This window comes from Nocardia sp. CA-145437 (assembly GCF_050956485.1).
In the GTDB taxonomy this organism is placed as follows: domain Bacteria; phylum Actinomycetota; class Actinomycetes; order Mycobacteriales; family Mycobacteriaceae; genus Nocardia.
The window spans coordinates 7,213,837-7,270,789 of the sequence record NZ_CP191204.1; the positions used below are offsets into that span (position 1 = coordinate 7,213,837).

Consider the following 56,953-nt stretch of genomic DNA (forward strand, 5'->3'; position numbering starts at 1 on the left):
TGGTCGGCGAAGTACTCCCACACCGGTCCGGTGATGGTGAATCCGGTGCCGTCGGCGCGGCCCAGATAGTTGACGATGTCGGCGATGACGTCGGCGACCACGCGCACGTCGTAGATGGTGAGGTCGCGGTCGCGGCGAATCCCGAAGGTGGAGCACATGTCCGTGGCCCCGATGCGGACGGCGAGGATGCGGTCGCGGTGCGCGGTGAGCAGCTCACCGATGCGGCCGAGTTCCCGATCACGGGTCTCGCGGTGCACCAGCGCGGGAGATTCCAGCACCGGCATACCGAAGACGGTGCGGTCCAGCCGTTCCGAGGCGAGTTCCAGCGCGTGCAGGTAGTCGGCGGCGCAGCCGCTGTCGAACTTGGGCAGCACGAATCCGGTGAGCGCCGTCGCGCCCGCCCCGAGCCGTCCGGCGATCTCGCCGATGCTCTGCGGGTCGCGCACCCGCACGAACAGCAGCGGGTAGGCCTCGCCGCTGGCCGCCAGTTCGTCGAGGGTGGCGGCGGCCTGCCACTTCCCGTGTTCGACGGCGTGGTCGGCGACCGCGTCCTCGAGGTCGATGACCATCGAGCAGACGCCGCGTTCGGCGCGGCGCAGGATGGTGGCGGTGAGGTCGGCCCGGGTGGCGGGCACGTACAGGGTCGCGCCCAGCGCCATGGCGAGCAGGTCGCGATCGCGGGAACCGCCGAAGGCCTCGGGCAGGCGGTAGAACAGCCGCCGCAGCTCCGGGCCCGGAACCTGCCGGAAATGCCGCAGCGGGAAGCGCTTCCGCAAGGAGACCGGTGCGACGTCCGAGTCGCTGGTGATCATCGCGGTCATCGTCGCGGACGTCCTCCTGGTGACTTTCGTTCTATCTGTCGGTATTTCGCATGCGTTCGACGACTGCGGCGACGAAGGCGGTGATCGCGTCGAGTTCGGACACGTACGCCCAGTAGTCGGGGTGGCGGCCGGTCAGGCCCGCGGTGGCCCGGTCCAGGCGTTCGGCCTGGGCGTCGAGCACCGATCCCCATTGCGGGACGACGCCCTTGTTGACCGCCAGCATCTGCGCGTCGCGCAGTTTGAAGCGAACGGCCTTGGCGCGCTCGGCCGGTTGTTCCCGGACCGCGCGTAGCTGGGCGAGCCGGTCGGTGACGGCCTCGGCGCTCTCCTCGGCGGCGGCGAGGCGGGCGCGGGCGGTGGTGGTCAGGTCGAGCGCGTCCTCCGGGTCGTGGGCGGCCAGGGCGGCCCGGGCGCGGGTCAGGTCCGCGTCGGCGGCCTCGACGGCCGCCCGGGCTTGTCGCTCATTGTTGGCCAAATCGTTCGATGACGCAGCCGCGAATTCCCGCAGCAGCGCGGACATGGCCGGGGCGACGCGGTCCAGACGATTGCGGGCGGCATCGAGCCTGGTGGCCGCCGACGCCAGCGCGGTGGTGGCCGAATGCTGTTTGCCGGGAGCGGCTTCCAGGGCACTGGACAACTCCCGGGTGCGGGACTCGAGCCGGGTCGCGGCGTCGCGGGCGGGGCCCCCGGCGCCGCCGATCGCGGCGGCCTCGAGTGTGAGCAGCGCCTCATCCAGAGCAGCCGCGCATTGCCGGACCGAGGGGTAGGCGGCGTACGGGGAGGCGTCGGCCTGCTGCCGGACCCGCTGCGCGTCGGCGCGGGTCTGCGAGACCAGTTGCGGCACCGAGCCGAACACCGCGACCGCGTGCTCGAGGTGGGCCTGATCCCCGCGGTAGAAGTCGTCGACCGCCCGCGCGGCGTCGGTGAGCCGACGGGCCACACCGTCGATCTCGGGCTGCGGAATCACCCCCGTGCCGTCGCGTTCGGCCTGCTCGAGGCGCTCGTCGAGGGCGAGGTAGGCGCCGGACGCGTCATAGCAGCGAGCACGCACCGGTTCCCAGCGCGCGGCCGCGCCGCGTTCGGGGAACAGCGCGGCCGACGCGGCGACGGCGGCCTCGGCGATGCTCTGCCGCCGGTCCATATCGAGGAAGGCCGCCGTCAGCATCGACCGGGCCTGTTGCACCCATTCGTTGTTCCGGGGTGCCCGGAACCATCCGCTTCGACGGCCTGCCACGCCACGATCGTAGGCAACCCTGGACGATCACGGCGACCGTGCGTCGGCGAACATCTCGGCCACGCGTTGACGATTGCCGCGACCGCGGCGATGGAGTGTGTGACCCTGTCCTGTGACAGGCTGTCGTCGCACGGTTGCCTTGACCCATTCCTACCCATGGCTTGGGGAAACCATTACTGTCGACGACGGCGGAACCTGGACAGTGGGCGAAGCCGTTAGACAAGAAACGCTTCGAACGCTAAACAACGGAAGGATCCCCGCAATGGGTGTCAGTTTGTCCAAGGGCGGTAACGTTTCACTGACCAAGCAGGCGCCGAACCTGACCCAGGTCGCGGTCGGCCTGGGCTGGGACGTGCGCACCACCACCGGCACCGACTTCGACCTCGACGCCAGCGCCATCGCGACCGGCGGCGACAAGAAGGCGCTGTCGGACAAGCACTTCGTGTTCTTCAACAACCTGCAGTCCCCGGAGGGCACCATCGTGCACGCCGGCGACAACCTCACCGGTGAGGGCGAGGGCGACGACGAGGTCATCAACATCGACCTGGCCAACACCCCGCCGGCCGTGGAGTCCATCTTCTTCCCGGTCTCGATCTACGACGCCGACTCGCGCGGCCAGAGCTTCGGCCAGGTCCGCAACGCCTATATCCGGGTCGTGGACCGCGCCAACGGAACCGAGCTGGCCCGCTACGACCTGTCCGAGGACGCGTCCACCGAAACCGCCATGGTGTTCGGTGAGCTCTACCGCAACAATGGTGAGTGGAAGTTCCGGGCCGTCGGCCAGGGCTACGCCTCGGGCCTGTCGGGCATCGCCCGGGACTTCGGCGTCAACGTCTGACGCGACCAGCTCGCGACCGACGCGAAGTACCAGCGTCTCAATAGAACACACGGCGACACGTCGAGGGCTCGGTCGCACGAGCCCTCTTCGTGTGTCCGCTCGACCGGCATGTCACCCGACCCCGGCACAACGAAAGGCCCACTGCGGTGCGAATATTCGGCCTCTCCATCATCGTCACCGTACTGTCGCTGATCGCGGCGCTGGTGTACGGCGGACCCACGGCCCTGGTGCTGTGCGCCATCCTGGGCATCCTCGAGGTGTCCCTATCCTTCGACAACGCGGTCATCAACGCCAGCATCCTGCAGCGGATGAGCGAGTTCTGGCAGCGCATCTTCCTGACCATCGGCGTAGTCATCGCCGTGTTCGGTATGCGCCTGGTGTTCCCGCTGGCCATCGTGTGGATCACGGCCGGGCTCAGCCCCGTTCGCGCGTTCGACCTGGCCATGAACCCGCCCGCCGACGGCGCGCTCACCTTCCCCGACGGCAGCGCCTCCTACGAGAAGCTGCTCACCGACGCGCACCCGCAGATCGCGGCCTTCGGTGGCGCGTTCCTGCTGCTGCTGTTCTTCAACTTCATCCTCGAGGAGCACGAGGTCACCTGGCTGGGCTGGATCGAACGCCCGCTGGCCAAGCTCGGCAAGCTGGACATGCTCGCGGTGGTGCTCACCCTGGCGGGCATCGTCATCGCCGCCGAGTTCATCGCCCATGACGACGACCGCGGCACCGTGCTGCTGGCCGGCATCCTCGGCACCATCACCTACATCGTGGTCGACGGACTCGGATCGCTCTTCCACGCCGAGGAACACGCGGGCGGCGAAGGCGGACCCTCCGAAGTCGTCAAGGCGACCGGCAAGGCGGCGTTCTTCCTGTTCCTGTACCTGGAAGTGCTCGACGCCTCGTTCTCCTTCGACGGCGTGATCGGCGCGTTCGCCATCACCTCCGACCCGATCCTGATCGCCCTCGGCCTCGGCCTGATCGGCGCCATGTTCGTCCGCTCGATCACCGTGTACCTGGTGCGCAAGGGCACCCTCTCGGAGTACGTGTACCTCGAGCACGGCGCGTTCTGGGCTATCGGCGCCCTGGCGGTCATCCTGCTCATCACCATCGGCGTGCACGTCAACGAGGTGATCAGCGGTCTGGTCGGCGTGGCGTTCATCGGCGCGGCGTTCATCACCAGCATCATTCGCAACCGGCGCGAGGAAGCGGAAGCCGACGATGCGGAACCCGAACTGGAGAAGTCGCCCAGCCTGAGCTGACCCACACACGAAACACGAAGCCCGCCGTCCGATTTCGGACGGCGGGCTTTTCTGTTCACGCCGGGCGTCACACCATGCGGCGCGGAACGGCCAGGTGCTTGGCGCGCCGCACCGACACCCGCGACCACAACACCTGTTGCAGGAGCAGGGTCAGCCAGCCCGCGATCGCCATGCCCACAATGTTCACCAGCAGCTGCGCGAGACTGCCCCAGACCGTCGCACCGTCGGCGATGGCCACACCGAGAGCGATATTGCCCGCGGCGGGCACCGTGGTCACCGAGATGAACACACCCGCCAGGCCGAGGGATTTCGCCGAGGTGATGGACAGCACGCCCGCCGCGCCCGCCACCACCGCCACGATGAACGACCACTTGTCGGGGGTGTAGATGAAGTGGGTCGCCGGGCGCGGCCCGGTCACCTGCGCGACCATGATCCAGCCCAGCGCGCGCCCGATCAGCGCCAGCACGATGGTCACGCCGATGGCCGCCACGAAGCCGAACACCAAGGTGCGCAGGGCCAGTCGCAACAGCACGAAGCGCCGCCGGACCAGGGCGACGCCCAGCGCCGCGATGGGGCCGAACTCCGGGCCGAGCACCATCGCGCCGACGGTCAGAATCTGGGAGTCGGTGACGATGGCGATGCTCGCGATGACGATGGCCAGCGTCAGGAAGCTGAGGTAGGTCCAGTTCAGTTCGGTTTCCTCGTAGGCCCGCTGCGCCACCTGCGCCCAGACCACGGAATCCGTACTGCTGCCCGGCGTCCGCACCTCGGCCTCGAAACCGCTGCGCGACAACCAGGTACCCACCTGATCGATCTCGATGCTGCCCTCCTGGTGCACGCGCATCGCGCGCAGCCGCGCCACCAGGTCGTTGGCGGCCTCGCGGGCGATCTGCGCGGTGATCAGGTCGCCGGGCGGACGCAGTGCCGCGCCGCGGACCAGGACCAGTCCGGTCACCGCGTCGTCGGTTTCCAGGACCTCGAGGATGTCGTCGGTCATGGCGGCCGGGGAGAGGATCCGCAGGTGCAGCATAGGCACAGTCTGCCGGGCGCAGCGCCCGGACCGGACGCTGGAAGCACGAAGCGGCCGGGATGTCACGGAAATCGCGCCCGCGACGCCCCGGCCGCCAGTGGATTCACACCCGCTGCGGCTGTGAGCCGACCGCGAGGTGGGGGCCCGCGGCGACCGGGCCCGGTTTCGGAACACGCTCCGGTTCGGGTGCTGCGGCGCGGCGGGAAGCGAGCACCAGGCCCAACAGCCCGACCGCCAGCCCGGCAATCGTCAACGGGCGCAACGGCTGACCGATGGCCAGCCACGCCATGACCGCGGTGACAGCCGGGATGGCGAAGAAGAAGCGGCTGACGCGGGTGGTGTCCCAGCGCTGCAGCATGGTGTTCAGCAGCAGGAACGCGCCGATGGAGTTCACCAGCACCATCCACACCATGGAACCGGCGAAGCGGGCGGGATCGGCGATGCTGAAATCGCCGCCCGCCCAAGCCATCGCGCCCGCGAACGGAGCGCTGACCGCGATGTGCAGCGCGGTGCCGGTGCGCGGATCGATCGCCGGGGTGAAGCGCTTCTGGTACACGGTGCCCAGGCTCAGGCCGAGCAGCCCGACCACGCACAGCAGCAGGCCCGGCAGCGAGAAGGCCGGCTGATCCAGCACCGCGAGGCCGACGCCCACCCCGCCCACGCCGAAGCCCAGCCACTGCCGCGCGCTCACGGATTCGCCCAGGGCCCCGGCGAATACCGCGATCACCACCGGGCTCAGGCCCTGGACCAGGGAGATCACCGCGGCGGTGACGTGCTCGTGCATGGCGGTGTAGAACGCGCCGAACTGGACCATCTGCATGAGCAGGCCCGCCACCAGGGTGTGGGCGAGCATCCGGCCGCGCGGCCAGACCGCACGGGTCAGCAGCGCGAACGCGATGAGCAGCGCGCCCGCGATGCCGAAGCGGGCGAAGAGCACCAGCATCGGCGGGGCCGCGCCGACGCCGATGATCCCGGCGATGAAGGCGCTGCTCCACATGAGGATCAGGGCCGGTGGGCCCGCCACGTCCAAGAGCCGGTTCTCCATGATCCCTCCAAGCGCTAACCCGTTCAGGTGGTTATCACCGTCGCAACGCGCCGCATAACCTGTCAAGGGGGTTATGATCGGGACATGTCATCGTTCGCCGACCCGCATCTGTTCGTCAGCGGCAATCTCGCGCTGAACTTCATCGGCACGGCACAGGAACGGCGCACCACCTTCATCGAACGCCTCACCAGCGCCGAAGACCTGGGCGAATGGACCGTCGCGGCCGGAATCCTCGACGCCGCGCCCGACTGCGCGGACGCCCTCGAACCCGCGCTCGGACTGCGTGAAGCGGCCTGGCGGCTCATGCAGGCCACCCTGCACGGCGAACCCCTCGAAGACGCCGACCGCAAGCTGCTCAACCGGCACGCCCACGCCGAGCCGCCCGAACTCACGCTGCGCGCGGACGGTTCGGTCACCCGCGGCGGGACCATCGAATCCGCGCTCACCGCCATCGCCCGCTCGGCCGTCGAACTACTCGGCGGCCCGGAACGCGAACGGCTCAAGGAATGCGGGCGAGACGCCTGCACCCGCCTCTACCTGGACACCTCACGCGGCGGTTCGCGCCGGTGGTGCGATATGGCGGTCTGCGGAAACCGAGCCAAGGGCAAGGCTTTCCGCGCCCGGAACGCCGATACGGAAGGGTGACCGCTCCGAGGCGGACACGAACACGAAGAAGAACACCAGCAGCAGCACCGCCCGGCCCCACACGCCGATCTGCACCAGATACTGCTCCACCTCGTACGGATGACCCGACCCGAGCTCGTAGAAGTAGCGGAAGACGCCGACGCCGATACACAGGTCCGCCAGCAGATACGCGATCACGAGGCTCCACGGCACCCGCAGCAGCACCAGGAACGGGATCAGCCACAGCGTGTACTGCGGCGAATGCACCTTGTGGAACAACAGGAATCCACACAGCATGGCGCCGCTGACCCCGATCCACGGATACACCCCCGCCAGCCGATACCGGCGCACCCCCAGCCAGCAGGCCAGCACGAACGACGCCACCACCAGCGTCGGCGAGAGCACCGACACCAGGTGCTGGAAGGCCGATTCCGACTCCTGCGACGGACCGAACAGCGGGCGCAATCCCCAATACCAGATGGAATTCGTGGTGATATCGGCCTGCCGCAATTGCTGGAACGTGATCGACGCACGCCAGCCGTCGTAACCCGCGAGCGCGAACGGCAGATTGATCGCGACCACCGTGCCGATCGCGGTCGCGGCCACCATCAGCGCACCGCGCACATCGAATCGCTTCTCCCGCAAGGGATATTCACCGAGCAGCACATAGATCAGCAACGGCAGCACGAAGATGCCCGGATACAATTTGAAACAGAAGCCGATCGCCAGGAACACCGCCGCCGCGATCGCGCGATCCCGCAGCGAATACCGGGTCAGCGTCGTCATCACATAGAACGCGGCGACCGCGGTCGCGACCACCGGCAGTTCCCAATTGTGAAAGGCGTAGAGCACCAAGGGCGGTGCGGCCGCCCACAACAACGCCGCCGGACCGGCCATCCGGGCCAGCAGGTAGGCGGTCAACAAGGCGAACGGGGCCAGCAGCAGCGCCGAATGCCACAGGAAGGCCGCGTCGGTGTGCGCGCCGATTCCGCCGATCCACATGAACAGGCCGCTGAGCACCGGATACTCCACCGCGCCGCCGGTCAGCTGACCGTCCGGGGTGATGCCGCCGGTTATATACGGAAAGACGTGGTGATCGATGCCGCGCCCCAGCCACAAGTACTGGATGTCGGAATAACAGACATCCGAATCCTTGATCACGTCGAAGAGCACGCTGCGCCCGGATTCGTCGTACGGGCCGACCGCGCAGCGCGCCTTGTTCACGAACGCGATCAGCAAGGTGAGCCCGCACACCAGCGTCGAGACGACCGCGATCATCGACCCGCGCGCATCGCGACGGCGGGGAGCGGCCGCAACGCTGACGACCGGTCGATTCGGCATGGGCATCACCCTAGGTGGCTGGTCGGCGAGTTCGCCTGTTCAAAATCTGGACTGGCCCGATTTCGCAGGCCACGCCTTGGTTATCTACCCCGGATCCGACGCCGTGAACGCCGTCCGGACCCCTTTTCTGTTCGTCGCGGCCGCTCATGTAGCCTTGTCGGGTTGCTGACGCAACGAACCCTCCTGCCCACGGACAGTCCGTGGGCCGTTCACAGTCCACAGGAGGTGATGAGGTCCGTGCGTCATTATGAAGTGATGGTTATTCTCGATCCAGCGATGGATGAGCGCACCGTCGGCCCGAACCTGAACAACATGTTGGGTGTTGTCGGGTCCGAGGGCGGCAAGGTCGACAACGTCGACATCTGGGGTCGCCGTCGTCTCGCCTACGAGATCGCCAAGCAGGCCGAGGGCATCTACGCGGTCGTCACCCTGACCGCCAAGTCCGAGACCGTCAGCGAACTCGATCGCCAGCTGGGCCTGAACGAGTCGGTGCTGCGCACCAAGGTGCTGCGCCTCGACAAGAAGTAAGACCAGTCCTCCCGCGACGTCGCTCGTAACCGTCGGTGCCGATCTCTAGGCTGACCGGTGAACGCGAGCGCATTGCGGACTGCACCGGAAAGCAGGAGGAACCATGGCCCAGGGCGACACGGTCATCACCGTCATCGGCAATTTGACGGCTGACCCCGAGCTTCGATTCACGCCCGCGGGAGCGGCCGTCGCGAACTTCACGGTCGCGTCGACTCCCCGTGTGTTCGACCGTAATACCAATGAATGGAAAGACGGCGAAGCGCTTTTCTTGCGCTGCAACATCTGGCGTGAAGCTGCGGAGAACGTTGCCGAGAGCCTGACCCGTGGCTCGCGAGTGATCGTGAGCGGACGACTGAAGCAGCGCTCCTACGAAACCCGCGAGGGTGAGAAGCGCACGGTCGTCGAACTCGAAGTCGACGAGGTGGGTCCCTCCCTGCGGTACGCGACCGCGAAAGTCAACAAGACCACCCGTGGCGGTGGTGGCGGCGGCTTCGGCGGTGGCGGACAGGGAGGCGGCGGCCAGCAAAGCGGCGGCGGCTTCTCCGGTGGTGGCAGTGGTGGGGGTCGTGGCGGCCAGAGCGCCGGCGACGACCCGTGGGGCAGTGCCCCCGCGGCCGGCTCCTTCGGGGGCGGGCCCATGGACGACGAACCGCCGTTCTAGACAACGGCTTTCCCCGGAATCCGCTTCGGCGAGATTCCCAAAATTACGGAGTTGAAAGACCATGGCCAAAGCACCGGCACGCGAAAAGGTGCTGAAGAAGAAGGCTTGCACCTTCTGCAAGGAAGACAAGGCCGGCAAGAAGAACAACACGGCCGGCGCGAAGATCGACTACAAGGACACCGCGCTGCTGCGCAAGTACGTGTCCGACCGTGGCAAGATCCGCGCGCGCCGGGTGACGGGCAACTGCGTCCAGCACCAGCGCGATATCGCTGTCGCCGTGAAGAACTCGCGTGAGGTCGCTCTGCTGCCTTACGTGTCCACCGCTCGCTGAGAAAGGAAGACACAGCTATGAAGCTCATCCTCACCGCTGATGTCGACAACCTCGGTGCGCCCGGCGACACCGTGGAAGTCAAGGACGGCTACGGCCGTAACTTCCTGCTCCCGCGCGGCCTGGCGATTGTCGCCACCCGTGGCGCGGAGAAGCAGGTCGAGGGCATTCGCCGGGCACAGGATGCCCGCCGCGTGCGCGACCTGGACCACGCCAACGAGCTGAAGCAGGCCATCGAGGGCCTGACCGGCGTGTCGCTCGCGGTCAAGACCGCCGGCACCGGCAAGCTCTTCGGTTCGGTCACCGCGGCCGACGTCGCCTCGGCGATCAAGACCGCCGGCGGCCCGGTCGTCGACAAGCGCAGCATCGAGCTGCCGAAGGCCCACATCAAGAGCACCGGCAAGCACGGTGTCGTGGTGCATCTGCACCCGGATGTGGTCGCCAAGGTCGACCTGCAGGTCACTGCCGCCGAGTAATTCGGTTGATCGGAGGCCGCCTCACCCGTGGGGGCGGCCTCCGATTTCTTTGTTTGCTCAGGAATCGCCAGATTTCGGATCGGTTGTGGATTGCCCAGCAAACCAACCGTTTTCGTTGTGTGACCGGCCACACCCGCGTGACCGTTCGTTTACCCAACACGCCCGGCCGTTGCCGTCCAGCGACACGCCGCACGAAATTGATCCACAGTTGCGAACAGTGAGAATTCCGCCACTACCAGCGCTTTGAGCAGCGACATCGACTGTTGTCCCCAAGTTTTCCACAGGGGGTGCACAACGGGCGGTGAACAATACCCACGTTATCCACAGGTGTGTACACAGCTCGGTTTGGCGGGTCACCGCCCGGTCGCCTAGGTTCGCCTTCGAGGTCGTGACCACGGCTCGAGCGTGGCGGTCCCAACATGTCGGTGCGCTGGCGTACAACGGGTCTTGCACGCCGTTGCGGCGCGAGCAGAGAGGACGGTCGAGCCCATGGCAGTCGTCGACGATCGCGGCCACGACGATCACGGGCCCGCCGACTATCCCGACGCTCCCGGTGAGGATTTCGGCCGTCAGCCGCCTCACGACATGGCGGCGGAACAGTCCGTTCTCGGCGGCATGCTGCTGTCCAAGGACGCCATCGCCGACGTCGTCGAAGTCATCCGCCCCGGCGACTTCTACCGCCCCGCGCACCAGGCCGTCTACGACGCCATCCTCGACCTCTACGGCCGCGGCGAACCCGCCGACCCGGTCACCGTCGCCGCCACCCTGGACCGCAAGGGCGAACTCAAACGCATCGGCGGCGCACCGTATCTCGTCACCCTGACCCAAACGGTCCCCACCGCCGCCAACGCCGGCTACTACGCCGAGATCGTCGCGGAGAAGTCGGTGCTGCGCCGCCTCGTCGAAGCGGGCACCCGCATCGTCCAGTACGGCTACGCGGGCGCCGACGGCCAGGACGTGGCCGAGGTCGTGGACCGCGCCCAGGCCGAGCTCTACGACGTCACCGAACGCCGCTCCAGCGAGGACTTCGCCCCCCTCACCGACATCCTCCAGCCCACGATGGACGAACTCGACTCCATCGCCTCCCGAGGCGGCATCTCCCTCGGCGTCCCCACCGGCTTCACCGAACTCGACGAGATCACCAACGGCCTCCACCCCGGCCAGATGGTCATCGTCGCGGCTCGACCCGGCGTCGGAAAGGCTCTCGCGCTCGATACCCCGCTGCCCACACCGGGCGGCTGGACCTTTATGGGCGAGGTCAAGGTCGGCGACGAGTTGCTGGACGCGCAGGGCCGACCCACACGTGTGGTTGCCGCCACCGAAGTGATGCTGGACCGCCCTTGCTACGAGGTCGAATTCTCGGACGGCACAGTCATAGTCGCGGACGAACAGCACCAGTGGCTCACCGAGACACGATCCTCGCGCCGGTCGGCGCAGCAGGCCGCCACCGGCCAGAACCGGTGTCGGAATCAGACGACCTTCGCGGAAGTACGGACGACTGCCGAAATCGCGGCCACTGTGCGCTGCAAGACCGCCGATCGACGGCTCAACCACTCGGTGGTCAACACCGAGGCACTGCAATTGCCCGAGCGCGAGCTGCTCTTGCCCCCATACACATTGGGTGCTTGGCTCGGCGACGGTAGTTCGGCGTGTGCGCAGCTGACCACAGCCGACCCCGAGATCGTGTATCGGATCGAGAACGAGGGCATCGTGGCGACGCACTCGGATTCCGCACCGCTGCGCTACAGCCTCCGGCTACCCGAGGACGCGCCGATCGAGCCGCGCGACTGCATCGTCTGCGGTACGGAGTTCATCCCATTCACCAGTGAGGTCCGCACCTGCGGCCGATCCTGCGGTGGTAAAGCTCGTTTCGTCTCCGGTCCGGCACCCAGCCCGACCTGCCCGCAGTGCGGCGGCCCGTCCATCGGGCTGCGTCTGTGCCAGTCCTGCCGCAATTCCGTCGGAAGTGTGCAGGCTCGTCTGCGCACCATCGGGGTGCTCAACGACAAGCACATTCCTGCCGAGTACCTGCGCGCTTCCGAGACACAACGACGCGCCCTGCTCGCCGGCCTGCTCGACACCGACGGGACCGTCACCAAGGGCGGCTCGGTCCAGTTCGCAGTGACCAACGAGCAGCTTGCCCGGGATACCGAAGAGCTGATCGTGAGCCTCGGCTACCGCTGCCAGCTGTCGACCAAGCGAGTCCGAGGCCGTACCGAAGCGAGTTCGACCGCCTACACCCTGACCTTCGCCACCGAGGACGAGGTCTTCGGGCTGAGCCGAAAAGAGCTGCTGCACAAGCAACGACGTGGCGCGGCCAATACATCGCGCTCCAGCTCGCGCTTCATCGTGGACATCCGTCCGATCGCATCGGTCCCGGTCCGCTGCGTGGAGGTGGACAACGCGGATCACCTCTACCTCGCGAGCCGAGCGATGATCCCGACTCACAATTCCACCCTGGGCATGGATTTCATGCGCAGCTGCTCCATCAAGCACGGCATGGCCAGCGTCATCTTCTCCCTGGAAATGAGCCGCACCGAAATCGTCATGCGCCTCCTATCCGCGGAGGCGAAAATCAAACTGGGCGATATGCGTTCGGGGCGGATGAGCGACGACGACTGGACCAAGCTGGCGCGGCGCATGAGCGAGATCAGCGAAGCGCCGCTGTTCGTTGATGATTCGCCGAACCTGACGATGATGGAAATTCGAGCGAAGGCTCGACGACTGAAGCAAAGGCACGACCTTCGCCTCATCGTTGTGGACTACCTCCAGCTGATGAGCTCCGGTAAGAAGGTCGAATCCCGACAGCAGGAAGTCTCCGAGTTCTCCCGAAGCCTCAAGCTGATGGCGAAGGAGCTCGAGGTCCCAGTGATCGCGATTTCGCAGCTCAACCGTGGTCCGGAACAGCGAACCGACAAGCGCCCCATGGTCTCCGATCTTCGCGAATCGGGCTCGCTAGAACAGGACGCCGACATGGTTATCCTGCTTCACCGACCCGACGCTTTCGAACGCGACGACCCTCGCGGCGGTGAAGCGGACCTCATTCTGGGCAAACACCGAAACGGCCCCACCGCAACCATCACGGTCGCACACCAGCTGCACCTCAGCCGATTCGTCGATATGGCCCGCGGATAGGTCGATCTGTACCCGTCGCGGGTATCGGCGCGGTCCTGTTCGTGGTGTTGGCGGTGCTGGCGGTCATGGAGCTGCGGCAGGCTCCGCCCACCGGTGCGGTTTGAGCGATTGTCGGCCGGTGGGGGCGGGTGCGGCGTTACCGTCGATTCATGACCCGGAGTGGGCGACGGCGTGGCCGGATCGCACAGGTGGGAGCGGTGGTCGGCGTGGTCGCGCTGATCGCCGCCGGGTGCGGGAGCGGCGGGGGCGGGTCGGGGCCGCAGGATGCCGGGAGCTGGCCGCCCGCGGGTGGGCGTGGGGCGTGCGCGGTGGACAAGCGGGAGAACGTGCCCGCGACCATGCGGGACGGGGTGGTGTTGAAGGCCGATGTGTATCGGCCGAAGACCGGTGTTGCGGTGCCGGTGGTGCTGATGCGGACGCAGTACGGGAAGGCGGCGGCGCAGATCCAGCCGTACCGGTATCGGACGCCAGAGTGGTTCGCTTCGCACTGCTATCTCGTTGTGGTGCAGGATATTCGCGGCCAGGGTCAGTCGGCGGGGGTGTTCACCGAATTCGGGAACGACATGACCGACGGCTACGACTCGGTGGAGTGGGCGGCCGCGCTGCCGGGGACGAATGGCAAGGTCGGGATGTACGGGTCGTCCTATGTCGGTGCGACGCAATGGCTTGCCGCGATCAGCACGCCGCCGCATCTGACCACGATCGTTCCGGCCAATACCGCCTCGGATTACTACGACGGGTGGACTTACGAGGGCGGGGCGTTCCGGTTGGGGTTCGTGGAGCCGTGGGCCATGGAGACGATCGGGGCGAGCGCGGCCGTGAATCGCGGCGATACCGGCACCGCCAAGCAGCTGGCGGCCGACGGCACGAACTACACCCGGTGGCTGGGTTTCCGCCCGTATCAACAGTTTCCGCCGCTGCACCCCGGGGATCCGGTGATCGCGCCGTGGTTCTACGACTGGGTGCGGCATTCGACCCGCGACGACTATTGGAAGCAGTGGAGCATTCGGGACAGGTACGCGAATGTCACAGTCCCCGTCCTGAATTTCGAGGGCTGGTACGACGCGTTCCTGGCCGGCGGGGTGGAGAACTTCACGGGGATGGTGGCCGGGGGCGGTTCGCCGGAGGCGCGGGCCGGGCAGCGATTGGTGCTGGGGCCCTGGGATCACCTGGGATGGGGTCGCCCCGGAAGCGGGGTGACGACGCCTCTGCTGGCCGCGACCGGGGCGGCGGGCGACAGTCCGATCAATGAACTGATGCTGGCCTGGTTCGACCATTTCCTGAAGGGGAAGGACAACAAGGTTTCCGGGCAGCCGGTGGTCGACTATTTCGTGATGGGCGCGAACAGGTGGAAGTCGGCGTCGGCGTGGCCGTTGCCGAATACCCGCTGGACCACCTATTACCTGTCCGGGAATGGCGGCAATTCGATGCTGGGGCGGACGGGCGCGCTGGCCGCCGAGGCGCCGAAGGATCCGCAGCAGCCGGATCGGTTCGAGTACGACCCGTTGAATCCGGTGCCGAGCGCGGGCGGGCATTCGTGTTGCGGGGCGTCGTCGGGGCCGCAGGGGCCGGTGGATCAGTTCGTGGTGGAGCAGCGGTCGGATGTGCTCACCTATACGACCGCGCCGATGCCGGGAGATACGGAGATCACCGGTCCGGTTCGAATGACGTTGTGGGCGGCCTCGAGTGCACCGGATACCGATTTCACGGCGAAGCTGGTGGCGGTGGCGCCGGACGGGTCCACGGTGAACCTCAACAATGGGATCATTCGGGCGGCGTTCCGGGATTCGCTGGAGCATCCGACGCCGATCGTGCCGGGGCAGCCGTACCGGTACTCGATCGATATCTGGCCGACTAGTTATCTGGTGAAAGCGGGATACAAGATCCGGGTGGAGGTCTCGAGCAGCGATTTCCCGCAGTTCGCGCCGAATCCGAATACCGGTGATCCGTTCGGGGAGAACACGAATACGCAGGTCGCGACGCAGACCGTCTATCACGACCCGGAGCATCCGTCGGCGCTGGTGCTGCCGATCATTCCGGCGGGCGACGCGGGAAGTTCGCGATTCCCGACCGAGCATTGAAGACCGTGGCCGGGCTTCCCGTGAGTTGTCCGCCCCGTGGGAAGCGCCGGCCGCTTACATAATAGTCGCGGCCCGGAAGTTTCCCGACATGGCCGGGCCGGGGTTAGTGTCGCGAGGTGGGATTCGAGGTACGGGTCGATATCGCGGGTGCGGTCGAGATCGTCGGTGCGGCCGCCGGGTTCGGCTGGCGTTGGGGTTCCGGGAATGTCGCGGAATTCGCCCGACTGGTCGGTTGGACCGGCCCACAACCGGTCGGCACTCTCCGCAACGGTCCGGTCTTCTCGCGCACCGGCCTGCCGGTGTGGTGGGACTCGGCCATGTTCTGGGGCAGTGACCGCGGCCTGGACCATGTCCGCGTGGCCATCTCCGACTGCCCGGATCCCGCCGACCCCCGCAGCCGGGACCTGCTCACCGCCGCCATGGCCCGCGCCGCAGCGGAGTTCACCACCCGCTGGGGCGATCCGGAGACCACCGCCGCGGGTCCCGCCGAGGGCCTGGCCTGGCGTTTCCCGAATGTCTTCGCGGGTCTGACGATCGGCGCGGACACCGTGGACCTGCTGCTGGTGAATCCGACCGCGCAACGGTATTGGATGGAGCGCCGCCACGAGGCCGCCCGCCGCCGCGCCGCCGCGGGCCCCTGGATCCGGTTCGCCGAGAGCCTGGCGGGATTCCTGGAGACGCTGCCGGTCGACGGGCGACTGCTGGTGACCGCGCCCGGTGGGCGTTTCGTGCAGTTCGAGGCCGGGCCGGAGCAGCTGGCGGGGGAGTTGGCCCGCAGCGAATTCATCGATCCCGCCTGGTATTACGGCCCCGAACTGGAACGACAGCTGATCGCGCTGGGCTGGACGCCGCCTCGCGAGGGCAATTGGACGCGCGGCCTCTCCCGGCGCGCGGGCACCGTCGCCATGAGCGGGCTCGCTCTGCGCACCACCGACACGCTGCGCGCGGTCGGGGTCGCCGCGCCGACCGAACTGGTGGCCGACGCCTGGGTGGAGGGCGGCACCGATCTGGAGGTGAGCACGCTCGGCATTCCGCCGCACCCGACCTCCCGCACCCAGCGCGCGGACTTCCTGCGCCGCCACGCCGTCTCCGAATTCGATGCCGGGCCGCTGCGCGTGGATGTGCCCGCCGGCGTCGAGATCGCGCGTGCCGCCCGCGCCTTCGCGTGGACCTGGACCCGCGCCGACCTGGACGGGTTCGCCGCCGTCGTGGGCTGGAAACCGGTGCACGACACCGATGTCGGGGAGCGCACGGTGTGGGCCGACACCGAGCTCCACGTGGACGATCCGCGCGCCCGCTTCTGCTTCGACGGTGACCGGCTCGAGGCGGTCTGCGTCACGCTCAGCGACAGCATCGAATCCTTCCTCTACGACGAGGGCCTGCCCGCCGAGGTCGCGGCGCAGCGCACCGCCGCCCAGGCTCGTGCGCTGGACGGGTTCCGCGCCGAATTCGGGGCGCCCCGGCACGCGGTGCTGGGCCAGGCGTACGGACCGGCCTGGCCGGAGGGCCGCCTCACCCTGGGCCTGGTTCCGGAGGCCGACACGGTGGAGCTGTACCTGGTGCGGCCGGGCGAACGCGACCGCCGCCTCATCATCGAGCAGCAGCGGGCCGCGCATCGCGCGCACGATCGCGAATGGGAGCAGTGCTACGAGGAATTGGCCGCTCTCATCACCGATCTGGCGGACTCCGGCCAGCTCACCGTGGATGCCGGAGACCCGCATCGGGCCCGGGTCGACCGGGACGGCGACCTGCTGCGCCTGGAACTCGCCACCGCCACCGCCCGCGAACTGTCGCCGCGCGTCTTGAAGTTCATGCTGCGCGACGGCTGGCAGCATCCCGATCACCGCTATCCGCTGTGGCACATCGACCTTCACCTGCCCGCGCTGCCCCGGGACCTGCGCCGCCTGGCCCGGCTGGCGATCCTGCCGCTGCGCACCCTGATGCCGCCGCAGGCCCGGTTGCGGGTGCTGTTGAACGGCGAGTACCTGCCGGTTCGGGCCCCGTCGACGGGCGCGATCGGGGCACTGCCGACGGAGGCCTAGAGTCGAAATATGGTGGACAGTGCGGACATAGAGGTTACCCGGGACGCTTACGACGAGGTCGCGGAACTGTACACCGATCTGTTCCGGCGGCAGTTGCAGGACAACCCGTTCGACGCCGTGATGCTGGAAGCGTTCGCGCACACGGTAAGGGAGCACGGGGCAGGCCCGGTCGCCGATATCGGCTGCGGTCCGGGCCGGGTCACCACGCATCTGGCGGCGGCCGGACTGGAGGTGTCCGGCATCGACCTGTCGCCGGAGATGATCCGGATCGCCCGCGAGCTGTACCCGGACCTGTCCTTCGAAGTCGGCCCGATGGAGCGGCTGCGGTTCGAGGACGAGTCGCTGGCCGGAATCGTGGCCTGGTACTCCATCATTCACACCCCGCCGGCCCGGGTCCCGGACGTGCTGACCGAATTCGCCCGGGTGCTGCGACCCGGCGGGCACGCGCTGTTCGGCTTCCAGGCCGCCGACGAGTCGACCGGTGTGCACGACTACGACCACAAGGTCGCCCCCGCCTACCGCTGGGCTCCGGTCACGTTCGCCGAAGCGCTGGCCGCGCACGGCTTTCGCGCCACCGCGACGCTGGCCCGGGAGGCCCGCCCCGACGAGCGCACCCCGCAGGCCATCGTGCTGGCGGTCAAGGTGTGAGCGAACCCGGGTTCAGGGGCTGACCGGTTCCGGCTCGCGGGTCGCCCGTTCGTCGAAAGCCGCTCGGGCGACGGCGATCTCGTCGGCGTGCCGCAGCGCCCACTGTCCCATGGCGTGCGTGATGTGCCCGAGGTCCGCGAGGTCCGCGCCGAGTTCGGTCAGCGCGTACTCGACCCGGGGCGGCACGGTCGGGTACACGGTCCGCCGGACCAGCCCGTCGCGTTCCAGGTCCCGCAGCATGCGGGTGAGCACCTTCTGGGTGATGCCGTCGAGGCGGCGGCGCACGCGCTGGGCGGGTGCGCGGCAAAATCGTGCTGATCTCCTGGAACCGATCGGCTATCCGGCCATTGGGATAGTTGATGCGCGGGGCGCGCCCACCCGCATACCGTCGCGCGAAGAGACCGCGTCGATCAGGGAGCAAACGGTGACGGACTGGAACGAAGAAGTCGATGTCCTGGTGGCAGGGTCGGGCGGCGGCCTGGCCGGGGCCTACACGGCCGCCCGCGAGGGGCTGAGCGTGGCGGTGGTCGAGGCCACCGAGAAGTTCGGCGGCACCACCTCGTTCTCCGGTGGCGGCGGCGTCTGGTTCCCCTGCAACCCGGTGCTGCGGCGCGAGGGCGTGGACGACACCGTCGAGGACGCGCTCACCTACTTCCGCGCGGTCGTCGGCGACCGCACCCCCGCGGATCTGCAGGAGACCTACATCCGCAATGGCGCGAAGGTCATCGAGTACCTGGAGCAGGACGACGCGTTCACGTTCCAGATGTTCCCGTGGCCGGACTACTTCGGCAAGGCCCCGAAGGCGCGCCTGGACGGCAAGCGGCACATCGTGCCCGCGCCGCTGAAGGCCGCCAAGCTGGGTGAGCTGAGCGAGTCCGTGCGCGGACCGCTGGCCACCGAACGGCACGGCGACCCGCAGCCGGACTATCTGATCGGCGGGCGCGCCCTGGTCGGCCGCTTCCTGCTGGGCCTGTCGAAGTTCCCGGACGTGGCGCTGCACCTGAACACCGCGCTGGTCGAGCTGGTGACCGAGGACGGCGCGGTGACCGGTGCGATCGTGGAGCGCGACGGGCAGCGCATCGCGATCCGGGCCCGCAAGGGCGTGCTGCTGGCGGCCGGCGGTTTCGAGGGCAACGACGAGCTGCGGCAGCGCTACGGCGTGCCGGGCGTGGCCCGGGACACCATGGGGCCGTGGGGCAATCAGGGCCAGGCGCACGTGGCGGGCATCGCGGCGGGCGCGGACACCGACCTGATGGATCAGGCGTGGTGGTCGCCGGGCCTCATCCATCCCGACGGGCGCGCGGCGTTCGCGCTGTGGTTCACCGGCGGCATCTTCGTCAACCAGGCCGGCGAGCGGTTCGTCAACGAGTCCGCGCCCTACGACCGGCTCGGCCGCGACATCATCGAGCACCTCGGCGACGGCTCGGTGACCCTCCCGTTCTGGATGATCTACGACGACGCCGAGGGCGTGGCGCCGCCGATCAAGGCCAGCAATGTGCCGATGGTCGAGGCGGAACGCTTCATCGAGGCGGGCCTGTGGAAGACCGCCGACACCCTGGAGGGTCTGGCCGCGGAGATCGGCGTCCCCGCCGACGCGCTGATCGCCACCGTGGCCCGCTTCAACGAATTCGTGACCGCGGGCGTCGATCCGGACTTCGGCCGCGGCGACGAGGCCTACGACCGCGCCTTCTCCAATGGCGAACCGCCGCTGGCCCCGATCGTGCGGGGCCCGTTCCACGCGGCCGCCTTCGGCATCTCCGACCTGGGCACCAAGGGCGGTCTGCGCACCGACACCGCCGCCCGCGTCCTGAACGAGGCGGGCGAACCCATCCCGGGTCTGTACGCCGCGGGCAACACCATGGCCGCGGTCAGCGGCACCGTCTACCCCGGCGGCGGCAACCCGATCGGCGCGTCGGTGCTGTTCAGCCACCTCGCCGCGCTCGACATGAGCACCCGCTAGAACACCCCCGAAGGTTCGCGTAGAACACCCCGGAGGTTCGCGGCGCGTCTCGTTCTGGACCGAGCGGAGGAAGGGAAGAACGAGACCTCCAGCGCCGCGAACCCGCCCCGGAGCGAAGCGAGGGGGCAAATCGAGCACAGTGTGATGCGATGGAGGCATGACGCAGGCGGGATACGACGTGATCGTGGTCGGCGGCGGCCACAACGGGTTGGTGGCCGCGGCCTACCTGGCCCGGGCCGGGAAGTCGGTGCTGGTGCTGGAACGCGCGGACCATACCGGCGGCGCGGCCGTCTCCGAGCGGGTGTTCCCCGGCTTCGACGCGCGGCTGTCGCGCTACTCGTATCTGGTGAGCCTGCTGCCCGAACGGATCGTCCGGGACCTGGATCTGAGTTTCGAGACCCGCAAGCGCCGCATCTCCTCGTACACGCCGATCGGCGATGCGGGGCTGCTGGTGGACAACGGCTCCGAGGCGGCGACCCGCGCGAGTTTCGCGCAGGTCACCGGTTCGGAGCGGGATTACGAAGCGTGGCAGCGGTTCTACGCCGTGACCGGGCGGCTGGCCGAGCGGGTGTTCCCGACACTCACCCATCCGCTGCCCACCCGCGCCGAATTGCAGCGCACGGTCGATGATTCCGCCGCCTGGGAGGCGATCTTCGAACGGCCCCTGGGGGAATCGGTGGAGGCCGCCTTCGCCGACGACACCGTGCGCGGCGTGGTGCTCACCGACGCGTTGATCGGCACCTTCACCCACGCCCACGATCCGTCGCTGCTGCAGAACCGCTGCTTCCTCTATCACGTGATCGGCGGCGGCACCGGTGACTGGAACGTGCCGGTCGGCGGCATGGGCGCGCTCACCGACGCGCTCGCGGCGGCGGCCCGCCGGGCGGGGGCGGAGATCCGGACCGGCCGCACCGTCATCGGCATCGACACCGACGGCGACACCGCGGAAGTCCGCTTCACCGAGGGCGATCGCACGGGCACGGCCGGAGCCCGGCACGTGCTGGTGAACGCCGCGCCGTACACACTGGCGGGCCTGCTGGGCGAGTCGGCCGACAAACCCGAAGGCGCGCAGCTGAAGATCAATATGCTGCTGCGGCGGCTGCCGAAACTCCGTGACCCACGCGTGGATCCGCGCACCGCCTTCGCCGGGACCTTCCACGTCTCCGAGTCCGCGGCCCAGCTCGACCGCGCCTATCGGGAGGCCGCGGCGGGCGCGCTGCCTTCGGCGCCGCCGTCGGAGATCTACTGCCACACCCTCACCGACCCGTCGATCCTCGCGCCGGAGCTGATCGAGAGCGGCTTCCACACCCTCACCCTGTTCGGCCTCCACACGCCCGCACGGCTTTTCGCCGACGACCCGCGCGGCGCGAAGCGGCGCTTGGTGGACGCCACTCTGGCGCAGCTGGATTCGGTGCTGGCCGAACCCATCGGTGACTGCCTGGCCTTGGATGGTGAGGGCAACCCGTGCATCGAGGCCCGCACCCCGGTCGAACTCGAACGCGAGGTGGGGCTGCCCGGCGGGCATATCTTCCACGCGGACTTGGCTTTTCCCTACCGCACCGGTTCCGCCGACAGCCCGGCGGAGCGGTGGGGCGTCGCGACCGGGCATCGCAATGTTCTGCTGTGCGGGGCGGGCGCGGTACGCGGCGGCGGAGTCAGCGGCATCGGCGGGCACAATGCCGCCATGGCGGTGCTGGAACAGGACTGAGCGGGTCCCGTCACCGCGAGGGCAGCAGCTGGGTGACCCGCCACAGCCGCCGCGGCAGCTCGCCCTCCTCGAACGAGTGCCGGTCGCGCAGTTCCCAGCCCGCGGCCAGGCTGTCCACCAGCGCCTCGGAGAAGAAGTGCACCGCGAACCCGCCGTGCTCGTAGATGTCGTCGCCCAGCGCCTTACCGGTGCCGAAGTGCGCGTCGTCGGTATTGCGGACGGTGTAGACGAACGCCCCGCCGGGCTTGAGCACCCGGCGGATCTCCGCGACCAGGTCCCGCAGCTCCTGGGTGCTGAGGTTCATGCACAGCAGCATGTGCGCGTAGACCGCGTCCACGGCGCGGTACGGCAGCGGAATCGGCTGGCGGACATCGTGTTCCAGGGTGGTCACCCGCGCGCTCAGCCCGGCCGCGTCCGCCCACTCCCGCAACTGGGCCAGCCCGACGGCGCTGAAATCGGTGGCCGTCACCCGAAAACCGCGGCGCGCCAGATAGATCGCGTCGCGGCCATGACCCGCGCCCAGTTCCAGCACCTCGACGGCGCCCTGCTCGCGGAACAGATCGGCCGCGTACACCGCGGCCTCCGACGGCTGCTCGCCGTACATGCCCGGATGCGTGCGGTAGGTGCGCTGCCAATGTTCGTGCTGGTCGCTCATGCTGCGTCCTTTCGGGCACGAGCGGAGCGCCGCGTGGTTAGGCTGCGCTGCCGCCTCCGCGCTTGACCGCTCATGCCGCGTCCTTTCGGGCACGAGCGGAGCGCTGCGTGGTTACGCTGCGCTGCCGCCTCCGCGCTTGACCGCTCATGCTGCGTCCTTTCGGGCACGAGCGGAGCGCTGCGTGGTTACGCTGCGCTGCCGCCTCCGCGCTTGACCGCTCATGCCCCCCATCATGTCCGACCGGCGGCGGCTCGGGGGTTAGGACGTGCGGCGGCCGTCCGCGCCGTGCTGGCCGCCCATGATGTCGGAGCAGCAGCGAATGAAGTAGCGCACCACCGGATCGGCCTCGGAGGCGTCCGGCCAGACCACGGCGACCCGGGTGGGGCCGATGCCGTGTACGGGCCGGAACACCACGCCCGGGTATTCGGTGCGGGAGGTGGAGGCGGGGGTGAAGCTCACCCCGAAGCCATTGGCGATGGCGCGCAGCCATTCGTCGGTATTGCGGGCGATGGCGCCGATGATGGCGGTGTCCGCGGGCCGTGAGTCCAGGCCCATCCAATAGTCGCGCCACCAACCGGTTTCGGCGGGCGAAGCGACGTAGGGCTCGTCCCACAGTTCCCGGAACGCGATGTCGTGGCGGTCCGCGAGCGGATGGTCCTCGGGCAGCGCGATCCAGCGCGGTTCAGCGAACAGTTCCCGCAGGTGGTATTCGTCCTGACCGGGAAAGGGCAAGCGCAGCAGGGCGACATCCACATCGCCCTCGTCGAGTCCGGCGGTCGGGTCGGTCCAGCCGCCCTGGTGCAGATCGACCTGCCAGTCCGGGTGCAGCCGGTGGAAGACCCGGATGATCTCCGGGATATGGCCGTCGGCCGCGCTGTTCACGCAACCCAGCCGCAGCACCCGGGAGGCGCGGCTGGAGTCGCTCTTGGTGTTGCGCAGGATCCGGTCCCAGGACGCGAGCAGCGCGGGCAGCTGCTCGGCGAGCACCTTGCCGGCCGCGGTCAGGGTCCAGCCCGCCCGGGACCGGATGAACAGTTCCACCCCCAGCTGCTGTTCGAGCTGTTTGATCTGGGTCGCCAGCGCGGGCTGCGCGACATGCAGTCGCTGCGCCGCCCGCGGCAGGTTCTCCGCATCCGCGACTGCCAGGAAGTAACGCAGCAGTCGCGTGTCGATATCCATGCCACCAGGTTAGGAACAGGGCAACCGGTAGGCATACCCCCTGGCTTGGAAGGTGGGATTCGGGCGGCATGCTACCGGCGGTTCCGTGTCGGGAGGGGCGGCACGCGGGGAGTGACGGTGCTCGCGTCGGGCGATTCGGGCGTCGGCGCGCGCTGGATTCGAATTGCTACGAAGTTGCCCTACTCGAAAGGCGAGGACGACGAGCCCGGCGAGAATCAGCGCACGACAGGCAGTTCCGAGCCCGGATCGGCGAGCCAGAGCAGCCAGTGAGGGGCGAGCAGGGCGGCGAATTCGTCGTAGCCGGTCGCGCTCGGGTGGTAGCCGTCACCGGCGGCGATGTCGCGCATCCAGATCTGGTTCTCACGTAAGGGCTGATGGGCCCGCAGGTAGGGCGCCTGCGCCTGCTCGCACAGCTCGGCGTAGCGGACGTCGAGGTCCAGCAGCCGGGCATTGTGCTCGTCGTCGACGTTCGGCGGCGGCGCGACCACCATTGCCTGCCAACCCTTTTCCCGCGCCCGGCGCAGGATCTCGGCCAGATTGCGCACCGACTCCGCGGAATCGACTCGGGGACGCCCGTTCTCGAACTGGGTGTCGTTGACGCCGGTGGAGATCACCACCCGGCAGTCCGCGCCCGCGGGCAGCCGGGGCGCGCATTCGGCCTCCCACCGCCCCCGTAGCTCGGTGCTGTTCTCCCGGCGGATCCCCAAGTTGTAGTAGGTCAGGGGCTGCCCGGCCGCGGTCGCCCGGGCCGCCAGCCGCCCCGCCCACCCCAGGCATTTCTGATCACCGACCCCGGCGACGAACGACTCCCCCAGAAAGCAGACACGCAGATCGAGCACCACGGGCAGATCCTCGCACGCCGGTCGAACCACCGCCCGATCCCCGGAATAAGCCGGAAAAACCGATACCGGAACCGGGCGCGGCGGACGCTTCGGGCCGGGCTTGTCGGGCAGTGTCCGGCCCACGGGTTACGGTTAGCGACGTCAGCCGACCCTGGGACCGCAGCCGTTCCCACGATCCGAAAGCGCGAATAGGACATGCGAGTCGACGGGCGGGAGATTCCCGTCTCCGGCAGCCTGCTGCAGCCGCGGATCCGCCGGACCAGTGACATTCTGCGCGTCGTGCTGTCCGCGCTGTCGGTGGCCGTGGTCATCGCGGGATCGCTGATCAGCAGGCCGCAATGGGAGGCGCTGGAACGGTCGGTATCCAAGATCGTGGGGTTCCTGACCCCGGAACAGTCCAACCTGGTCTACATCGTCTACGGCATCGCCGTCCTGGTGCTGCCCTTCGCCATCCTGGTGCGGCTGGTGCTGCGCCGGCAGTGGAAGCTCCTGGCGGGCTTCACCTCCGCGGGCCTGATCGCGCTGGCGCTGTTCTCCATCACCGGCAGCGGCTTCTCCGCGCCCCGCTGGCATCTGTCCGAGGCCGGGCAGGTCAACACCTTCCTGTCGCAGTTCCTCGACGATCCGCGCTGGATCGCCATGCTGGCCGCGACGCTCACCGTGGCCAGCCCGTGGCTGCCCGCGCGGGCCCGGCGCTGGTGGTGGACGCTGCTGCTGGCGTTCGTGCCGATCCACCTGTTCGTCTCGCTGGTGGTGCCCGCCCGCGCGGCCCTGGGCCTGGTGGTGGGCTGGCTGGTGGGCGCGGTGATCGTGCTGGTGGTCGGCACCCCCGCGCTGGAGGTGCCGCTGGCCGCCGCGGTGCGGGTGCTGGCCCAGCGCGGCTTCCGGGTCACCGCGTTCACGGTGCTGCGCCCGGCCGCCCGTGGGCCGCTGGTGCTTTCGGCGTCGACGACGCCGCAGCCCGAGCTGAGCGCCTCGCCCAACGGCCCGTCCGGCGAAGCCGAGTCCGGCGAATCCCATTCGCCGGACGATGAATTGATCATCGAACTGTACGGCGCGAACCAGCGCAGCCGCGGCATGCTGCAACAGTTGCGGCGCTGGCTGACCATTCGCAGCGGCGAGTATCCGGCCCCGTTCGCGTCCATGCGGCGCGCGGTCGAGCACAAGGCGCTGATGGGTTTCGCCATCGCGGATCTGGGGCTGGCCAGCTACAAACCGCTCACCGTCGCGGCGCTGGACCGCGGCTGGACGCTGTACGCGCACACCGTGCCCCAGGGCCGTCCGCTCGCGGCCGCCGACGGGGAACCGGCGCTGACCCGGGTGTGGCAGGCGCTGCACCGCATGCACCAGGCCCAGATGTCGCACGGTGATCTGCGCACCGACGAGATCCGCATCCTCGACGACGCCGTGCTGTTCGGCGGCTTCGTGCAATCGGAATTCGGCGCCTACCAGGTGCGTTTCGACTCCGACGTGGCCCAGCTGCTGCTCGGCTCGTCGGCGTTGTTCGGCACCGGCCCGGCGGTGCGGACCGCGCTCGAGGTGCTGGACAAGCAGGCCGTGCTCGACGCCTCGGCGCGACTCACCAAGACCGCCATGCCCACGCACGTCCGCAAGGCGGTGCCCGACGCGGGCGAGTTGATGACGTCGATCCGCGAGGAAGTGGCCGCGCAGACCGGGCAGGACAAGATCGAGGCCGCGCAGATCAACCGCTTCTCGCGCAACCAGATCATCCAGCTGGTCCTGCTGATCGGCCTGGTGTACGTGGCCTACCCCTACATCAGCGCGGTGCCGACCTTCGCCTCCGAACTGGGCAGCCTGAACTGGTGGTGGGCGCTGCTCGGATTGACCGTGTCCGCGCTGACCTACGTGGGCGCGGCGATGGCGTTGTGGGCGTGCGCCTCCGAGGCGGTGAAGTTCCGCAATCTGCTGCTCATGCAGATCGCCAACACCTTCGCCGCGACCACCACCCCGGCCGGTGTCGGCGGTCTGGCGTTGAGCGTGCGCTTCCTGCAGAAGGGCGGGCTCGGCGCGGTGCGGGCCACCGCGGCGGTCGCATTGCAGCAGACCGTCCAGGTGGTGACCCACGTGCTGCTGCTGCTGATCTTCGGCGCGCTGGCCGGAACCTCCACCGACCTCTCGCATTTCGTGCCCAGCGCCACCGTGCTGTACCTCGTGGCCGGCGCCCTGCTGGGCCTGCTGGGCGTGACCATGTTCGTCCCCAAGGTGCGAAAGTGGCTGCTCAACGAGGTGCGCCCGCAGCTGGCGGATGTGGTCGCCCAGCTGAAGGACTTGGCGCGGCGCCCGGGGCGGCTGGCCATGATCGTGGGCGGCTGCGCCACCACCACCCTCGGCATGGCGCTGGCGCTGTGGGCCAGTATCGAAGCCTTCGGCGGCAGTACGACTTTCGTGACCGTCACCATCGTCACCATGATCGGAGGCACGCTGGCCTCGGCCGCGCCGACGCCCGGCGGTGTGGGCGCGGTGGAGGCGGCGCTCATCGGTGGTCTGGCCGCGTTCGGAGTGTCGGCGGGGATCGCGGTCCCCGCCGTGCTCCTCTACCGCGTGCTGACCTGCTGGCTGCCGGTGTTCTGCGGCTGGCCGATCATGCGCTGGCTCACCGCGAAGGACATGATTTGACACTCGCGCCCGGTGCGGGAGCAACGGGCGCGGGAGGCTAGAGCGCAGCTGTCGGGTCAGGCCGAATACTGGTCGCGCAGTGCGACCTTCACGACCTTGCCGCTGGCATTGCGGGGCAGCTCGGGCACCACCACCAGATGCTTGGGGTGCTTGTAGCGGGCCAGGGACTCGTTCAGGAACGGCTCCAGCTCCTCGAGGGTCAGCTCGTCGATGCCCGCGGCCAGCGCGACCACCGCCACCGGCACCTCGCCCCACTTCTCGTGGGCGCGGCCGACCACGGCGGCCTCGTGGATCTTGGGGTGCGCGAAGAGCACGTTCTCGACCTCGGCGCAGTAGATGTTCTCGCCGCCGGAGATGATCATGTCCTTCTTGCGGTCGACCACGTAGACGAAGCCCTCCTCGTCGCGGCGCACCAGATCACCGGAGTGGAACCAGCCGCCGTGGAAGGCCTCCGCCGTGGCCTCGGGCTTGTTCCAGTAGCGCTGCATGAGAGTCGGTCCGCGGTAGACGATCTCGCCGATCTCACCCGGCGCGACATCGTTCATCTCGTCGTCGACGACCCGGACCTGCAGGGTCGGGATGGGCAGGCCGACCGAGCCGAGCTTGCGCAGCGCGTCCTTGCCCTCGAGCACACAGGTGATGGGCGACAGCTCGGTCTGACCGAAGACCGCCACGTTGAAGGCGTCCGGGAAGCAGTCGGCCATGGCCCGCAGCACCGTGTCCGAGGCGGGGGCCGCGCCCCACGACAGCGCCCGCAAGGCCAGCTTGCGCTGCTTGACGGTGGGCTCCTCACAGATGAGCTGCCACTGTGCCGGGACGCAGAACGCGGTGGTGGCCTGCTCGGCCTCGATGGCGTCGAGGAATTCGGTGGCGTCGAACGCGCCCAGCGGGTGCAGCACGGTGGTGCCGCCGAGCATGAAATACGGGGCGAGACTGCCCAATCCGGCGATGTGGAACAGCGGCGAGGTGCAGAAGCCGATGGAATCGGGGCTGATCTCCAGGGCCCGGATACAGGTCAGCGCCTGCGCGTTCATGTTCGCGTGGGTGAGCACCGCGCCCTTGGGGCTGCCGGTGGTGCCCGAGGTGTACATGATCAGGCAGGGCGTGTCCTCCGGAATGTCGAGCGGCGCATGGGGTTCACCCGGCTCGGCGAGCAGCTCGTCGTAGCCGAGCACTCCCTCGCCGGTCCGCCCGTTGATCACGACCACGGTGGACAGCTCCGCGGCCTGCCCCGCCACGCCCACCGCGAGCGGCTGCAGCACCGAGTCGGTGACGATCGCCTTCGCGCCGGAGTCGGCCACGATGTAGGCGACCTCGGGCGGGGTGAGCCGGAAGTTCACCGGCACCGCGATGGCGCCGAGGGCGTTGATGCCCATGACCGCCTCGATGTACTCGGTGTAGTTCAGCGCCAGGATGAGCACGCGATCGCCGAACCCGACCCCTCGACGGGACAGCGCGTCGGCGAACTTCTCCGACCGCTCGTGCAGCTGCTTCCAGGTGGTCTCCGCGCCCTTGAACCTGAAGGCCACGTGACCGGGCCGCATGGCCGCGTGCGTGGCGATCTGGTTCACCCAGTGGTTGCGAACCGATCGAATCGGCTCGTCTAGCGGCTGGAAGGTCATGCGGTGTCCTTTCACGCTGATCGACCGTGAGAATACCGCTTAACTTTCTGACGTGACAAGGGTTACAGAGAAGGATTAATCGATACGTTCTCACCCAGTCATCCAGCAGTTCAGAGGCCATATCCAGGCGTGTACCACCGTGTTGCCCACAGGTACCCATACACAGACCCACAGGTGACAGCACTGTGTATATGCAAACTCCGACTCACATCAGGGTTGTCGCTCCATATGCAACTATGCGAGTATCGGGGCAGTTGCGAGAGGCAGGGAGAGGACAGCGCCCATGGCACTGAAGACCAGATTCACCGAGACCTTCGGGGTGGAGCACCCGATCGTGCAGGGCGGCATGATGTGGGTCGGCCGCGCCGAGCTCGCCGCGGCCGTCTCCGAGGCGGGCGGCCTCGGCATCATCACCGCGCTGACCCAGCCCACCCCCGACGACCTGCGCCGCGAGATCGACCGCGCACGGGAGCTGACCGACAAGCCCTTCGGCGTGAACGTCACCATCCTGCCGTCGATCAACCCGCCGCCGTACCAGGAGTACGTGCAGGCCATCATCGAGTCCGGCGTGAAGATCGTGGAGACCGCCGGGTCCAACCCCGAGCCGTTCCTGCCGTACTACAAGGAAGCCGGGATCAAGGTGCTGCACAAGTGCACCAGCGTCCGGCACGCGCTCAAGGCCCAGAAGATCGGCGTCGACGGCGTGTCCATCGACGGCTTCGAATGCGCCGGCCACCCCGGCGAGGACGACGTGCCCGGTCTGATCCTGATCCCGGCCGCCACCAAGGCGCTCGACATCCCGGTCATCGCCTCCGGTGGTATCGCCGACGCCCGCGGCCTGGTCGCGGCGCTGGCGCTGGGCGCGGACGGCGTGAACATGGGCACCCGCTTCATGTGCACCCAGGAGTCGGCCATCCACCAGACGGTCAAGGAGCAGATCGTCGCCAACTCCGAGCGGGCCACCCAGCTCATCTTCCGCACCATGCACAACACCGCGCGGGTGGCGGACAACGAGATCAGCCGCAAGGTCGTCGAGATCGAGAAGGCGGGCGGCAAGTTCGAGGACGTCCGGGACCTGGTCGCGGGCGCCCGCGGTCGCCGGGTGTTCGAGGAGGGCGACCTGGACGCCGGCATCTGGTCGGCCGGTCAGGTGCAGGGCCTCATCGACGACATCCCGACCTGCGGCGAGCTGGTGTCGCGCATGGTCACCGAGGCCGAGGCGCTGATCGGGCAGCGGCTGGCGGGCATGCTCGGCTGATCCCTTCGGGATGATTCCGGCGAAAGTCGGTACGTCCCAGACAATTACGACAAGAGCCCTTGGCACTCGTGCCGAGGGCTCTCGTCATTCGGGGTATCCCAGGACGCTGGATCCGTCATGCTTTTCAGTAACGACGGATGCGGCGGAGGTGCCTGAAATGGCAATCACTCGAATCTATCTCGACGACGACGCGCTGCGCCGGACCATGGCCATCTCCGGTGTGTACACCGAACAGGACGCGGTGAACCTAGCACTGCGGTTCTTCAGTACCCACGCCACGGCCGAGGATTTCGACCAGCCCTTTCACTCTCGCACCGCCTCGTAATCCCAGGCGGCGGTGAGCCTCGCGGCGGTCGCGGGGCCGTGCCTGCACGAAAGGTCTTCAGACCGCGAGGAAATCTTGGCAGAATCGCCGGAGTACCTCGACGGCCGACAGCGCGCGGACACGGGAGGGCATTCCTGTGCACCACAGTACGAGAGCGACCACCGATCCCACCCCGGCGACGAGGGTGTCGATCGTCGGCGTCGGTTGCCGGGCCACCGGCACCGACTTCGACCACGCGTGGTTCGGGCTGGACCGGCTCGCCGCCGTCGGCCTGACCCCGCGCCAGCGCACCACCCTCGAGGCGGCCGTCGAAGCCCTCGACGACTCCGGATTGGGTTGCCTGGCAACGGGTTCCCAGGCGGCGGTCGTGTTCGGCGCGATCGGCGGCACCAATACGGCACACCACCTGTCGCGTGCGCTCGACCTGCGCGGGCCCAGTCTGACCGTGGACAGCCAGCGGGCCTCACCGCTGGTGGCGGTGGACATGGGCGTCCGGCTGCTGGCTGACGAATCCGTGCCGTTCGTCCTCGCCGGGGGCGTGGATCTCACACTGCTCCCGGATATCTCGGACCTGCGCCTGCCGCTGCCGCGGGGCGCGGGGCACGAGGGCGGCGACCGCGCGGGCGGTGGCGCCGGGGTGTGCACCGTCCTGGTGCTGCAACGCACCGGCGACGCGTTGCGCACCCGGACCCGCCGGTACGCCGAAATCGGCGGCCCCGGAATCGGTTTCCGCGAGGCGCGCGGTGTGGACGCGCATATCGCCCTAGACGATCCACGCCGGGGCGGATCGTCCGACTCCGGCCGCGGTGAGGAACCGCCCGTTCTCATCCCGGTCTCCGGATCCGACGCCGTCACCATCCACCACCTGGCCCTGCGCTGGGCCGTCGCGCTCGGTTCGTACCGATCTCTGCGCGAATTCGCCGCCGCCACGGCCAGACTCGTGCCCGAACCGGCCCGCGCCGCCGTCATCGCGCGGGACGGCATCGAAGCCGCCGCCCAGTTGCGCGCGCTCGCCCGCCGGATCGAGGCGAGCACCGCGACGGATCGCGCACGGGCACCGCTGGCGACGCCCGGCACCGGCTCCGTGACAGCCGCCCCCTTCGTGACGGTGTCCGGGCCCGATGTCTTCACCCCGGTCCGCGAACGTGCGGATGGCGGCGTACTTCTCCTGTTCCCCGGGACAGGAGACCATCCGCGCATGGGACGCGCCCTCGCCGCGCGCTACCCGGTCTTCGCCGCGGCCCTCACCAGGGCTGTCGACGCGGTCGTCGCGGTGGGCGGCCCGCGAGTATGGACGCCGCGCTATGGATTCGGGCGGAACGGGCACGTCCCGGTGACGACCTCGGCAAACCCGCACCCGGCGTCGGACCATTCACCACCGTCCACGGCCACCGCCGCGTCGAGTCACGGCGCTGACGGAGCAGACGCTGCGGAGCTCGACGAGACACCGTGCGCGGGTGACCTTCCCGATAGCCGGACCGGCAGTGGCATCCACGGCGACCTCCGAAACTCCGGTCGCCACGACGGGGGAGTCACGGGCATCCCGGATGGCCGCGATGGGATCGTTTCCCGGCAGATTTCGCTGTTCGTCTTCCAGTACGCGCTGACGGCATTGCTGGAGTCGTGGGGGATTCACGCGGACGGCGTCGCCGGGCACGGTGCGGGCGAGGTCGCGGCGGCGGTCGGGTGCGGCGCGTTGTCGCTCGAGGACGGGGCGCGCGTGGCGGTGGCGCGAGCGCGGTTGGTGGCCCGGGCCGGTGGCGGCGGGGCCGCGGCGGTGCTGGAGGCGACCCCCGCCGAGGTGAATCAGCTGGTCACGCCGATGAGCGCGGAGGTCGCGGTGGCCGCCGTGGACGGCCTGGCGATCACCGTGTCCGGTGAGCCACGGTATGTCGACGCGCTGGTCCGGCGAGCCCATCGGCGCGCCATCTTCGCACAGCGGGTACCCGCCGGATCGGATCACGAGCCGCCACACCTGCCGATGGTCCGCGGCCGCGCCCACGAATTGCGCGGCGAGCTCGCTGATCTCACACCCCGGCAGCCGTGGTGGCCGCTCTATTCGGCCACCCGCCGCGGCGCCGTGCTGCGCCCCGAAAGCCCGGATGGCTCGGCCCACGACAACGACACTCCAGCCCTCCGCACCAGCCCGACACGTACAGACCTTGGCACCAACCCGACGAGCAAAGACCCACGCACCAGCCCGACGCGTACGGACCCACGCACCAGCCCGACGCGTACGGACCCGAATGCTGGCCAGACACCCGCTATCCCGAGCACTGGCCTACCGGGTGACCCGATGGGCGGCGGCCCGTCCGCCGCGCCCGACCCGGCCAGCGCGCTCCGCATGGACGGCGAGTACTGGGCCGAGAACGTCTCGCACGCGGTCGAGCTCGCGGCGGCGCTGGACAGTGTTGTCGCGGACGGCTTTTCGACCGTGCTCGAGGTCGGTCCCACCTCGGTGCTGACCTCCGCGGTGCGGGAGCGGATCGCGCTGCGGGACGGGGTGTGGCCCGTGCTGGCGGCGGATGACGAGGCGGGGAGTCTGTTGCGGACGATCGCGCGGCTGTATCTGGAAGGGCGCACCGTGGATTGGACCGCGCTGGGTCCGCACACGACCGCACCGCCGCAACGGCAGTGGCGGCGACCGGATTCCGGTGATTCGGGCAGTTGGCCGCGGCCCGGGTTCGCCGCGGACGGACATCCGCCCGGTCCGGTGTTCCCTGAGGTGGAGATCCGTCCCGAGGGGACGTACGTGGTGGCGGGCGGGCTGGGGCCGCAGGGCGAGGCCGCGGTGCGGTGGCTGCTGGCGGCCGGCGCGCGGGACGTGGTGGTGTTGACGCGCACACCGCGGCCGCTGCCCGCCCGATTGACCGGCATGGAGGATCGGATCGTCATGATGCGGTGCGACTGCGCCGATCGCGCCGACCTCGCGACGGCCCTGCAGGACATTCGCGAATGCGGGTCGGCGGTGCGGGGTGTGGTGCACGCGTCCGGCGCGACGCGGCTGGTGGCGGCGACCAATCTGCTGGAGCTGACCGCGGCCGATCCCACGGATTTCACCGTGCTGCTGACCTCGGCGCCCGGCGCGGGCGGGCCGGAGGCGGTGCGGGAACTCGCGGACGCGCAGGCGGATCGGCGGGTCATCTGCGTGGAGTGGGAGGTCGGGCCCGCGGCCTGAACGAGGATCGGCGCCGGCTGAGGCATGATGACTGGATGACGGATCCCGAGATCACGGTCAAGTGGAAGAAGGAGCCGGACGAGCACGATTACCCGGCCGCCGCGGACTACCTCGAGATGCTGGCGGAGCCGGACGTCATCGAGCAGGTCGTCCAGTCGCTGCGCGACGCGGAGGTGACCCACAAGAAGGCCAAGGACCTGTTGCGGGCGTCGCACCTGAAGATCCTGCCGAGCTACAACCCCTACGTGCGGCGTGACCTGGCCAAGATCACGGCCGGGAAGGCGCTGTCGCCGATCCTGGTGGTGCGCGGCGACTTCCGTCAGGGCGTGCCCATGCAGATCGTCGACGGCTACCACCGGGTGTGCGCCATCTATTACACCGACGAGAACATCGCGATCCCGGTGAAGATCGCCCCGCTGCCGTGAGCTCGGCGTGAACTTCCAGACCCTCACCCTGATCACCGTGCTCGGACTGGCCGGGCCCTGGCTGGCCTGGCGGCAGTCCTGGCATCTACCGGTGATCCTGGGCGAACTGCTGGCCGGAATCGTCTTCGGCACCACCGGCTTCGGCCTGCTGCACCCGGCCGACCCGACCTTCACCTTCCTGGCCGACGTCGGCTTCGCGGTGGTCATGTTCGTGGCGGGCACCCACGTGCCGGTGCGCGACGCGGCGATCCGCTCGGCGCTCGGGCGCGGCGCGGTGCGCGCCGTGGCGGTGGGCGTGCTGGCCATGATCGCGGGACAGGGCATCGCGGTCTGGTTCGACACCGGGCACGGGCTGCTCTACGCGGTGCTCATCGCCTCGTCGTCGGCGGCCATCGTGCTGCCGATCATCGATTCCCAGAGCCTGGGCGGAAAGCCGGTCCTGGAGTTGACCGCTCAGGTCGCCCTCGCCGACGCGGCCGCGGTGGTCGCGTTGCCGCTGGTGATCGATACGCGCAATGCGGGCCGGGCCGCCATCGGCGCGCTACTGGTCGCGGCGGCCGCGCTGATCGTCTACGTCTTCCTGCGCCGGCTCGAGGAATCCGGCATCCGGCACCGGCTGCACACGGTGTCCGAGGATCGGAAGTTCGCTCTCGAATTGCGGGTCAGCCTGGCGCTGCTGTTCGCCCTCGGCGCGCTGGCCACCCGCAGCCACGTGTCGATCATGTTGGCGGGCTTCGCCCTCGGTCTGGCGGTGGCGGCGGTCGGTGAACCGCGCCGGGTGGCCAGGCAGCTGTTCGCCCTGAGCGACGGATTCCTCGCACCCTTGTTCTTCGTCTGGCTGGGTGCGCGACTGAACCTGCGCGAGTTCGGCGACCATCCGTACCTGATCCTGCTCGGCCTGGCCCTCGGGGCGGGCGCGGTGCTGGCCCACGCGCTCATGCGGGTACTGGGTCAGCCGGTTCCGCTGGGCGCCATCGCGTCGGCGCAGATCGGGGTCCCGGTCGCGGCGGTCACGGTGGGCACCCAACTGCATGCGCTGAAACCGGGCGAACCGGCCGCCCTCATGCTGGGCGCGCTGGTGACCATTGCCGCGGCCGCGTGGGGAGCCCGGTCGGCCGCGGCGACGCAATCGGGGAATCCGGCTCCGGCGCAGGGCGATAAGAAGTCCTGAACGTCCCCGATCAGTCGGATTCGCGACCGAGGAGTTTGTCGGTGTCGCGGCGCTCCCGCTTGGTGGGTCGTCCCGCACCGCGATCCCGGCGCGGCATCAGCGCGGTCAGTCGCGGATCGGGCGGGGGCGGGCTCTTGTCGATCATGCACTGCACGGCCACGGCCGCGCCCACCCGTTTGGTGATGAGCTGCTCGACGATGACGATGCGTTCGGTCCCGTTGACGCGCACCCGGATCTCGTCACCGGGTTTCAGCGAGTGCGCGGGTTTCACCGGCACGCCGTTCACCCGGACATGCCCGGATCGGCAGGCCGCGGCGGCCGCCGATCGGGTCTTGAAAATGCGGACGGCCCAGGTCCAAGAATCAACTCGGGCCTGGGCCGTAGTGCTCAGTGGAGCAGGGGTCACGCTCTAAAGATTACGTGTCACGCGTTGACGACGCGGCGGGCGGTGACCACCTGGCTGGCGTGCAGCGGGGTGTAGGAGACCGGGGTGCCGGACTGCACGGCGTTCAGCAGCTTGCCGTCACCGGCGTAGATGCCGACGTGGCCGCCGCCGTTGGTGATGACGATGTCGCCGGGCTGCAGGTCGTCGAAGGCGACCGGGGCGCCGACATTGGACTGCTCGAAGCTGGTGCGGGGCAGCTCGATTCCGGCCTGCTTGTAGGCCCACTGGACCAGGCCGGAGCAGTCGAAGCTGTAGGGACCGGTCGCACCCCAGGAGTACTGGGCGCCGACCTTGGTCTCGGCCGCGTGCAGGGCGATGTCACCCACGGAGCTCGGCTTGTTGAAGATGGTCGGCAGCTGGAACTGCGGAGCGGGCGCGACCGCCGGAGCGCCGACCTGGGCGCCGCCGCCCAGAGCGCCGGGGGTCTGCAGCGCCGTCGCGGCGTCCTTGACCGTCTGGTTGAACTGCTGCACCTGGGGCGTGAATTCGTCCGGCACATCGAAGTTTCCGATGCCGGGGATCTCGACGGTGGCGGCCGTGGCGGTGATCGCCGGGAAGACACCAGTAGTCGTCGCCGCCATCGCACCCATGACGATGGCACCCTTCACGGAAGCCGGAAGCTTCGATTCCTGCTGCAAGCTGTGCTTACCCACTGAGACGCATCTCCGATCGTGCTGCTTGTAACTTCGCGGGCTGCCTCTCCGATGAAGCAACAGACTCCGCTAAGTCACGAGAAGATTACGACTCGGTCGCCCGGTTGTCCACCCGACACGGGCGGCATGTCCGATGTTTCCGAAAACGTCCCGCTAAGCGGTCAATTCGGTGTAAAGAGCCACGGATCACGAGACGATATAGGTGATCGTTCCGGCCGTTATCAACCCTTCGCCTGGGCGCCCCGCTCCAGTTCGGCGATCCGCCGGCGCGCGTCGGCGAGGTCGACTTCCAACTGGCCCAGGGCCATCACCAGCGGTCCCACCGCTAGGTCGGCCACCAGTTGCGGATCGTCGTACCCGCGCTCGATGGCGACCAGGATGTTGTTGCGGATGCGCGCGGCGACCACCGCCTCCGCGGGGACGTTCCAGGACTCGACCACCTCCGCGACGGTGGGGGGTACGACTTCTTCCGACATGAACCCTCCTGCCCTGGATCCCAACGAATCAGGCATAAGGGTAGAGACCCCGGGCGACACCGCGGGCACATGTGCCGCATGCCGGTCGATAGCTGCGTCTAGGGCCCGCCGTAGATACCCGGATAATCGGTGATTCCCGCGCTACGGTTGGGCCGCATGGACCCCGTCAAGAATCCGTACGCACCCGGCGCGGGGCAGCGGCCACCGGAACTCGCGGGCCGGGACCGGCAGCTCGCGGCCTTCGACATCGTGCTGGAACGGGTGGCGAAGGGCAGGCCGGAGCGCAGCGTCATGCTCACCGGACTGCGCGGGGTCGGAAAGACGGTGCTGCTCAACCAGCTTCGCTCCGCAGCCCGCACCCGCGGGTGGGGCACCGGCAAGCTGGAGGCGCGGCCGGATCAGGAACTGCGGCGGCCGCTGGCCTCGGCGCTGCACATGGCGGTGCGTTCCCTGGCCGTGGGACACCGCAATCCGGAGCAGGTGGACGATTTCCTGGGGATTCTCAAGGCTTTCGCGCTGCGTTCCACCGCCGACAAGGGCATGCGGGACCGCTGGAACCCGGGCATCGACGTGCCCGCGGTGACCGGTCGCGCCGACTCCGGCGACATCGAGATCGACCTCGTCGAGCTGCTCGTGGAGGCGGCGGCGCTGGTGCGCGATCACGGCATCGGGATCGCGGTGTTCATCGACGAGATGCAGGATCTCGGGGCCGCCGACATCTCCGCCATCTGCGGGGCCTGCCACGAATTGAGCCAGGACGCCGCGCCTTTGATCGTGGTCGGGGCGGGGCTGCCGCACCTGCCCGCGGTGCTGACCGCGTCCAAGAGCTACTCCGAGCGGTTGTTCTCCTATCACCGGATCGATCGGCTGGATCGGGAGTCGGCGGATCAGGCGTTGATCGCGCCCGCCGAGCGGGAGAGCGTGGAGTACTCGGCGGAGGCGCTGGACGCGCTGTACAAGAAGGCCGACGGGTATCCGTATTTCGTGCAGGCGTACGGCAAGGCGGCGTGGGACGCGGCGGCGCGGAGTCCGATCTCGGCCGAGGACGTGGCGGTGGCTTCACCCGCCGCCGAAGAAGAATTGGCGGTCGGTTTCTTCGGTTCCCGCTACGAACGCGCAACGCCCGCCGAGCGTGAGTACATGCGCGCTATGGCCGATCTGTCCGGAGACGACGGACCGGTCGCCACCTCGGCGGTCGCCAACGAATTGGGACGAAAACCCGCATCCCTGTCCCCGGCCCGGGACGGGCTGATCAAGAAGGGACTCATCTATTCGGCCGAGCGCGGCACCATCGGTTTCACGGTTCCGCATTTCGGCCGCTATCTCCGTGGTGTGCAATAGGAATGGCTGAACGGTAGATCTACCCCTACCGGTGGGTAACAAAGGCTCCTACACTCGAATGTGATTCTCATCACGGTCGAGGAGGACATCATGGCGACTGTCGCCAAAGTCGACGCCACCGAAGAACAAGCCCGGGCACTCGTCGAGGAATCCCGCGAAACCACTTGGGCCAAGCCATCCTTCGCCAAGGAGATGTTCCTCGGCCGATTCCGGCTCGACCTCATCCATCCCTTCCCCCGCCCCAGCGCCGCCGACGAGGCCCGGATCGAGGCCTACCTGACCCGGCTGCGCGCGTTCTGCGAGACCATCGACGGCCTCCGCATCGAGGCCGAGGGCCGCATCCCCGACGAGTACGTGCGCGGGCTGGCCGAGCTCGGCTGCTTCGGGCTCAAGATTCCCGCGGAGTACGGCGGGGTCGGCCTCTCGCAGGTCGGCTACAACCGCGCGCTCATGCTGGTCGGCTCCGCGCACGCCAGCCTCGGCGTGCTGCTCTCGGCGCACCAGTCCATCGGCGTGCCGGAACCGCTGAAGCTGGCCGGCACCCCGGAACAGAAACGCGAGTTCCTGCCGCGCTGCGCCAAGGGCGCGGTCAGCGCGTTCCTGCTCACCGAACCCGATGTCGGCTCCGATCCGGCGCGCATGGCCTCCACCGCCACCCCCACCGCCGACGGCGAGGCCTACGAACTCAACGGCGTGAAGCTGTGGACCACCAACGGCGTGGTGGCCGAACTGCTGGTGGTGATGGCGCGGGTGCCCAAGAGCGAGGGGCACCGCGGCGGCATCTCCGCGTTCATCGTGGAGGCCGACAGCCCCGGCATCACCGTGGAGCGGCGCAACGGGTTCATGGGTCTGCGCGGCATCGAGAACGGCGTCACCCGCATGCACAATGTGCGGGTCCCGAAGCGAAACCTGGTGGGGCGTGAGGGCGACGGGCTGAAGATCGCGCTCACCACCCTCAACGCCGGCCGCCTGGCGATTCCGGCCATGTGCACCGCGGCGGCCAAGTGGTCGTTGAAGATCGCGCGAGAATGGTCGGCCACCCGTGTGCAGTGGGGCCGCCCGGTCGGCGAGCACGGCGCGGTCGGCACCAAGCTGTCCTTCATCGCCGCAACGACTTTCGCGCTGGAGTCGGTGCTCGACCTGTCCGCCACCATGTGCGACGAGAACCGCAACGACATCCGCATCGAGGCCGCGCTGGCCAAACTGTGGGCTTCGGAGATGGCCTGTCAGATCGCCGACGAGCTGGTGCAGATCCGCGGCGGCCGTGGCTACGAGACCGCGGCATCGCTGCGGGCCCGCGGCGAAAGAGCGGTCGCCGCCGAGCAATTGGTGCGGGATCTGCGGATCAACCGCATCTTCGAGGGCTCCAGCGAGATCATGCGCCTGCTCATCGCCCGCGAGATGGCCGACGCCCACATGGCCGCCGCCGGCGCCCTGGTCGACCGCAATGCCGAACTGAAGGACAAGGCCAAGGCGGCGGTCGGCGCGAGCGGCTTCTACGCCAAGTGGTTCCCGCAACTGGCCGTCGGCGCGGGCACCGCCCCGGTGAGCTACGGCGAATTCGGCCCCCTCGCACGCCACATGCGCTACGTCGAACGCATGTCCCGCAAGCAGGCCCGCGCCCTCATGTACGGCATGGCCCGCTGGCAGGCCAAGCTCGAATACAAACAGGGCTTCCTCGGCCGCATCGTGGACATCGGCGCCGAACTGTTCGCCATGGCCGCCGCCTGCGTCCGCGCCCAGTCCCTGCGCGTCGCGGGCGGCCCCGACGGCGAAGCCGCCGAGGAACTGGCCGAGGTCTTCTGCCGCCAGTCCCGCCTCCGCGTCGAGCGCCTCTTCGACGCCCTCTGGTCCAACACCGACGACGCCGACACCGACCTGACCCGCGGCATCCTCGACGGCCGCTACCGGTGGATCGAAGGCGGCGCCCTGGACCCGAGCGAAGGCACCGGCCCCTGGATCGCCGAATGGCAGTTCGGCCCGTCGGTGGAGCAGAACCTGATCCGCCCGTTCCTGCCGTCCACGAAGACAGGGGCCGCGACCTAGCCGAAGGCGCTCGCGACAGAACTCTGCCGCTATCTAGCGAATTGCCTAGATAGCGGCAGATTCTCAGGTTCTCAGGACGCGGGGTGGGGCGCCAAGGCGCGGGCCCAGACCTCGCGGAGGGCGATGGCGAGGAGGACGATCGGCAGGGCGGGGAGGACGGCGGAGGTGCCGTGGCCGCCGCATCCGGTCGGGTTCACCGACCAGAGCACGATGGCGGCGACGAACGGGGTGCCGACGGTCATCAGGCCCGGGGCCAGGCGGCCGACCGCGGCCGCTTCCACCGCGGCGGCGATGATCAGGACCAGGAAGGCCACGACGGCGATCGGGCTTGCCATGCAGAAGCCGTCGGAGGGGAGGTAGTCGGCGTATCTGCGGGGCAGGTCCTCATCGCCGGTCCAGCTGACACTTGCGCTGCCCGGCCACAGGGTCGCGACGACGAAGACCCACCAGCACGTATGGCCGGTGACATGGACGAACCGGAACAATCGGTCTCGTGTCACCGGGTCAACTTTAGTCGTGGCCCATCTAGAGGTTTCTATTAATTTTGGTAGATACGAGTAGATATTCATGAGGTGCAAGTTGCCGAGGCAGGGGAAGATCCGTCGGCAGGCTGTATAGATCAGCGGAGACAGTTGGACAACTTGTGCATAACGCCTGGTGTGGGGGGTTAACGCCGGGGGCATCTATTCCGACAACCGGGCAAGAAGGCGCACTCTTCAGGAGGACGTCATGTCCACGCTCAACTCTCGCGCGGCCGATTTCGACGGCCGCCACCTCACCGTCACGGCGGATGACGGCGTGCCGCTCGCGGTTCGCGAGTTCGGCGCCACCGATGCCCCGGTCACGGTGGTGTTCGTGCACGGGCACTGTCTGCGCGCCGAATCGTGGGCGTTCATGCGCGGGCATCTGATGGAGACCTGGGGCGAGGACACCCACATGGTGTTCTACGACCATCGCGGACATGGGGATTCGGGCAATGCGGACCCCTCGACCTACACCATCGAGCAGCTGGCCAAGGATCTGGACGTGGTGCTGCGGACCGTGGTGCCGACCGGACCCGTTGTGCTGGTGGGACATTCGATGGGCGCCATGACGGTGCTGGCGTACGCGCGACTGCACCCGATGGCCATCGGCACCCGGATCGTGGGCGTCGGCCTGATCTCCAGTGCCGCCAACGGCGTGACCCGGGTGGGGCTGGGACGCCTGCTGAGCCCGCCCGCGGTGAGCTCGCTGCGCGCGGCGGTGAAGCGCGCGCCGCGGGCCATGCAGGCCTCGAAGCACCTGAGCCGCCGGATCTTCGAGCCGATCATGCGGGACGCCACCCTGGGCACCCGGAAGGTGAGCCCGCGCATGCTGGCGGTGGCGACAGCCATGCTCAACGACACCTCGCTGCTGACCATGGCCAGCTTCCTGGAGTCGCTGATCCGGTTCGACGAGTCCGCGACCCTGCACCGGCTGGGCGAGATTCCGGTGCTGGTGCTGGCCGGGTCCGCGGACATCATGATCCCGTTCGCGCATTCGGTGGTGCTGGCCTCCCAGGTCGAGGACGCCGAGCTGGTGCGCCTGGACGGGGCCGGCCACAGCGTGATCCTGGAGCGGGCCGAGGAGGTTGCCGCGGCGGTGGTCGGGCTGGTGGCGCGGGCGACCGCGGCGATGCGCGCCGGGAACCCGGATTTCGGACCGGACAGCGGGCCCGAGTTCGCCATCGCGGGGTAGCCGGAAGCCGCTCGGCGACGGCCCGATTCGTAGATCTGAAACGTGTCAGACCCCGATTCGAGCGCTCTCGACAGGCCTTCGACCAGCGAATATTCATCGCGGACGAGACGAATCCCGCATGATCACGTACTGTGTTGTAGATCACGATGTGTGGTCTGTCACACGGGTCGAGGAGGTTTTCGATGACACGCAGCGAGATTGCGGAACTCCGCTACGCGGTGGGCCAGCTCCGCCAGTGCGTGGGCGCGCTGCGCTCGCACTACGGAGACGCGGGCACCGTCCGCCGGCTGGAGAACGATCTGGAGCGGCTCAGCATCGATGCCGACGAGTTCGAGCAGACCCCGCCCCCGGAGTCCCCGGCCGCGAAGCAGGAGACCATCTACGTCCCGGACGCCAAGCACGACGAGGCGGCCTGGATGGGCGCGCAGGACGAGGGCCTCGGCTTCCACTCCCGTCCCCGCACCAAGTAACCGAACCATCGTTTCGAACAGCAGCTGAGCCACCTCGACAATGGCGTCGGGGCTCGGTGATTCGGCCAGCGCGTCGGGTGGGCTCAGTTGCCGCTGTAGCGCGCCGATGGGCCGCGCATTCGATCAGTCAGGGGCGGTGACGACCTCGACCGGAGCGTCGGCCGCCCGCGCCACGGAAGCGCGCGCCGCGCGGCGTCTCGGAAACCGGTGTTCGATCCGGTGATTCGAAGATCGCCGCCAGGGCGGTGTCGGGGCCCGCGGGTGTGACCGCCAGGCCGAGTCCGCCTTCCCGGCGAGCCAATTCGTGCAGCATGGTGGTGACCATGCGCAGGCCCGCGGCGCCGCCCGGCTCGCCCAGGGCGATCGACCCGCCGTGCACATTCAAGCGGCCGTCCGCGGAGTCCGCGAAACCGCCCGCGTGCTCCGCCGACCCACCGGCGTGTTCCGTCAGGCCCAGGACGCGGGCCAGTGCCAGGACCTCGACGGCGGACGATTCCTCGACCTCCAGCAAGGCCAGATCGGACAATTCGAATCCATTGCGCCACAGGGTCTTCGCGACCGCGCCGGTGGCGGCCGGAGCGGTGGCGCCGGCGGGCGCGGCGGCGCTCGCCCAGTCCACCAGGTAGGCCAGGGGTTCCAGGCCCAGGTCGGCGACGCGGTCCTCGGCGACCACCAGGCAGGCCGAGGCGGCCAGGCCCCGGGTGCTGCTGTTCGCGGCGGTGGTCACCCCGCCGGGGCGGAACGGGGGCAGGGCGGCGAAGGCGCGGTGCGAGACATCGTCGCGCAGGCCCTCGTCGCGGTCGACCAGCCGCACCACCTCGGAGTTCGGGTCGTCCGGTCGCGCACACACGACCGTCGGCGCGATCTCGGCCCCGAAGACGCCCTGCCGGTGCGCGCGGGCCGCGCGACGGTGGCTGACCGCGGCGAAGTCGTCGGCGGCGGTCCGGTCCAGGCCGTGGTGGCGGGCCAGCTGTTCGGTCCGCACCGAATCCGCTTGTCCGCGTGCCGGTTCCGTGGCCCACAGCGCGATCTGCTCGTCGGTGCTGGGGCCGGCGTCCGGAGATCCGGGACGGGCGGCGGGCGTTCGGACGCTGGCCAATTGCGCGGCACACGGCGGTGCGGCACAAGGATATTCGGCCCCCACGGCCAGCACCACGCCCGCCGCCCCGGAGCGCACCATCATGGCGGCGGTGATCAGGGCACGCAGGCCGCTGCCAGGTCCGGCGCCGACGGTGAATTCGCCGAGTTCGGGGGACAGCCCACAGCGGGGCAGCGCGGAGCGGATGACGTCGGGGTCGGGTACGGCGGTGACCAGCTGTTCCACCCGGAGCGGGTCGATGCCGGACCGGCCGAGCACCGCCCCAATAACCGTGCCGACCAGACGGTTCGGCGGCACCGCGGCGAGCGCGCCGCCGGGCAGGCCCACCGGTGTGCGCAGCGGCATGACGATGGCGGCACGTCTCATCATCGGCTCCCTTCCAGCCCTCATCAGGGGGACAGGGCACCACACCCTTGTTGCTGCCGTGTGACGGCGTGTAACCGGCGAAAACAACCGTCCGGAGCTGCGTAATCACGCCTCGGCCAATCCCGGTGACAGCCCGCCGAGTTCGCACGATTGCCGTTTGTTCACTACACGAACGAAAAGCGAAAGTTCGCAGGAAATGTGGCGTAAATCACTGGATCACGAAATAGCTGATGCGAGCTCGAGTGATAGCACTCCTGTCGTAGGGTGCTCACCATCACATTCGATGCCGGAGGTAACGATGACGTTCCACGGGGTAGAGCAGCGAGGCAGGCCGCAGTGAGCGCCGCACCAGTCAAGGCTTCTGAATCGAGTACCGGGGTTTTCAGCAGGGGTCGGGCCGCCATCGCGGCACGCACGCTGCGCACCGACCGGTGGTGGTTGCCGCCGGCATTGACGGTGCTAGGACTGGGGGCGTTCGTCGTCTACGCGACCGTCAGATCCTTTGTGCGAGCCGCGTATTGGGTGAACGACTTCCACTATCTGACACCGTTCTATTCGCCCTGTCTGAGCGCTTCGTGCGTCGAGGGCTCGAGCCACTTCGGCACCCCGATCGGCCACCTGCCCATGTGGATTCCGCTGGGCTTCCTGGTGCTGCCGTTCCTGTTGCTGTTCCGGCTCACCTGTTACTACTACCGCAAGGCCTACTACCGGTCGGTGTGGATGTCCCCGCCGGCCTGCGCGGTGGCCGAGCCGCACACCAAATATTCTGGGGAGACCAAGCTTCCGCTGATCATCCAGAACGCGCACCGCTACTTCTTCTACGTCGCGGTGATCATCTCGGTGATCAACACCTATGACGCGGTGATCTCCTTCCACGCCAAGGACGGTGGCTTCGGCATCGGCCTGGGCACGGCGATCATCACCGGGAACGCCCTGCTGCTGTGGGCGTACACGCTGTCGTGCCACTCCTGCCGGCACATCGCGGGCGGGCGGCTCAAGCACTTCTCGCAGCACCCGGTGCGTTACCGCTTCTGGACCGTGGTGTCGAAGCTGAACACCCGGCACATGCAGTTGGCCTGGACCACGCTGGGCACGCTGGTCCTCACCGATTTCTACGTCATGCTGGTCGCGAGCGGAACCATCTCCGATCCTCGCCTCATCGGCTGACAGTCCTCTATTCCTCAGTCTCCCAGGAGTATTCGGTTCCATGCCTGAAGTCGAGCGGCACAAGTACGACGTCGTCGTGATCGGTGCCGGCGGTGCCGGTCTGCGTGCGGTGATCGAAGCCCGCGAACACGGGTTGTCGGTGGCGGTGGTCTGCAAGTCCCTGTTCGGCAAGGCGCACACCGTCATGGCCGAGGGCGGCTGCGCGGCCGCCATGGGCAATGCCAACGAGAAGGACAACTGGCAGGTCCATTTCAAGGACACCATGCGTGGTGGGAAGTTCCTCAACAACTGGCGCATGGCCGAACTCCATGCCCAGGAGGCCCCCGACCGGGTGTGGGAGCTGGAAACCTATGGGGCGCTGTTCGATCGAACCCCGGACGGGCGGATCAGCCAGCGCAACTTCGGCGGCCACACCTATCCGCGGCTCGCGCACGTCGGTGACCGCACCGGCCTCGAGATCATCCGCACCATGCAGCAGAAGATCGTCTCGCTGCAGCAGGAGGATTTCGCGCAGACCGGCGACTACGAGGCGCGGATCAAGATCTTCGCCGAGTGCACCATCACCGAACTGCTCAAGGACGGCGACAAGATCTCCGGGGCCTTCGGCTACTGGCGGGAATCGGGCCGCTTCATCCTGTTCGAGACGCCCGCGGTGGTCATCGCCACCGGCGGTGTCGGCAAGTCCTACAAGGTGACCTCCAACTCCTGGGAGTACACCGGCGACGGCCACGCGCTCGCGCTGCGTGCCGGGGCCTCGCTGATCAATATGGAGTTCCTGCAGTTCCATCCGACCGGCATGGTCTGGCCGCCCTCGGTGAAGGGCATCCTGGTCACCGAGGGTGTGCGCGGCGACGGCGGGGTGCTCAAGAACTCCGACGGCAAGCGGTTCATGTTCGACTACATCCCGCCGGTGTTCAAGGGGCAGTACGCCGAGAGCATCGAGGAGGCGGACCAGTGGTTGAAGGACAACGACTCCGCCCGCCGCACCCCGGACCTGCTGCCCCGTGACGAGGTGGCGCGTGCCATCAACGAAGAGGTGAAGGCGGGACGCGGCACCGAGCACGGCGGCGTGTACCTCGACATCGCCTCGCGGCTGCCCGCCGACCAGATCATCAAGCGGCTGCCGTCCATGCACCACCAGTTCAAGGAGCTGGCGGACGTGGACATCACGAAGGAGCCGATGGAGGTCGGTCCGACCTGCCACTACGTCATGGGCGGCATCGAGGTCGACCCGGACACCCAGGCGGCGAAGGTGCCGGGCCTGTTCGCGGCCGGTGAGTGCGCGGGCGGCCTGCACGGATCCAACCGGCTCGGCGGCAACTCGCTGTCGGACCTGCTGGTGTTCGGCCGTCGCGCCGGACTGGGCGCGGCCACCTACGTGGAGCAGCTGGCCGCACGGCCCAAGATCTCCGACACCGATATCGCCGCGGCCGCGAAAGCGGCTGTGACACCGTTCGATCCGCCGGACGAGGGCCGGGGGGAGAACCCCTACACCCTGCACATGGACCTGCAGCAGACCATGAACGACCTGGTCGGCATCATCCGCAAGGAACACGAGCTGAAGCAGGCCGTGGAGAAGCTGTCCGAACTGCGCGACCGCTACGACCATGTCACCGTGGAGGGGCACCGGCAGTTCAACCCGGGCTGGCACCTGGCCATCGACCTGCGCAACATGCTGCTGATCAGCGAATGCGTCGCGCAGGCGGCGTTGTTGCGCACCGAGAGCCGCGGCGGCCACACCCGCGATGACCACCCGGGCATGGATCCGGTGTGGCGGAATCAGTTGCTGGTCTGCACGATCGGCGAGGACGAGGTCGGCTTCTCGGTGCCCGCGGTCACCGTCACCTCCGAGGCCCAGATCCCGATGCGCGCCGAGCTGCTGCGACTGTTCGACCTGGCCGAACTCGAAAAGTATTACAACCCCGCCGATCTCGCGGAGCTGCGGGACGACGCCGGAAAGGCGGAATAGCCATGGGTTATCAGGCGAAGTTCAAGGTGTGGCGCGGCGATACCGAGGGCGGCGGCCTGCACGACTTCAGCGTGGAGGTGAACGAGGGCGAGGTGGTGCTCGACATCATCCATCGCCTGCAGGCCACCCAGGCCCCGGATCTGGCGGTGCGCTGGAACTGCAAGGCGGGCAAGTGCGGTTCCTGCTCGGCGGAGGTGAACGGCCGGCCGCGGCTGCTGTGCATGACCCGGATGTCGACGTTCACCGAGGACGAAGTGGTGACGGTGACGCCGATGCGCACCTTCCCCGTCATTCGCGACCTGGTCACGGATGTGTCGTTCAATTATCGGAAGGCGCGCGAGGTCCCGTCGTTCACACCGCCGGTGGATCTGAAGCCGGGCGATTATCGGATGCAGCAGGCCGACGTGGAACGGTCACAGGAATTCCGCAAGTGCATCGAGTGCTTCCTGTGCCAGAACACCTGTCACGTGGTGCGTGATCACGAGGACAACAAGCACGCATTCTCCGGCCCGCGTTACCTGATGCGTATTGCGGAACTCGAAATGCATCCTCTCGATGTGGCGGATCGCCGTGATCTGGCTCAGGAGGACGCCGGGCTGGGCTACTGCAATATCACGAAGTGCTGCACCGAGGTGTGCCCCGAACACATCAAGATCACCGATAATGCGCTGATCCCGCTCAAGGAACGCGTGGTGGACCGGAAATACGATCCGATCGTCTGGCTGGGAAACAAACTGTTCCGTCGCTGACGGAATACCACAGAAAATCTGCCACCGGGGCCCCGCGCACCAGCGCGGGGCCCCGGATTCCCAGCGCTGGAAGTTGATCACGAAACGGCAGCCGTTCAGCAACGAAACCATGTTTACGCGCGTTAAAACATGGGTATCCAACTATTCGTGGACCGAGGACTGAAGAATGCACGTCCCCGGTACCGGAAATTGGGTCCTGACGACTGGGTCGAACGGCTGATCGTAGGGATGCTCTTCGCGGTATCGGCGATGGGCGTATACGTACTGACCGGCGCTTTGATGCCTTCGGTCGCGATCGGTGTGCTGGTGGCCGCCGTCGCGATCGGAGTAGTCGCGATTCTCTGAGTGTGATCGTGAACGACTGATGCCGAGGTGCGCGGGCCCTGGAGCCCGCGCACCTCGTTCAGTTCTCTCAGCGCTCGCGAATCGTCCGCCGCACGCGAATCACCTGTCGAAGCGCCCGTTTTCGAGGCCGGTGGTGAACGACGACCACTCCGCGGCGCCGAACACCAGCGCCGGCCCCTGCGGATTCTTGCTGTCCCGCACGCCGACCCGGCCCGCGGGCAGGAACGCCACTTCGACGCATTCCTTACCGGCCCCGCTGCGGCTGCTCTTGAACCAGCGGGCCCCGGAAAGCTCCACACTCATGCCGAATACTCCTTCGCCACCTGCCGCAGCAGGCTTCTGCTGTCCTGGACGTCCAACGCGCAGCGTTCCAGACCCTCCTGGGCCCGGCGATAACGCTGAACGTCGCCCTGTCTCTCGAGATACAGATCGCCGGTGAACCCCTCCACGTAGACCACCGGGGGCTCCACCGGCTGCCCCTTGCTGTCGGATCCGAACTCCAGGATCACGAACGGGCCGGTCGAAAGCCCCAGGGGGACACCGGCGGCGAAGGGCAGGATACGCAGGACGACATTGGACCGGGTACTCAGTTCCGCCAAGTGCCGCACCTGCGCCGCCATCACCCTTGCACCTCCCACCAGGCGGCGCAATACCGATTCGTGCAACACCATCGCGATCGCGGCCGGGTGCATGCGCCGGGTGATCATGGCCTGGCGTTGCATGCGCAGCTGAACGCGCCGATCCACCTCGGCCGCCGTCTCTTCCGGGTATCCGAGCCGGTTCAGGGCCCTTGCGTAGTCGGAGGTCTGCAGCAGGCCCGGCACCAATTCCGATTGGTAGCAGGACAACTGCTGCGCGGATGCCTCCAACCCCACGTAGACGTCGAAGTTCTCGGGAATCAGGTCGCCGTAGGAGTGCCACCAGCTCTTGACAGCCGCCTGCTGCGCCAAACCCTTGAGTCCGTCGGCGATTTGGGCGGGTATCCCGTAGATCCGGCACAGCTCCTGGATGTCGATGGTGCGGATGCGGTCCGCGTTGCCCTTCTCCAGCCGCTGCAGGGTGCTGGCGCCCCACTCCATCAGCTTGGCGGCCTCGGCGATGGTCAATCCTGCCTGGATACGCCAGTCCCGTAGGTAGCGGCCGAGCTGGCGGCGCGGCAGGGTGGAGGACGCGGGACCTTCTGACACAACACGCTCCATTCGCGTTCGCGGGCATGGATCGGGGGACGCGAGGTTCGTCCACTATGGAGAATCGTCCTCTCCCAAGTGGATTCGCTGCTGGGAATTCGCGCAATTTTGCGTTCTCCTTGTCGAAATTCGCCCGCTTGGCGTCTGCTCGTGGTGTGCTAGATGTGTGCCCGGAGCGGTGTAGCTAGGCCCCTTTCCTTTCCTGAACCTCCGGGCACTTCAGGAACCAGCGGGAACGAGGAGTGGTCTGGACATGCAACTGACGTCCCTCAATTTGCACATCGCCGTTTTGTCGCGCTGCCGCCGGGATCCGGGGGTGATGACCGCCGAACAGGCGCACGCAGCAATGCAATTGCACCTCGATTGCACCGTGCAGACCTGCAAGGTGCGTCGACGAGCCCGGGCCACCCTGGTGGAGGAGGGACGGTGCGTGCTCGACGAGCGCGCGTTGCCATGACGGCCATCGATCCGGCGTACTCGGGCTTCGACCGGGTCGTGTACCGGCTGTTGTGGCTGGTGCTCGACGCCCGTTTCACGCGTCATCGCACCCGGAAGATTTCGCGGCCCGGGACATACCGGGGAAGGCCCCCGGCCGCGATAAACGCTGCAGCACAGCGCTTTCGAACGCCCCGCGCCTAACCTCCGGGCAGCGGCGGTGTGGTCCCCACCGCGTGCGGCAGCGCGGTTCGGCCCGTTCGTTCCACAGACGGCGGACGGGCCGAACCGCACCCAACCCTCGGCGTGACGCTTACCCTGGAATCCATCGCACTTGTGCCCGGGGTGGAGGGGAACACCGTTGTTGGCCTTCGAAGAGCCGGCTATACCGGTATGTCGGACTGCGTCGCTGGCGGATCTGGACGCCATTCGGGCGCTCGAGGTGGTCGAGTTCGAGCATCTCGCGTATCCGTATTTCGTTCTGCGGCAATTGTTCGAATTACACGGAGCAAACTGGACGGTTGCTGAAGATGCGGGGGAGGTGTGCGGTTATGTCCTCACCGCCATCGACGGCGACGGCACGGCCTGGTTCCTCGGCTTCGCCGTGGCTTCCGCCTGCCGCGGCCGCGGTTTCGGCCGGGTCCTGCTGGAAGCCGCCCTGGCCCACTGCCGCAAGGTCCACGCCGAACAGGTCTACGTGACCGTGAAGCCGGGCAATCGCACCGCCTACCACCTGTACAAGGAGGTCGGGTTCGCCTGGGCGGACCACGAGCCCACCTACTTCGGCGCCGATGAGCCCCGAGATGTGCTGGTGCACAGGATCTATCATTGATCATGCTCGAGAGAAGCGCGCCGTCGTCACCCTTCGTGGCCGATATGAGCATGCGGATCGAGCGCCACGCCGACGCCTACGGCGAGAGCATCACCGAATTCCTCGCCCAGCCCCACGGATTGCGGCGGCGCGCCACCGAACAACCACTGCTGGATCTGTTCACCCGGCACACCGAGGCAGTGGTCGCCACCTACGACCCGCCCGGAATCCGCCGGGCCGGTGACAGTCTCGTCTTCGGCCACATCTACGCGCCCGCGCTGCACCGCCCGGCCGGGCCGGATCCGCAGGCCGTGCCGGTCAACCAGCTGCTCGCGGCGCTCATCGCCGCGGAGGTCGAGTTCCGGGGCCCGCTCCGGCTGAGCCGCACCCAGAATCGGCTGCTCGCCGAGGCGTACGAACGCCTGGGACGTCCGCTCGTCCAGGCGGGCCTGCCCGGCCATGCCGCCCTGGCCTATCGGCGCGCGGGCAGTCTGTACCGCATCGACGAGGACACCGACGCCGAGGACCGCTGCGGACTCGCGCTGGCCCAGGCCCGGCGGCAGGCGCAGCCGCAGGCCTGGCGGCGGCTCGGCGGCCTGGTCCCGGATCTGGTCTGCGGCTACGGATATCGGCCGTTCCGGATGCTGTGGTTCGTGGTGTTCCAGCTCCTGGTCTTCACCGGCGCGGTGGCGTTGCGCGCGGAGCAGCCGGTGGCCGTGACCGTGTACCAGGTGCTGATGAACTACCTGAACCCGCTCGGTATCGGCGACACCGATCACCTGCGGGTGGGCGGCCGGGCGGTGTTCGTCACCGAGGCGTACACCGGTGCGGTCACCATGTCGGTGTTCTTCGCCCTGTTGGTGCGGCGCTGGTTCCGGCTCTGAGCACAGCCGTCACCACTGCACGGTGCTGATCTTGGAGCTGCGGAGCGCTTCCAGAGTGGCCACCGCCAGCCGGTCGCGCAGGTGCCCGACCTGCGCGGTCCACTGCCGGGTGAAGCCGGGATCGGATTCCAGCCGGGTCCACAGTTCGCGCAGCCGGGGCGGGGTGTGCGCGCCCGGCATCCACAGGTGCACCAGCTGTTCGAGCAGCGGAGCCAGTTCGCCCGTGGGATCGCGTTCGAGCACGGGACGATTCGCGTCCGACAACGCGGCGGCGAGGGTGGACAGCAGCCAGTCGTGCACGGCGAGGTCTTCGCAGAAGCGCTGCACGCCGGCCAGGTCCCGGACGGTCGGCACCATGATCCGGACCGATCGGGTGTTCTCGTCCTCCAGCCGGAAGGCGAACAGCGTCCGTCCGCGCGCGCTCCCATCCACCGGCGGCGCGACCCGCGCGGCCCAGCGCAGCCGAGTCGCCCCGGAGTGCACCGGCGGGTCCTGGTCCAGCCGCGGATCGGTGCGCACCCGGGTGAGTAGTCGTTCGCTGATCGAGCCGAGGTCGAGGGTGGTGGCGCTGGACGCCTCCAGGAAGCCCTCGGTGAGGTCGACCGCCGTGGCGGTGTCGTCGCCGATGCGATGCACCAGTTCGACGGTCCCGGCCCGGCTCAGATAGTGCGACCAGGGCCGCCGGTTCTGATTGGCCGCCCGCACCACGCTGGAGCAGGCCGAACTCTGGAGCACCCGGCCGCCGACCAGTACGGCGTGCGCGGCCACGGTGCCGATGGCCCGGCTGTCGGACCGCGACACCGTCGCCAGCCGGCAGTCCACGCCCACCGGTGTGGTCGGCGAGATGGCCAGCGCCAGTGGGCGTTCCCGCATCAGCACCCGCTGCCCGGGCAGCAGCGAGAGCAGCGCCGACGCCTCCCGCGCCGCCAGTCCCCCCGCATTCGGCAGCAGCGTGGTGCGCACCTCGCCCAGCAGGACCAGCGGATCGCTCATAGGGCGGCCATCTCAGACGTCACCGAGGAACAGGTGGTTCAACCGGCGGGTGGCCTGGCGCGGCACCTCGACCGGAATCCGCTCGCCCGCACCGCGTTCGGCGAGTTTGGCGTGTACGTCGTCGTCGAGTTGCAGGTGGTCCAGGATCACTCGCACCGCGTGCTCGATACCCAGGTAGCTGTAGGGCAGCACCGACAGCGCCCGATAGGCGGCGAACGGTTTGGCCTGCGGATTCAGCTGCACCACCGCGGGCAGCCGCGACCACTCCTCGGGCCACGGGTCGCTCCACGCCACCGGCGCGGCCACCATGGCGCCCTCATCGCGAATCATCCCCAGCCGCAACAACTGCCAGATGGAGGCGAGGAACGGGCAGGACCAGAGGATGCGTTCCACCTGCTGTCCGGCCACCTCCTCGAGCTGGCGGCTCCACAGCTGTACATCCAGGAAGATGGAGTGATTGCGCGCCCCGAACTCCTCCGGTGGCCGATACCGCGCGATCCGCATGGCCTGTCCGGCATCGTACTCCGAGGAGCGTCGGCCGTTGCACAGCCAGCCGGATTCGACGGTGGGCGGGCGGCGTCCGGTGCTGTCGCGTTCGGGTTCGGCGACGATGCGCGCCGCCATCATCTCGGCCAGCCGCACCGGTTCGCCCACGGGTTCGCCGTCCAGGAACGCCGGCACCTCCGCGCACCCGGCCTCACGCGCCAGGTAGTCGATGCGGACCTCGCATTCCTCGGCGGCGGTCAGCAGTTTCTCGAGCACGTGCCGGGGGTCGGCGACGCGGCGGGCGTCGCGGCCACGGCCCGGGGTGCGGCCCCAGAAGTAGTCGTCGACCAGGAAACAGGTGCTGACCCGCGCGCCCGGGCCGAATTCCCTTTCGGCGGCCGCGATCTGGGTCTCGACGATGGGCGCGACCTTGCGCAGCTGCGCGCGGATCCGGTCGACGCCGTTCACCAGCTCGTCCATGTAGAAGTGCCCGACCTCGATGGACAGGTGCGAGAGCGGCTGCCCGGCCACGCGGTTGCGTTCACCGGCCTCGCTGTAATCGGTCGCGGAGCTCATCTGCGTATCTCCACCTGTTCCCAGACGGCGTCGTTCATGAGTTTCTCGGTGAGCGTGCGGAACGCGTCCACGGTCTCGGCATTGGCGACGTGGGCGGCGACATCCACATCCAGGATCACCTGCTCCCGGCATTGCAGCATCGGTTCCACCGGGGTCTGGCCCAGTATCCCGCTCGGACCCATCCCGTGCCGGTTGGCCGCGCGGGTCAGGGTGTTGTGTTGTTCCTGCAGCCAGGCGGCCTGGGCCGGACGCAGCCCGGCGGTGCGGTTCAGTTCGGGTACCGCGATGCGGACGAAGCGCAGCGAGTTCAGCAGTCCGGTGCGGTCGTGTCCCCACGCCTCCCCGGTGGCCAGCACCCCGTGGTCGTCGTGCACCAGGCCGCGGGCGGCGGCGATGTGCTGGCGGGTCCAGCGATGGAAGATGAGCCACCGGCACACCGCGCGCGACAACTGCGACTGCTTGGTCGCGCTGAGCGCGAGCGCCAGCGCGATGGAGCGGCCCGCGCTCAGATCCACGAAGGTGACGTCGAATTCCTGCTCGCAGGTGGCGAACAGGGCGGCGCAGCGGTCGATCATGCGCTCGTCGAGGGTGGTGAACTCGGAGCCGCCGAGATCGCCGGGGAACAGCACCAGGCGGCCCGAAGGATGCCGGGACCGGCTCAGTTCCATCCGGTCGGTCTCCGAGCGCACGCTCAGCCGGGCGGGGGAGCCGTTCTCGTTGAGCAGGTACGCGTGCAGGCCGGTGCCGTCACGCACCCCGTTGTCGATGCGGCTGATCTCGAAGGTGCCTCCCGCGGTGGGCGATCCGAAATCGAAATCCAGATAGGCGACCTTGTGGCCCTTCATGCTCAGCCAGTACGCCATATTGCAGCTGGTGACCGAGCGGCCGGTGCCGCCCTTGTCGGACGCGGAGAACACGAGCACGGTCATTCGCTCCTGGTCGCGTCGAGCCGGGCATAGGCGAGTTCGTCCAGCTCCATGAGGGCCTGCTGGGTCAGGCTGACCGCGGTGCCCGGGCGCTCGTCGATGAGTGTGCGGGCCCGTTCCAAGCGTTGTTCGGCCAGCGCCAACGCGGTGCGGCCCGCGGAGATGTCGGTTTCGCTGAGCTCCAGTATCTCCCGGTTGAGCAGGTGTTCGGCCTCGGTGAGCAGCTCCATCGCGCGGGTCGCCGAGTTCGGCGCGCGCAGTGGCGGTTCCCGGTACATGCGGGCGGCGGTCACCATGCACTCGACCACGCGCTCGGTGAGATACCAGGACGGCAGATGCGAATCGCTGCCGCCGAAGATACGGCTGGGGTCGTCCCAGAGGCCGGTGGCCGGTCCCTCGCGGAAGGCGCGCAGATCGAGGTGGTCCATGGTGGCCTGGGCCAGCGCCATCAGCTGGTCCCGGGTCTCGATGGTGCCGGAGAGCCGGGCCGCCTGCAGGGTGCGCTTCAAAAGCACCGTGGCGTAATCGGATACGGTCCACAGCAACAGCGGGCCGTCCAGCTCCTCGCTGCCCAGCAGGCGCAGGCTCACGCCCGGGGTGTGCATGGTGCGGGCCGGGTCCCCGGCGGTGAAACGGCGGATGATGCGGCCGCGGCGGGCCAGTTCGTCGAAGATGGTGGCGGCGCGATCCAGGTCGTCGTCATTGGCCTCGCGATTGAGCAGATCCTGCATGAGCACCGCGGACACGATGAGACTGAAGTAGTCGGACTCCTCGCCGTCGGAGGTGCGCCACGGAATGTCCTCCAGCGGCCAGCGGCCATTGCCGAAGCGCGCCACCGCCGCCCAGTACCGCTGGGCCAGATCCCAGCGCAGCTGCAGCGCCTCGGCCAGACGCCGCTGCTCGGGATCGAGCAGGTCGAGTTCGCGGGTGCGCTGCGAGGTGAGGTCGTTGATGCCGTCCAGCGCCACCACGGTGAAATGCAGGTAGGGGCGGGCGACAGCGTGGCCCGGCTGCTGCGCGATAGGCAGGTCGACGAAGTCGATGTCCGCGGCCTTGCGCACGATGGCCCAGCTCCAGCCACATTCGAACAGCATGTCCGAGCTGTCCAGGTCGACGCCCTCGATCTGGCTCAGTGTGGCGTCGTTGCGTAGTCGGATCCGGACCCGGTCCAGGCGGTCCCGCACCGCCCGCACCACCGTGTCGGTGGAACCGCCCGTCTGATTCAGCATCGACAGCATGGCCTGCCCCGCCGCGGACTTGGGCGTCACCGTGTTCACCACGAAACTGCGGATCAGCCCCACCATCGCGGCGGTCAGGCGGGTATTGATGTGCGCGTCGAGGCGGTCGATGCGGGGGCCCAGGTCGATGGCGGTCCGGTTGCGCCGGCCCACCGCCAGCGCCGACACCGGTCCGCTGAAGCCGCGCAGGAACTTCAGGGCGGCCAGGCACAGGGTCAGCGACATCGAATAGGAGTCGACGACCTCGAGCGCGTGCTGGTCCGAGGTCGGCTCGCTGCCGTCGGAAGTGGCCAGATAGCTGCCCGCGGCGAAGTTCGGCAGTTCCTTGCCGGTATCCGGATCGTGGTCGGTGTGCCGTTCGACGTACTGCTCGAGCAGCCACACCACCCGCTCGCCGATCCGCAGGCCGTCATCGCCCAGGGGGGACAGCACCGCGAGGATGTCGTCGGCGATCTCGTCGGGCGTCTCCAGGCCGAATCCGTCGATCTCGGTGGCCGGATACAGCAGGCACAGCAGCTGTTCGGCATCGCTGATGGAGTTGGAGCCGTTGCGGCCGCCCCAGACCCAGGCCCCGTCCTGGTAGCACGCGGTCAGCAGTGACCGCCAGACTCCGAGGATCTGTTCCCGTGGCTTGATTCTCATCGACGCCGTCCCCTGCCCTGTCGTGGCCAGCCTCGCCGGCATCGCGATGTACGAGCGCGGCACAAACTATCATGCGCCGATGCCGCGCACCGGGTGGAAAGCAGGCTCGAAATCGCGTCGCGCACAGCGCAATATCGGATATCACACAATATCGGGCAAGTCGGGCGTGGGATGGCGCGCGCACCCGCGCAGGGCCGGTAGCGTCGCCCGTCATGGACCGGACGGCCCGCCGCGCCACAGCCGGCACCAGGCACGCCGCGGTCGGCTACGCGCTGCTGCTGCCCAGCCTGCTCGGGGTCGGCTGCTTCCTGTTGCTGCCGATCGCGGTGGTGCTGTGGCTGAGCCTGCACAGCTGGAATCTGCTGGGGCCCATTCGATTCACCGGCTGGGACAACTGGCGATCCGTCCTCACCGACCGGAAATTCGGACATTCCATCCTGGTGACACTGGCGTTGACGGCGCTGGTGGTGCCGGTGCAGACAGTCTTGGGATTCGCGGTAGCGGCGCTGCTGGCACGACGCGGGCGGGCCGGGACCGTGCTGCGGGTGGTGTACGCGCTGCCATGGATGTGTGCGCCCGTGGCGGTAGGCGTGGTGTGGCAGTGGATCTTCGCGCCGACCGGCGGGGCGCTGAACGCCGTCCTGGGACATCGGGTGGAGTGGTTGAGCTCGCCGACTCTGGCGCTGCCCGCCGTGGCCGCGGTCATCGTGTGGATGAATGTCGGATATGTGGCTTTGTTTTTCGTGGCCGGAATCCGCGCCATACCGCCCGAGATCCTCGACGCGGGGGCCTTGGACGGGGCCGTCGGGTGGCGGCGGGTGCGCTGGCTGATCCTGCCGTTGTTACGGCCGACCATGTTCTTCGTGCTGGTCACCGGGGTGCTCA

Annotated in this window: 52 protein-coding genes (2 of these 52 running past the window's edge); 31 read left to right on the top strand and 21 right to left on the bottom strand. The window is 68.5% G+C overall.

Annotated features, from left to right (window positions below):
• Positions 1-812 carry the 5' portion of an HpcH/HpaI aldolase/citrate lyase family protein gene (locus ACQPYY_RS33385; protein WP_433592200.1) on the bottom strand. Its footprint begins 400 nt before the window's first position, so only the first 812 of its 1,212 coding nucleotides appear in the window; its start codon is at positions 810-812; its stop codon lies off the left edge, out of view.
• A gap of 40 nt (positions 813-852) precedes the next feature.
• Positions 853-2,055 (bottom strand): hypothetical protein, encoded by a 1,203-nt coding sequence (locus tag ACQPYY_RS33390; RefSeq protein ID WP_433592201.1) that lies wholly within the window; start codon positions 2,053-2,055, stop codon positions 853-855.
• A 262-nt stretch (positions 2,056-2,317) separates the two neighbouring features.
• Between ACQPYY_RS33390 and ACQPYY_RS33395 the strand changes: the two genes are divergently transcribed.
• Positions 2,318-2,893, top strand: coding sequence for a TerD family protein (locus tag ACQPYY_RS33395; RefSeq protein ID WP_357274658.1), 576 nt, complete (start codon positions 2,318-2,320; stop codon positions 2,891-2,893).
• Between the two features lie 146 nt (positions 2,894-3,039).
• Complete coding sequence (locus ACQPYY_RS33400) at positions 3,040-4,149, top strand: DUF475 domain-containing protein (RefSeq protein ID WP_433592202.1); 1,110 nt, start codon at positions 3,040-3,042, stop codon at positions 4,147-4,149.
• Between the two features lie 67 nt (positions 4,150-4,216).
• On the opposite strand, the gene ACQPYY_RS33405 is transcribed toward ACQPYY_RS33400, so the two are convergent.
• Positions 4,217-5,179, bottom strand: a complete 963-nt coding sequence (locus ACQPYY_RS33405) for a DUF389 domain-containing protein (protein ID WP_433592203.1) — start codon at positions 5,177-5,179, stop codon at positions 4,217-4,219.
• A 103-nt stretch (positions 5,180-5,282) separates the two neighbouring features.
• Entirely contained in the window at positions 5,283-6,224 is a 942-nt protein-coding gene (locus ACQPYY_RS33410) for a DMT family transporter (protein WP_433592204.1), read from the bottom strand.
• Between the two features lie 84 nt (positions 6,225-6,308).
• On the opposite strand from ACQPYY_RS33410, the gene ACQPYY_RS33415 reads away from it, so the two are divergent.
• A complete protein-coding gene (locus ACQPYY_RS33415; RefSeq protein ID WP_433592205.1) occupies positions 6,309-6,869 on the top strand; it encodes a CGNR zinc finger domain-containing protein in 561 nt (186 codons plus the stop codon).
• On the opposite strand, the gene ACQPYY_RS33420 is transcribed toward ACQPYY_RS33415, so the two are convergent.
• The gene (locus ACQPYY_RS33420; RefSeq protein WP_433592206.1) at positions 6,771-8,189 is read right to left on the bottom strand and encodes a hypothetical protein; all 1,419 of its coding nucleotides are present in this window, start codon (positions 8,187-8,189) and stop codon (positions 6,771-6,773) included. The genes ACQPYY_RS33415 and ACQPYY_RS33420 overlap by 99 nt on opposite strands.
• 237 nt (positions 8,190-8,426) lie before the next feature.
• Here ACQPYY_RS33420 and rpsF point away from each other — a divergent pair, with 237 nt between their 5' ends.
• From rpsF to ACQPYY_RS33460, 8 genes are all read left to right on the top strand, one after another.
• A complete protein-coding gene (rpsF, locus tag ACQPYY_RS33425) occupies positions 8,427-8,717 on the top strand; it encodes a 30S ribosomal protein S6 (RefSeq protein WP_357274669.1) in 291 nt (96 codons plus the stop codon).
• A gap of 103 nt (positions 8,718-8,820) precedes the next feature.
• Positions 8,821-9,378, top strand: a complete 558-nt coding sequence (locus tag ACQPYY_RS33430; protein ID WP_379102750.1) for a single-stranded DNA-binding protein — start codon at positions 8,821-8,823, stop codon at positions 9,376-9,378.
• A 61-nt stretch (positions 9,379-9,439) separates the two neighbouring features.
• Positions 9,440-9,709 carry a 30S ribosomal protein S18 gene (gene rpsR / locus ACQPYY_RS33435; protein ID WP_040814320.1) on the top strand — a complete coding sequence of 90 codons (270 nt, stop codon included), beginning with the start codon at positions 9,440-9,442 and terminating at the stop codon, positions 9,707-9,709.
• Positions 9,710-9,726: 17 nt separating this feature from the next.
• A complete protein-coding gene (gene rplI / locus ACQPYY_RS33440; protein WP_357274672.1) occupies positions 9,727-10,182 on the top strand; it encodes a 50S ribosomal protein L9 in 456 nt (151 codons plus the stop codon).
• A 489-nt stretch (positions 10,183-10,671) separates the two neighbouring features.
• On the top strand, positions 10,672-13,317 hold the full coding sequence (dnaB, locus tag ACQPYY_RS33445; protein WP_433592207.1) for a replicative DNA helicase: 2,646 nt from the start codon (positions 10,672-10,674) through the stop codon (positions 13,315-13,317).
• A gap of 149 nt (positions 13,318-13,466) precedes the next feature.
• Positions 13,467-15,398, top strand: a complete 1,932-nt coding sequence (locus ACQPYY_RS33450) for a CocE/NonD family hydrolase (protein WP_433592208.1) — start codon at positions 13,467-13,469, stop codon at positions 15,396-15,398.
• Between the two features lie 116 nt (positions 15,399-15,514).
• Positions 15,515-17,440, top strand: a complete 1,926-nt coding sequence (locus ACQPYY_RS33455) for a DUF6301 family protein (protein WP_433592209.1) — start codon at positions 15,515-15,517, stop codon at positions 17,438-17,440.
• A 9-nt stretch (positions 17,441-17,449) separates the two neighbouring features.
• Positions 17,450-18,088 carry a class I SAM-dependent methyltransferase gene (locus ACQPYY_RS33460; protein ID WP_433592210.1) on the top strand — a complete coding sequence of 213 codons (639 nt, stop codon included), beginning with the start codon at positions 17,450-17,452 and terminating at the stop codon, positions 18,086-18,088.
• 12 nt (positions 18,089-18,100) lie between these two features.
• On the opposite strand, the gene ACQPYY_RS33465 is transcribed toward ACQPYY_RS33460, so the two are convergent.
• Entirely contained in the window at positions 18,101-18,373 is a 273-nt protein-coding gene (locus ACQPYY_RS33465; RefSeq protein WP_433592211.1) for a winged helix-turn-helix transcriptional regulator, read from the bottom strand.
• Between the two features lie 139 nt (positions 18,374-18,512).
• On the opposite strand from ACQPYY_RS33465, the gene ACQPYY_RS33470 reads away from it, so the two are divergent.
• Entirely contained in the window at positions 18,513-20,048 is a 1,536-nt protein-coding gene (locus tag ACQPYY_RS33470; RefSeq protein ID WP_433592212.1) for an FAD-binding protein, read from the top strand.
• A gap of 157 nt (positions 20,049-20,205) precedes the next feature.
• Positions 20,206-21,756, top strand: a complete 1,551-nt coding sequence (locus ACQPYY_RS33475) for a phytoene desaturase family protein (protein WP_433592213.1) — start codon at positions 20,206-20,208, stop codon at positions 21,754-21,756.
• A gap of 10 nt (positions 21,757-21,766) precedes the next feature.
• Here ACQPYY_RS33475 and ACQPYY_RS33480 read toward each other — a convergent pair whose 3' ends face one another.
• The 3 genes from ACQPYY_RS33480 to ACQPYY_RS33490 all read right to left on the bottom strand — a co-directional run bounded on the left by ACQPYY_RS33480 (position 21,767) and on the right by ACQPYY_RS33490 (position 24,462).
• Positions 21,767-22,411 (bottom strand): class I SAM-dependent methyltransferase, encoded by a 645-nt coding sequence (locus tag ACQPYY_RS33480; protein WP_433592214.1) that lies wholly within the window; start codon positions 22,409-22,411, stop codon positions 21,767-21,769.
• Positions 22,412-22,669: 258 nt separating this feature from the next.
• Complete coding sequence (locus tag ACQPYY_RS33485; protein WP_433592215.1) at positions 22,670-23,590, bottom strand: LysR family transcriptional regulator; 921 nt, start codon at positions 23,588-23,590, stop codon at positions 22,670-22,672.
• A gap of 215 nt (positions 23,591-23,805) precedes the next feature.
• Positions 23,806-24,462 carry a GDSL-type esterase/lipase family protein gene (locus tag ACQPYY_RS33490; RefSeq protein ID WP_433592216.1) on the bottom strand — a complete coding sequence of 219 codons (657 nt, stop codon included), beginning with the start codon at positions 24,460-24,462 and terminating at the stop codon, positions 23,806-23,808.
• 165 nt (positions 24,463-24,627) lie between these two features.
• On the opposite strand from ACQPYY_RS33490, the gene ACQPYY_RS33495 reads away from it, so the two are divergent.
• Complete coding sequence (locus tag ACQPYY_RS33495) at positions 24,628-27,069, top strand: lysylphosphatidylglycerol synthase transmembrane domain-containing protein (RefSeq protein ID WP_433592217.1); 2,442 nt, start codon at positions 24,628-24,630, stop codon at positions 27,067-27,069.
• A gap of 56 nt (positions 27,070-27,125) precedes the next feature.
• Here the strand turns inward: ACQPYY_RS33495 and fadD5 are convergent, their stop codons facing one another.
• On the bottom strand, positions 27,126-28,691 hold the full coding sequence (gene fadD5, locus ACQPYY_RS33500; RefSeq protein WP_433592218.1) for a fatty-acid--CoA ligase FadD5: 1,566 nt from the start codon (positions 28,689-28,691) through the stop codon (positions 27,126-27,128).
• A 283-nt stretch (positions 28,692-28,974) separates the two neighbouring features.
• Between fadD5 and ACQPYY_RS33505 the strand changes: the two genes are divergently transcribed.
• The 5 genes from ACQPYY_RS33505 to ACQPYY_RS33525 all read left to right on the top strand — a co-directional run bounded on the left by ACQPYY_RS33505 (position 28,975) and on the right by ACQPYY_RS33525 (position 35,048).
• Positions 28,975-29,949 carry an NAD(P)H-dependent flavin oxidoreductase gene (locus ACQPYY_RS33505; protein ID WP_379102784.1) on the top strand — a complete coding sequence of 325 codons (975 nt, stop codon included), beginning with the start codon at positions 28,975-28,977 and terminating at the stop codon, positions 29,947-29,949.
• A 157-nt stretch (positions 29,950-30,106) separates the two neighbouring features.
• A complete protein-coding gene (locus tag ACQPYY_RS33510; RefSeq protein WP_357098794.1) occupies positions 30,107-30,274 on the top strand; it encodes a type II toxin-antitoxin system VapB family antitoxin in 168 nt (55 codons plus the stop codon).
• 184 nt (positions 30,275-30,458) lie between these two features.
• Complete coding sequence (locus ACQPYY_RS33515) at positions 30,459-33,452, top strand: acyltransferase domain-containing protein (protein WP_433592219.1); 2,994 nt, start codon at positions 30,459-30,461, stop codon at positions 33,450-33,452.
• 35 nt (positions 33,453-33,487) lie between these two features.
• Positions 33,488-33,877 (top strand): hypothetical protein, encoded by a 390-nt coding sequence (locus tag ACQPYY_RS33520; protein WP_379102790.1) that lies wholly within the window; start codon positions 33,488-33,490, stop codon positions 33,875-33,877.
• Positions 33,878-33,884: 7 nt separating this feature from the next.
• The gene (locus tag ACQPYY_RS33525; protein WP_433592220.1) at positions 33,885-35,048 is read left to right on the top strand and encodes a cation:proton antiporter; all 1,164 of its coding nucleotides are present in this window, start codon (positions 33,885-33,887) and stop codon (positions 35,046-35,048) included.
• Positions 35,049-35,058: 10 nt separating this feature from the next.
• Here ACQPYY_RS33525 and ACQPYY_RS33530 read toward each other — a convergent pair whose 3' ends face one another.
• The 3 genes from ACQPYY_RS33530 to ACQPYY_RS33540 all read right to left on the bottom strand — a co-directional run bounded on the left by ACQPYY_RS33530 (position 35,059) and on the right by ACQPYY_RS33540 (position 36,622).
• Positions 35,059-35,454 (bottom strand): RNA-binding S4 domain-containing protein, encoded by a 396-nt coding sequence (locus ACQPYY_RS33530; RefSeq protein WP_433592221.1) that lies wholly within the window; start codon positions 35,452-35,454, stop codon positions 35,059-35,061.
• 17 nt (positions 35,455-35,471) lie between these two features.
• Positions 35,472-36,083, bottom strand: coding sequence for a C40 family peptidase (locus ACQPYY_RS33535; RefSeq protein ID WP_357275884.1), 612 nt, complete (start codon positions 36,081-36,083; stop codon positions 35,472-35,474).
• Positions 36,084-36,367: 284 nt separating this feature from the next.
• The gene (locus ACQPYY_RS33540; RefSeq protein ID WP_357098812.1) at positions 36,368-36,622 is read right to left on the bottom strand and encodes a hypothetical protein; all 255 of its coding nucleotides are present in this window, start codon (positions 36,620-36,622) and stop codon (positions 36,368-36,370) included.
• Positions 36,623-36,778: 156 nt separating this feature from the next.
• On the opposite strand from ACQPYY_RS33540, the gene ACQPYY_RS33545 reads away from it, so the two are divergent.
• Both ACQPYY_RS33545 and ACQPYY_RS33550 read left to right on the top strand, forming a co-directional pair.
• Positions 36,779-37,963: an AAA family ATPase gene (locus tag ACQPYY_RS33545; protein WP_379102799.1), complete on the top strand. Its 1,185-nt coding sequence runs from the start codon at positions 36,779-36,781 to the stop codon at positions 37,961-37,963.
• A gap of 90 nt (positions 37,964-38,053) precedes the next feature.
• Positions 38,054-40,009, top strand: coding sequence for an acyl-CoA dehydrogenase family protein (locus ACQPYY_RS33550; RefSeq protein WP_433592222.1), 1,956 nt, complete (start codon positions 38,054-38,056; stop codon positions 40,007-40,009).
• 71 nt (positions 40,010-40,080) lie between these two features.
• Here ACQPYY_RS33550 and ACQPYY_RS33555 read toward each other — a convergent pair whose 3' ends face one another.
• On the bottom strand, positions 40,081-40,509 hold the full coding sequence (locus ACQPYY_RS33555; RefSeq protein ID WP_379102804.1) for a hypothetical protein: 429 nt from the start codon (positions 40,507-40,509) through the stop codon (positions 40,081-40,083).
• Positions 40,510-40,738: 229 nt separating this feature from the next.
• On the opposite strand from ACQPYY_RS33555, the gene ACQPYY_RS33560 reads away from it, so the two are divergent.
• Both ACQPYY_RS33560 and ACQPYY_RS33565 read left to right on the top strand, forming a co-directional pair.
• A complete protein-coding gene (locus tag ACQPYY_RS33560; RefSeq protein WP_379102806.1) occupies positions 40,739-41,725 on the top strand; it encodes an alpha/beta fold hydrolase in 987 nt (328 codons plus the stop codon).
• A gap of 182 nt (positions 41,726-41,907) precedes the next feature.
• Positions 41,908-42,195, top strand: a complete 288-nt coding sequence (locus tag ACQPYY_RS33565; RefSeq protein WP_357098825.1) for a hypothetical protein — start codon at positions 41,908-41,910, stop codon at positions 42,193-42,195.
• Positions 42,196-42,322: 127 nt separating this feature from the next.
• Here ACQPYY_RS33565 and ACQPYY_RS33570 read toward each other — a convergent pair whose 3' ends face one another.
• The gene (locus ACQPYY_RS33570) at positions 42,323-43,660 is read right to left on the bottom strand and encodes an acetyl-CoA acetyltransferase (RefSeq protein ID WP_433592223.1); all 1,338 of its coding nucleotides are present in this window, start codon (positions 43,658-43,660) and stop codon (positions 42,323-42,325) included.
• A 336-nt stretch (positions 43,661-43,996) separates the two neighbouring features.
• On the opposite strand from ACQPYY_RS33570, the gene ACQPYY_RS33575 reads away from it, so the two are divergent.
• The 4 genes from ACQPYY_RS33575 to ACQPYY_RS33590 all read left to right on the top strand — a co-directional run bounded on the left by ACQPYY_RS33575 (position 43,997) and on the right by ACQPYY_RS33590 (position 47,890).
• Entirely contained in the window at positions 43,997-44,827 is an 831-nt protein-coding gene (locus ACQPYY_RS33575; RefSeq protein WP_433592224.1) for a hypothetical protein, read from the top strand.
• Positions 44,828-44,867: 40 nt separating this feature from the next.
• Positions 44,868-46,796: a fumarate reductase/succinate dehydrogenase flavoprotein subunit gene (locus ACQPYY_RS33580; protein WP_433592225.1), complete on the top strand. Its 1,929-nt coding sequence runs from the start codon at positions 44,868-44,870 to the stop codon at positions 46,794-46,796.
• Between the two features lie 2 nt (positions 46,797-46,798).
• Entirely contained in the window at positions 46,799-47,545 is a 747-nt protein-coding gene (locus ACQPYY_RS33585) for a succinate dehydrogenase/fumarate reductase iron-sulfur subunit (RefSeq protein WP_379102815.1), read from the top strand.
• A 147-nt stretch (positions 47,546-47,692) separates the two neighbouring features.
• On the top strand, positions 47,693-47,890 hold the full coding sequence (locus tag ACQPYY_RS33590) for a hypothetical protein (RefSeq protein ID WP_357098833.1): 198 nt from the start codon (positions 47,693-47,695) through the stop codon (positions 47,888-47,890).
• A gap of 99 nt (positions 47,891-47,989) precedes the next feature.
• Here ACQPYY_RS33590 and ACQPYY_RS33595 read toward each other — a convergent pair whose 3' ends face one another.
• Together ACQPYY_RS33595 and ACQPYY_RS33600 are read right to left on the bottom strand one after the other, a co-directional pair.
• On the bottom strand, positions 47,990-48,193 hold the full coding sequence (locus ACQPYY_RS33595) for a DUF397 domain-containing protein (RefSeq protein WP_379102819.1): 204 nt from the start codon (positions 48,191-48,193) through the stop codon (positions 47,990-47,992).
• Positions 48,190-49,077 carry a helix-turn-helix domain-containing protein gene (locus ACQPYY_RS33600; RefSeq protein ID WP_379102822.1) on the bottom strand — a complete coding sequence of 296 codons (888 nt, stop codon included), beginning with the start codon at positions 49,075-49,077 and terminating at the stop codon, positions 48,190-48,192. Before ACQPYY_RS33600 ends, ACQPYY_RS33595 begins: the two co-directional genes overlap by 4 nt.
• A gap of 253 nt (positions 49,078-49,330) precedes the next feature.
• On the opposite strand from ACQPYY_RS33600, the gene ACQPYY_RS33605 reads away from it, so the two are divergent.
• From ACQPYY_RS33605 to ACQPYY_RS33615, 3 genes are all read left to right on the top strand, one after another.
• Positions 49,331-49,534, top strand: a complete 204-nt coding sequence (locus ACQPYY_RS33605) for a hypothetical protein (protein WP_357088694.1) — start codon at positions 49,331-49,333, stop codon at positions 49,532-49,534.
• Between the two features lie 420 nt (positions 49,535-49,954).
• The gene (locus ACQPYY_RS33610; protein ID WP_433594795.1) at positions 49,955-50,344 is read left to right on the top strand and encodes a GNAT family N-acetyltransferase; all 390 of its coding nucleotides are present in this window, start codon (positions 49,955-49,957) and stop codon (positions 50,342-50,344) included.
• A 2-nt stretch (positions 50,345-50,346) separates the two neighbouring features.
• Positions 50,347-51,207: a hypothetical protein gene (locus ACQPYY_RS33615; protein WP_433592226.1), complete on the top strand. Its 861-nt coding sequence runs from the start codon at positions 50,347-50,349 to the stop codon at positions 51,205-51,207.
• 9 nt (positions 51,208-51,216) lie between these two features.
• On the opposite strand, the gene ACQPYY_RS33620 is transcribed toward ACQPYY_RS33615, so the two are convergent.
• From ACQPYY_RS33620 to ACQPYY_RS33635, 4 genes are read right to left on the bottom strand one after another with little or no spacing between them, the layout of a single operon-like run.
• Positions 51,217-52,200 (bottom strand): SCO2521 family protein, encoded by a 984-nt coding sequence (locus tag ACQPYY_RS33620; RefSeq protein ID WP_379102830.1) that lies wholly within the window; start codon positions 52,198-52,200, stop codon positions 51,217-51,219.
• A gap of 12 nt (positions 52,201-52,212) precedes the next feature.
• Positions 52,213-53,262 carry an SCO2522 family protein gene (locus ACQPYY_RS33625; protein ID WP_379102833.1) on the bottom strand — a complete coding sequence of 350 codons (1,050 nt, stop codon included), beginning with the start codon at positions 53,260-53,262 and terminating at the stop codon, positions 52,213-52,215.
• Complete coding sequence (locus tag ACQPYY_RS33630) at positions 53,259-54,191, bottom strand: SCO2523 family variant P-loop protein (protein ID WP_357274747.1); 933 nt, start codon at positions 54,189-54,191, stop codon at positions 53,259-53,261. The genes ACQPYY_RS33625 and ACQPYY_RS33630 overlap by 4 nt, the downstream gene beginning before the upstream one ends.
• Positions 54,188-56,068: an SCO2524 family protein gene (locus tag ACQPYY_RS33635; RefSeq protein WP_433592227.1), complete on the bottom strand. Its 1,881-nt coding sequence runs from the start codon at positions 56,066-56,068 to the stop codon at positions 54,188-54,190. Before ACQPYY_RS33635 ends, ACQPYY_RS33630 begins: the two co-directional genes overlap by 4 nt.
• 212 nt (positions 56,069-56,280) lie before the next feature.
• On the opposite strand from ACQPYY_RS33635, the gene ACQPYY_RS33640 reads away from it, so the two are divergent.
• On the top strand, positions 56,281-56,953 hold the 5' portion of the coding sequence (locus ACQPYY_RS33640; RefSeq protein ID WP_433592228.1) for a carbohydrate ABC transporter permease. It continues 215 nt past the right edge of the window; only the first 673 of its 888 coding nucleotides appear in the window; the start codon lies at positions 56,281-56,283; its stop codon lies off the right edge, out of view.

Excerpts from the sequence above, each read along its gene's own strand:
- ACQPYY_RS33395 (WP_357274658.1), top strand. The coding sequence starts at position 2,318 with ATGGGTGTCAGTTTGTCCAAGGGCGGTAACGTTTCACTGACCAAGCAG.
- ACQPYY_RS33405 (WP_433592203.1), bottom strand. The coding sequence starts at position 5,179 with ATGCTGCACCTGCGGATCCTCTCCCCGGCCGCCATGACCGACGACATC.
- ACQPYY_RS33410 (WP_433592204.1), bottom strand. The coding sequence starts at position 6,224 with ATGGAGAACCGGCTCTTGGACGTGGCGGGCCCACCGGCCCTGATCCTC.
- ACQPYY_RS33415 (WP_433592205.1), top strand. The coding sequence starts at position 6,309 with ATGTCATCGTTCGCCGACCCGCATCTGTTCGTCAGCGGCAATCTCGCG.
- ACQPYY_RS33420 (WP_433592206.1), bottom strand. The coding sequence starts at position 8,189 with ATGCCGAATCGACCGGTCGTCAGCGTTGCGGCCGCTCCCCGCCGTCGC.
- ACQPYY_RS33430 (WP_379102750.1), top strand. The coding sequence starts at position 8,821 with ATGGCCCAGGGCGACACGGTCATCACCGTCATCGGCAATTTGACGGCT.
- rpsR (WP_040814320.1), top strand. The coding sequence starts at position 9,440 with ATGGCCAAAGCACCGGCACGCGAAAAGGTGCTGAAGAAGAAGGCTTGC.
- rplI (WP_357274672.1), top strand. The coding sequence starts at position 9,727 with ATGAAGCTCATCCTCACCGCTGATGTCGACAACCTCGGTGCGCCCGGC.
- dnaB (WP_433592207.1), top strand. The coding sequence starts at position 10,672 with ATGGCAGTCGTCGACGATCGCGGCCACGACGATCACGGGCCCGCCGAC.
- ACQPYY_RS33450 (WP_433592208.1), top strand. The coding sequence starts at position 13,467 with ATGACCCGGAGTGGGCGACGGCGTGGCCGGATCGCACAGGTGGGAGCG.
- ACQPYY_RS33460 (WP_433592210.1), top strand. The coding sequence starts at position 17,450 with ATGGTGGACAGTGCGGACATAGAGGTTACCCGGGACGCTTACGACGAG.
- ACQPYY_RS33475 (WP_433592213.1), top strand. The coding sequence starts at position 20,206 with ATGACGCAGGCGGGATACGACGTGATCGTGGTCGGCGGCGGCCACAAC.
- ACQPYY_RS33480 (WP_433592214.1), bottom strand. The coding sequence starts at position 22,411 with ATGAGCGACCAGCACGAACATTGGCAGCGCACCTACCGCACGCATCCG.
- ACQPYY_RS33485 (WP_433592215.1), bottom strand. The coding sequence starts at position 23,590 with ATGGATATCGACACGCGACTGCTGCGTTACTTCCTGGCAGTCGCGGAT.
- ACQPYY_RS33495 (WP_433592217.1), top strand. The coding sequence starts at position 24,628 with ATGCGAGTCGACGGGCGGGAGATTCCCGTCTCCGGCAGCCTGCTGCAG.
- fadD5 (WP_433592218.1), bottom strand. The coding sequence starts at position 28,691 with ATGACCTTCCAGCCGCTAGACGAGCCGATTCGATCGGTTCGCAACCAC.
- ACQPYY_RS33505 (WP_379102784.1), top strand. The coding sequence starts at position 28,975 with ATGGCACTGAAGACCAGATTCACCGAGACCTTCGGGGTGGAGCACCCG.
- ACQPYY_RS33510 (WP_357098794.1), top strand. The coding sequence starts at position 30,107 with ATGGCAATCACTCGAATCTATCTCGACGACGACGCGCTGCGCCGGACC.
- ACQPYY_RS33520 (WP_379102790.1), top strand. The coding sequence starts at position 33,488 with ATGACGGATCCCGAGATCACGGTCAAGTGGAAGAAGGAGCCGGACGAG.
- ACQPYY_RS33535 (WP_357275884.1), bottom strand. The coding sequence starts at position 36,083 with ATGGGTGCGATGGCGGCGACGACTACTGGTGTCTTCCCGGCGATCACC.
- ACQPYY_RS33540 (WP_357098812.1), bottom strand. The coding sequence starts at position 36,622 with ATGTCGGAAGAAGTCGTACCCCCCACCGTCGCGGAGGTGGTCGAGTCC.
- ACQPYY_RS33545 (WP_379102799.1), top strand. The coding sequence starts at position 36,779 with ATGGACCCCGTCAAGAATCCGTACGCACCCGGCGCGGGGCAGCGGCCA.
- ACQPYY_RS33550 (WP_433592222.1), top strand. The coding sequence starts at position 38,054 with ATGGCGACTGTCGCCAAAGTCGACGCCACCGAAGAACAAGCCCGGGCA.
- ACQPYY_RS33560 (WP_379102806.1), top strand. The coding sequence starts at position 40,739 with ATGTCCACGCTCAACTCTCGCGCGGCCGATTTCGACGGCCGCCACCTC.
- ACQPYY_RS33565 (WP_357098825.1), top strand. The coding sequence starts at position 41,908 with ATGACACGCAGCGAGATTGCGGAACTCCGCTACGCGGTGGGCCAGCTC.
- ACQPYY_RS33570 (WP_433592223.1), bottom strand. The coding sequence starts at position 43,660 with ATGAGACGTGCCGCCATCGTCATGCCGCTGCGCACACCGGTGGGCCTG.
- ACQPYY_RS33580 (WP_433592225.1), top strand. The coding sequence starts at position 44,868 with ATGCCTGAAGTCGAGCGGCACAAGTACGACGTCGTCGTGATCGGTGCC.
- ACQPYY_RS33585 (WP_379102815.1), top strand. The coding sequence starts at position 46,799 with ATGGGTTATCAGGCGAAGTTCAAGGTGTGGCGCGGCGATACCGAGGGC.
- ACQPYY_RS33595 (WP_379102819.1), bottom strand. The coding sequence starts at position 48,193 with ATGAGTGTGGAGCTTTCCGGGGCCCGCTGGTTCAAGAGCAGCCGCAGC.
- ACQPYY_RS33605 (WP_357088694.1), top strand. The coding sequence starts at position 49,331 with ATGCAACTGACGTCCCTCAATTTGCACATCGCCGTTTTGTCGCGCTGC.
- ACQPYY_RS33615 (WP_433592226.1), top strand. The coding sequence starts at position 50,347 with ATGCTCGAGAGAAGCGCGCCGTCGTCACCCTTCGTGGCCGATATGAGC.
- ACQPYY_RS33620 (WP_379102830.1), bottom strand. The coding sequence starts at position 52,200 with ATGAGCGATCCGCTGGTCCTGCTGGGCGAGGTGCGCACCACGCTGCTG.
- ACQPYY_RS33625 (WP_379102833.1), bottom strand. The coding sequence starts at position 53,262 with ATGAGCTCCGCGACCGATTACAGCGAGGCCGGTGAACGCAACCGCGTG.
- ACQPYY_RS33630 (WP_357274747.1), bottom strand. The coding sequence starts at position 54,191 with ATGACCGTGCTCGTGTTCTCCGCGTCCGACAAGGGCGGCACCGGCCGC.
- ACQPYY_RS33635 (WP_433592227.1), bottom strand. The coding sequence starts at position 56,068 with ATGAGAATCAAGCCACGGGAACAGATCCTCGGAGTCTGGCGGTCACTG.